General features: G+C 42.6%; 45 protein-coding genes and 2 tRNA genes (2 of these 47 running past the window's edge). 5 read left to right on the forward strand and 42 right to left on the reverse strand.

Annotated features, from left to right (window positions below; all coding sequences use genetic code 11):
• A protein-coding gene (locus ACROAE_RS00755) for a PilZ domain-containing protein (RefSeq protein ID WP_432399010.1) crosses the window boundary here: on the forward strand, positions 1-2,228 show its 3' portion. The gene continues 160 nt to the left of window position 1, outside the view; only the last 2,228 of its 2,388 coding nucleotides appear in the window; its start codon lies off the left edge, out of view; it ends in the stop codon at positions 2,226-2,228.
• 13 nt (positions 2,229-2,241) lie between these two features.
• Here ACROAE_RS00755 and ACROAE_RS00760 read toward each other — a convergent pair whose 3' ends face one another.
• Positions 2,242-3,150, reverse strand: coding sequence for an alpha/beta fold hydrolase (locus ACROAE_RS00760; RefSeq protein WP_432399012.1), 909 nt, complete (start codon positions 3,148-3,150; stop codon positions 2,242-2,244).
• 139 nt (positions 3,151-3,289) lie between these two features.
• On the reverse strand, positions 3,290-4,276 hold the full coding sequence (serB, locus tag ACROAE_RS00765; protein ID WP_432399013.1) for a phosphoserine phosphatase SerB: 987 nt from the start codon (positions 4,274-4,276) through the stop codon (positions 3,290-3,292).
• Between the two features lie 162 nt (positions 4,277-4,438).
• On the opposite strand from serB, the gene ACROAE_RS00770 reads away from it, so the two are divergent.
• A complete protein-coding gene (locus tag ACROAE_RS00770) occupies positions 4,439-5,134 on the forward strand; it encodes an AhpA/YtjB family protein (RefSeq protein WP_432399015.1) in 696 nt (231 codons plus the stop codon).
• Positions 5,135-5,199: 65 nt separating this feature from the next.
• On the opposite strand, the gene deoD is transcribed toward ACROAE_RS00770, so the two are convergent.
• The 10 genes from deoD to pnp all read right to left on the reverse strand — a co-directional run bounded on the left by deoD (position 5,200) and on the right by pnp (position 18,441).
• Positions 5,200-5,910: a purine-nucleoside phosphorylase gene (gene deoD, locus ACROAE_RS00775; RefSeq protein WP_432399016.1), complete on the reverse strand. Its 711-nt coding sequence runs from the start codon at positions 5,908-5,910 to the stop codon at positions 5,200-5,202.
• A gap of 102 nt (positions 5,911-6,012) precedes the next feature.
• Positions 6,013-7,230: a phosphopentomutase gene (locus ACROAE_RS00780; protein ID WP_432399017.1), complete on the reverse strand. Its 1,218-nt coding sequence runs from the start codon at positions 7,228-7,230 to the stop codon at positions 6,013-6,015.
• 11 nt (positions 7,231-7,241) lie between these two features.
• On the reverse strand, positions 7,242-8,573 hold the full coding sequence (deoA, locus tag ACROAE_RS00785) for a thymidine phosphorylase (protein ID WP_432399018.1): 1,332 nt from the start codon (positions 8,571-8,573) through the stop codon (positions 7,242-7,244).
• 153 nt (positions 8,574-8,726) lie between these two features.
• Entirely contained in the window at positions 8,727-9,500 is a 774-nt protein-coding gene (gene deoC, locus ACROAE_RS00790; RefSeq protein WP_432399020.1) for a deoxyribose-phosphate aldolase, read from the reverse strand.
• A gap of 395 nt (positions 9,501-9,895) precedes the next feature.
• Positions 9,896-10,819: an outer membrane protein OmpK gene (locus ACROAE_RS00795; protein ID WP_432399206.1), complete on the reverse strand. Its 924-nt coding sequence runs from the start codon at positions 10,817-10,819 to the stop codon at positions 9,896-9,898.
• 362 nt (positions 10,820-11,181) lie between these two features.
• Positions 11,182-12,441 (reverse strand): NupC/NupG family nucleoside CNT transporter, encoded by a 1,260-nt coding sequence (locus tag ACROAE_RS00800; protein ID WP_432399022.1) that lies wholly within the window; start codon positions 12,439-12,441, stop codon positions 11,182-11,184.
• Positions 12,442-12,618: 177 nt separating this feature from the next.
• Positions 12,619-13,380 carry a TatD family hydrolase gene (locus ACROAE_RS00805; protein ID WP_432399024.1) on the reverse strand — a complete coding sequence of 254 codons (762 nt, stop codon included), beginning with the start codon at positions 13,378-13,380 and terminating at the stop codon, positions 12,619-12,621.
• Between the two features lie 246 nt (positions 13,381-13,626).
• Positions 13,627-15,207 (reverse strand): peptide chain release factor 3, encoded by a 1,581-nt coding sequence (prfC, locus tag ACROAE_RS00810; RefSeq protein WP_432399026.1) that lies wholly within the window; start codon positions 15,205-15,207, stop codon positions 13,627-13,629.
• A gap of 76 nt (positions 15,208-15,283) precedes the next feature.
• Positions 15,284-16,195 carry a lipoprotein NlpI gene (gene nlpI / locus ACROAE_RS00815; protein ID WP_432399027.1) on the reverse strand — a complete coding sequence of 304 codons (912 nt, stop codon included), beginning with the start codon at positions 16,193-16,195 and terminating at the stop codon, positions 15,284-15,286.
• 149 nt (positions 16,196-16,344) lie between these two features.
• Positions 16,345-18,441, reverse strand: a complete 2,097-nt coding sequence (pnp, locus tag ACROAE_RS00820; RefSeq protein ID WP_432399028.1) for a polyribonucleotide nucleotidyltransferase — start codon at positions 18,439-18,441, stop codon at positions 16,345-16,347.
• 415 nt (positions 18,442-18,856) lie between these two features.
• Between pnp and ACROAE_RS00825 the strand changes: the two genes are divergently transcribed.
• Complete coding sequence (locus ACROAE_RS00825; RefSeq protein WP_432399029.1) at positions 18,857-20,893, forward strand: putative bifunctional diguanylate cyclase/phosphodiesterase; 2,037 nt, start codon at positions 18,857-18,859, stop codon at positions 20,891-20,893.
• A gap of 212 nt (positions 20,894-21,105) precedes the next feature.
• On the opposite strand, the gene rpsO is transcribed toward ACROAE_RS00825, so the two are convergent.
• From rpsO to rlmE, 14 genes are all read right to left on the reverse strand, one after another.
• Positions 21,106-21,375 (reverse strand): 30S ribosomal protein S15, encoded by a 270-nt coding sequence (rpsO, locus tag ACROAE_RS00830; RefSeq protein WP_432399030.1) that lies wholly within the window; start codon positions 21,373-21,375, stop codon positions 21,106-21,108.
• A 143-nt stretch (positions 21,376-21,518) separates the two neighbouring features.
• Positions 21,519-22,466: a tRNA pseudouridine(55) synthase TruB gene (gene truB / locus ACROAE_RS00835; RefSeq protein ID WP_432399031.1), complete on the reverse strand. Its 948-nt coding sequence runs from the start codon at positions 22,464-22,466 to the stop codon at positions 21,519-21,521.
• Positions 22,466-22,897 carry a 30S ribosome-binding factor RbfA gene (gene rbfA, locus ACROAE_RS00840; RefSeq protein ID WP_432399032.1) on the reverse strand — a complete coding sequence of 144 codons (432 nt, stop codon included), beginning with the start codon at positions 22,895-22,897 and terminating at the stop codon, positions 22,466-22,468. The genes truB and rbfA overlap by 1 nt, the downstream gene beginning before the upstream one ends.
• A 66-nt stretch (positions 22,898-22,963) precedes the next feature.
• Positions 22,964-25,615, reverse strand: coding sequence for a translation initiation factor IF-2 (gene infB / locus ACROAE_RS00845; RefSeq protein ID WP_432399033.1), 2,652 nt, complete (start codon positions 25,613-25,615; stop codon positions 22,964-22,966).
• A 25-nt stretch (positions 25,616-25,640) separates the two neighbouring features.
• Complete coding sequence (gene nusA / locus ACROAE_RS00850) at positions 25,641-27,140, reverse strand: transcription termination factor NusA (protein WP_432399035.1); 1,500 nt, start codon at positions 27,138-27,140, stop codon at positions 25,641-25,643.
• A 31-nt stretch (positions 27,141-27,171) separates the two neighbouring features.
• Positions 27,172-27,627 carry a ribosome maturation factor RimP gene (gene rimP / locus ACROAE_RS00855; protein WP_160055251.1) on the reverse strand — a complete coding sequence of 152 codons (456 nt, stop codon included), beginning with the start codon at positions 27,625-27,627 and terminating at the stop codon, positions 27,172-27,174.
• A 171-nt stretch (positions 27,628-27,798) separates the two neighbouring features.
• Positions 27,799-27,874: transfer RNA gene (locus ACROAE_RS00860), tRNA-Met, on the reverse strand.
• An 82-nt stretch (positions 27,875-27,956) separates the two neighbouring features.
• Positions 27,957-28,043, reverse strand: a tRNA-Leu gene (locus tag ACROAE_RS00865).
• 13 nt (positions 28,044-28,056) lie between these two features.
• Positions 28,057-28,392: a preprotein translocase subunit SecG gene (gene secG, locus ACROAE_RS00870; protein WP_188923917.1), complete on the reverse strand. Its 336-nt coding sequence runs from the start codon at positions 28,390-28,392 to the stop codon at positions 28,057-28,059.
• A 4-nt stretch (positions 28,393-28,396) separates the two neighbouring features.
• Positions 28,397-29,179, reverse strand: a complete 783-nt coding sequence (tpiA, locus tag ACROAE_RS00875; RefSeq protein WP_188954199.1) for a triose-phosphate isomerase — start codon at positions 29,177-29,179, stop codon at positions 28,397-28,399.
• Between the two features lie 138 nt (positions 29,180-29,317).
• Positions 29,318-30,655, reverse strand: coding sequence for a phosphoglucosamine mutase (glmM, locus tag ACROAE_RS00880; RefSeq protein ID WP_432399036.1), 1,338 nt, complete (start codon positions 30,653-30,655; stop codon positions 29,318-29,320).
• A 109-nt stretch (positions 30,656-30,764) separates the two neighbouring features.
• Positions 30,765-31,544: a dihydropteroate synthase gene (gene folP, locus ACROAE_RS00885; RefSeq protein WP_432399207.1), complete on the reverse strand. Its 780-nt coding sequence runs from the start codon at positions 31,542-31,544 to the stop codon at positions 30,765-30,767.
• Positions 31,545-31,667: 123 nt separating this feature from the next.
• Complete coding sequence (gene ftsH / locus ACROAE_RS00890; RefSeq protein WP_432399037.1) at positions 31,668-33,617, reverse strand: ATP-dependent zinc metalloprotease FtsH; 1,950 nt, start codon at positions 33,615-33,617, stop codon at positions 31,668-31,670.
• Between the two features lie 45 nt (positions 33,618-33,662).
• On the reverse strand, positions 33,663-34,292 hold the full coding sequence (rlmE, locus tag ACROAE_RS00895; protein ID WP_432399038.1) for a 23S rRNA (uridine(2552)-2'-O)-methyltransferase RlmE: 630 nt from the start codon (positions 34,290-34,292) through the stop codon (positions 33,663-33,665).
• Positions 34,293-34,382: 90 nt separating this feature from the next.
• Between rlmE and yhbY the strand changes: the two genes are divergently transcribed.
• Positions 34,383-34,685 carry a ribosome assembly RNA-binding protein YhbY gene (yhbY, locus tag ACROAE_RS00900; RefSeq protein ID WP_160055271.1) on the forward strand — a complete coding sequence of 101 codons (303 nt, stop codon included), beginning with the start codon at positions 34,383-34,385 and terminating at the stop codon, positions 34,683-34,685.
• Between the two features lie 84 nt (positions 34,686-34,769).
• Here the strand turns inward: yhbY and secF are convergent, their stop codons facing one another.
• From secF to dnaK, 12 genes are all read right to left on the reverse strand, one after another.
• Positions 34,770-35,708, reverse strand: a complete 939-nt coding sequence (gene secF, locus ACROAE_RS00905) for a protein translocase subunit SecF (protein WP_432399208.1) — start codon at positions 35,706-35,708, stop codon at positions 34,770-34,772.
• Positions 35,709-35,741: 33 nt separating this feature from the next.
• Entirely contained in the window at positions 35,742-37,565 is a 1,824-nt protein-coding gene (gene secD, locus ACROAE_RS00910; RefSeq protein ID WP_432399039.1) for a protein translocase subunit SecD, read from the reverse strand.
• 140 nt (positions 37,566-37,705) lie between these two features.
• Positions 37,706-38,302, reverse strand: a complete 597-nt coding sequence (locus tag ACROAE_RS00915; protein WP_432399040.1) for a hypothetical protein — start codon at positions 38,300-38,302, stop codon at positions 37,706-37,708.
• A gap of 249 nt (positions 38,303-38,551) precedes the next feature.
• The gene (gene greA / locus ACROAE_RS00920) at positions 38,552-39,028 is read right to left on the reverse strand and encodes a transcription elongation factor GreA (protein WP_432399041.1); all 477 of its coding nucleotides are present in this window, start codon (positions 39,026-39,028) and stop codon (positions 38,552-38,554) included.
• A 229-nt stretch (positions 39,029-39,257) separates the two neighbouring features.
• A complete protein-coding gene (carB, locus tag ACROAE_RS00925; protein ID WP_432399042.1) occupies positions 39,258-42,479 on the reverse strand; it encodes a carbamoyl-phosphate synthase large subunit in 3,222 nt (1,073 codons plus the stop codon).
• 23 nt (positions 42,480-42,502) lie between these two features.
• A complete protein-coding gene (gene carA / locus ACROAE_RS00930; protein ID WP_432399209.1) occupies positions 42,503-43,660 on the reverse strand; it encodes a glutamine-hydrolyzing carbamoyl-phosphate synthase small subunit in 1,158 nt (385 codons plus the stop codon).
• 173 nt (positions 43,661-43,833) lie between these two features.
• The gene (gene dapB, locus ACROAE_RS00935; RefSeq protein WP_432399043.1) at positions 43,834-44,646 is read right to left on the reverse strand and encodes a 4-hydroxy-tetrahydrodipicolinate reductase; all 813 of its coding nucleotides are present in this window, start codon (positions 44,644-44,646) and stop codon (positions 43,834-43,836) included.
• A gap of 72 nt (positions 44,647-44,718) precedes the next feature.
• Entirely contained in the window at positions 44,719-45,336 is a 618-nt protein-coding gene (locus tag ACROAE_RS00940) for an FKBP-type peptidyl-prolyl cis-trans isomerase (protein ID WP_432399045.1), read from the reverse strand.
• 81 nt (positions 45,337-45,417) lie between these two features.
• Entirely contained in the window at positions 45,418-46,224 is an 807-nt protein-coding gene (locus ACROAE_RS00945) for a M48 family metallopeptidase (RefSeq protein WP_432399046.1), read from the reverse strand.
• Positions 46,225-46,328: 104 nt separating this feature from the next.
• Complete coding sequence (locus ACROAE_RS00950; RefSeq protein ID WP_432399047.1) at positions 46,329-47,561, reverse strand: DEAD/DEAH box helicase; 1,233 nt, start codon at positions 47,559-47,561, stop codon at positions 46,329-46,331.
• A gap of 108 nt (positions 47,562-47,669) precedes the next feature.
• Entirely contained in the window at positions 47,670-48,800 is a 1,131-nt protein-coding gene (gene dnaJ / locus ACROAE_RS00955) for a molecular chaperone DnaJ (RefSeq protein ID WP_160055296.1), read from the reverse strand.
• Positions 48,801-48,911: 111 nt separating this feature from the next.
• Positions 48,912-50,834 (reverse strand): molecular chaperone DnaK, encoded by a 1,923-nt coding sequence (dnaK, locus tag ACROAE_RS00960; protein WP_432399048.1) that lies wholly within the window; start codon positions 50,832-50,834, stop codon positions 48,912-48,914.
• A 395-nt stretch (positions 50,835-51,229) separates the two neighbouring features.
• On the opposite strand from dnaK, the gene ACROAE_RS00965 reads away from it, so the two are divergent.
• Entirely contained in the window at positions 51,230-51,565 is a 336-nt protein-coding gene (locus ACROAE_RS00965) for a hypothetical protein (RefSeq protein ID WP_432399049.1), read from the forward strand.
• A 67-nt stretch (positions 51,566-51,632) separates the two neighbouring features.
• On the opposite strand, the gene ACROAE_RS00970 is transcribed toward ACROAE_RS00965, so the two are convergent.
• The 4 genes from ACROAE_RS00970 to ACROAE_RS00985 form a co-directional block, all read right to left on the reverse strand.
• Positions 51,633-52,907, reverse strand: a complete 1,275-nt coding sequence (locus ACROAE_RS00970; protein WP_432399050.1) for a glutamate-5-semialdehyde dehydrogenase — start codon at positions 52,905-52,907, stop codon at positions 51,633-51,635.
• Between the two features lie 10 nt (positions 52,908-52,917).
• The gene (gene proB, locus ACROAE_RS00975; RefSeq protein WP_432399051.1) at positions 52,918-54,027 is read right to left on the reverse strand and encodes a glutamate 5-kinase; all 1,110 of its coding nucleotides are present in this window, start codon (positions 54,025-54,027) and stop codon (positions 52,918-52,920) included.
• Between the two features lie 180 nt (positions 54,028-54,207).
• Positions 54,208-55,497, reverse strand: coding sequence for an NCS2 family permease (locus ACROAE_RS00980; RefSeq protein WP_432399052.1), 1,290 nt, complete (start codon positions 55,495-55,497; stop codon positions 54,208-54,210).
• 862 nt (positions 55,498-56,359) lie between these two features.
• Positions 56,360-57,671 carry the 3' portion of a M17 family metallopeptidase gene (locus ACROAE_RS00985; protein WP_432399053.1) on the reverse strand. Its footprint extends 230 nt past the window's final position, so 1,312 of the gene's 1,542 nt are visible here — the last part of the coding sequence; its start codon lies beyond the right edge, outside the window; its stop codon occupies positions 56,360-56,362.

The raw sequence follows: 57,671 nt of genomic DNA on the forward strand, positions 1-57,671 counted from the left end.
GAGTTATCGATTTACGTGACAAAACTGAACTCCCCTGCGAAGAAGTCGTCATCGCTAATCAGCGACATTTTCTTGATGAGCCCGCAAAAGAATCGTTACTCAACACTCTTCCGTTATACCGTAATAAATACACGCTTGGGGTTTACGAACACGTCGTTAAAGCGCATAAACTGCGACGCTTAAAACTGAGAAATATCTTGCCAGAAGAGGCTACAAGCGAAGTCAATCCTTACCTTGTACCTGGTGTAGTCCTTGGTAGCTATTTTAATCGCTGTGAAGAGCGAATGAATTACAGTATCCGCATCTCAGTGACTCAGCCTGGCTTAAGTGAAATCAATGGCGTAACCCTCGATTTGTCTGTCGGCGGTGCCCGGATAAAATTGCCATTAAAGCATCATTTAGATCAAGATAAGCCGATTAAACTCAAATTACTCGAACTGAATGAAGAGTTTTTTGTTGATGAGATTCAACATGGCGTTGATTATCAAATTGTCGACATCCAAAATAAAGACGGTAACGCCATTTTGAGGCTTAAACGCCTAGGTGATGGAAAAGCACTCGACAAAGTAATCACTATGGTGATTCGCAGTTATAAGTTCCGCTATAAAGTCGATGTAAACGATGTCATCGTTACGGCTACGGGTTTAGGCTATGAGCGCCATTATTTACCTTTATTAACTCATTTACCCTTATATGTCAGTATGAAGGAAGAAGTACCGCACATTACTTATGAGTTGCTAGGGCGTGGTAATCAACCCATACAACATTACTTTCAAGATGAAAATGAAGTCAGCCAATTACCGAGTTTAATCAATACTCGACGTTTGACTCAGGTGCTTAAAAACACGGCTGACAGCGACCATAATCTGTTTTTTAGCTTTACGCATAATGTTCAAGGTAAATTACATTACTATTCGGCGACATTAGCTGAGTTAAAAGCCACTAAAAATCTTAACTTATTTCTTGGGTTTGCCTCTTCGAAAGCCAGCTGGCGGGTATTTAAATTAATCGCTCAACCCATTGATCATAATAAAAACTATAAAACCTCAACCCTCCCAGGTGATGATGCTCGTTATAACGCCTTAACCGAGCAGCAACTGGCACAATTTAGCCATACTTTACAACTGATTGATTTGACCAGTGAAGAAGCACGTAGAGATTATCAAAGCTGGTTTAATAAAGCAGATGCCAATGGGTTAAAAATTTTTGCTCAAGCAAAGGTCAAAAATCACAGTATCAAAAAAGTATCGATGCCTTTTAGCGAGCGACGCCATGAAGCCCGTTTTGCTTTTAAAACCTCAGTGACAGTCCAGCAAGGTGATAAAAAAGCCACCGGGATTACTCACGATATCTCGAGCCGTGGTTTACAAGTGATTTTAGAGCAAGCTCTAGACTTTACAGAACCGGCTCAAGTGACATTATCTTTCCCGCGGCTCCAGGCTGCTGCCGGTAAAACCAATTTATCTAACTTACCTTATCAATTAATACGCAGCCGTATGAACGGCCTCACGTTGCATTTAAGTGCATTGATTGGCCATGCACCTCATGAAGGTGTTGAGTTTTTAAATAAGTTGATTGCACATAACAAACAAAAACTCGAACAATTATCAGACAATGAAGGACAGTTAAAAGAACTGGCAGACGGATTAAAAAATCTGTTCATGCGCCAATTACCAGGTGTGCCTTATTTTATTGAAAAAACAGTGAAATCAGCGCAAATGGCCTATATAGGCATTGGTACTACTACAGATGAAATTAGCCATTTATTTGCCCAAGACACAGACCAGGTACTGCTGTATAACCTAATGCCATTATTGGATAATAATGTCTTAAAACAGCAAATTATTGATCCGATTAAAGCAATGAAAGCCAGTCACGACATGGACTTTTTTGAAGTGTTTATACAGCTGGTACGCCAGCCTAGAGGGGCGGTGCAAATAAAATGTATACTCAAATCGGAACTGGGTGGCAGAGACAATCAAATACAATTTATTCAACAAAGTAAAAAAGTTGGCCGATTTATGGCACTACGAGTATATCGTGGCGCCACTGATAAGCCCGACATGAGTTATATCCGCCGCGAACTAGAATACATCAACATTCATGCCAATCACCGTGCAAAACAGCTAGAAGAACAGCTTTGGAAAGTCATTGGTGCGGGTGAGTTGCTTGATATTACAGCAGAAGTAGAAATACGTTACCCTGGTATTGTGGCCACTAACGCTTAACTGTTAACAAGCCTTATAAAGCTAAATACCACTGTTTAATCGTGACGAAATGATCTTGTTCAGCTTGTTTATTGGTTAACATTCCTGCGTGGTCATAATCAAATAAATTTCCTTGCGCTTTAGACAACAAAGTATATTTCACTTGCTTAAAGCCACACTCGGCAATCATATCGCGCACATCAGATGGATTACCTAATACTCGATCGTTTTTACCCGCGATAAACCAGCTTGTTGGCCACTGGGTTTGCATTGCCGCGCTAGCATAATCAAAGTTATCATCGTGATCGACCCAGTCACCTCTCACCCAATCAATGGTTTGTAATAATGAAGCCCGGCTTTCGTTATCCATACCGACTCGTAGACGGTTTGCGTCTAAATAACCGGTTCTAGCAACAAAAAAAGGCGCCAAACGATTCCATAAAAAATCGACCATAAGCCACTTTTTTAGTGATTTCACTCTAATCGTTCGTTTTGAACCAAATGTTAACAGCGATGCGACACTCGTTTGTAAATCGGTAAAGCGGGCTAAACTACTGGCCATTAATACTCCGCCCCAAGAATGAGCGCACCAATGCACTTGAGACACTAATGGGTGACGTTGCAAAATGAACTGATGCACTAACGGGAGTTGTTCTCGAATAACCTCTCCTTGGCCCAAAGCAAAATCACGTTGAATTTTAGGTAAACTTAATCCGCGTCCTGCTGTGTCCATCACATAAACATCAAAGCCTGCTTTCGCTAAAAAACATGCCAGTCCGCGACCTGAATCACTATAAAACACGCGGCCGTTAGACATTGCACCATGCAGCATTAAAATAGGAGTTGTCGCCCCATGGGGAGACTGAGGATGAATATGCCTTACGTGAAGTTGGCCTTCACGATAAGGAATAAAAAGAGAGTGTTGTTGGATATCAGTGTTCACAATTGGCAGAAATAAAGGTAACCATAAGGCTACGCTATCATTACTGCCAGTAAATACAAATAAACTAGAGTAAAAACTTCATATTAGCGAATTTAGTTATCATTGGTTTACTAAGTTAAAACGATGACATTATGCCGGGCTAGGCTTGTAAGCAAAATACTAGAGCACGTAAATCGAGGCGTTGAATGGCGGCATCGGCTGCGGCAATCAGTTTAGGTTTTGCATGAAAGGCTAAACCTAGATCTGCGGCCTGGATCATCGGAATGTCATTTGCACCATCGCCAATTGCCACGCATTGCCCAGACGCTATTGACCATTTTTGCGCACACTTTGCTATCACGCTGGCTTTGTATTGTGCATCGACCACCACACCCGTCACTTCCCCAAGAAGCTTACCCTCTTGAATGACTAACTCATTAGCATAGGCAGCATCTAAGCCTAGTAAATTCTGTAAATGCCCCACAAAAGGCGTAAATCCACCAGAAGCCACAACCAACTTCCATTGGTGCGATTTAAGCTCCGCAATCATAGATTCAAGCCCTGGCATTAAAGGCAAGGTATCGCATAATTGTTCGATAATCTGGGCATCGGCTCCCGCGAGTTTAGCAACTCGTTGCCTTAAAGACTGTTCAAAGTCTAATTCACCACGCATGGCACTGGCGGTAACGGCAGCCACCTCCTCTCCCGCACCCGCCATTGCAGCAAGCTCATCAATGCATTCGATTTGGATCGCGGTGGAGTCCATGTCCATCACTAACAAACCGCAAAGATTTAAACGGGCTAAGGGTTGTTGTACAAGAACGATTTCTGCGGCTATCTCTTGTGGAAATAAGATAATCAACTCATCTATTGGCGTTTGAGTTGAGAGCTCAAAACCGACCAAGTCATTTTGGCGATCAAGCTTAGCAATATGTGCATCCACAGAGATTAACGCTAACCATGCTCCTATCTGGACTGAACATTGTGACTCAAATATCACCCGACAACGGTATGGCAAATCCGCTTGCAAGCTAAGTGGATAATCGGTCTCTTGATAACGGTATAATACACAGCCGAGATGTTGATATGTCTCACAAGTCTCTGAAAATAACCAATTTAGTAAAACATTATCATGTTGTTGTAGCATCAATACGGCCTCTTAGTATGTTACGACTATCTACTGGCTATTTTTTCGATTAGTATAGCTTTTTGATAATTCTCTGTAATTGGATTACCGCTGAGCATTGCATAGTGCAACAATCAACCCAAATCAGCCTCCAATTAAATAGAAAAAACACTGAGGATTAAAGTGATTTTTGTTAAAGGTCTTAAGAAAAGACAAAAATTCAGTAGGATATTACAAATCGTAATCGCTATCTCGCTGATTTTTGGTCTGATACATTTATGGCAGGCAAGCCTTCGTAACGGTCAAAACTTGCTGAATTCACAAACCAAGGTGATGGCACGTTTATTAGCGCAACAAGCTGCTAATGGCGCAGCACCAGCCATGTATTTGCAAAATGATGAACAACTTCAATGGTTGGCATCTGCGTTAGCCGCTGATCCTAAAGTCATGTCGGTTAACATCTATAATTCACAAGGTGTTAGGCTAGCCTTTGCTCAAAGTGTGTCATTTGAGCATTTAGAGGCCGACTCAGAAGCACTAAAAGGCTTATTGAAGCCCTACCCGCCACTGATTGAAAACGTAATCCAAGACGATAACAATCTTGGCTATGTTGAAGTGCGTTTAAATCTCGATATCTTTTTTGACGAGATCAAAATTTTGCATGAACAAAACATGGAATTACAGCAAATGATGTTAATTGTTGCTGGTTTTATTGGTTTGTTATTGTCTCGAGCACTGTCATTTAAACGAGCAGATTTCGACCGCCGAAAATCGCGGGCTAAATTACGTAAAAAACCCAAGCGAGTGGCGTTAATTTCAGATGCTGAAAACGTTGCAGAAAATGCGGACAATAAAGATAAAGATAAAGATAAATCTTAATTCGATTAAATAGCAATAAAAAGGGGCACTCATTGAGTGCCCCTTTTTGATTATTACGATGTTGATTACAGTGTTAATGCTGCATCTAAAGTCATAACAATCATGTCATTGAACGTAGTTTGACGCTCATCTGATGTTGTTTTCTCACCAGTACGGATATGGTCAGATACAGTTACAACACATAATGCTTTAGCGCCTAACTCATGTGCTACACCATATAAACCAGCAGCTTCCATTTCGACACCTAGTATGCCCATTTTCTCCATCACATCAAACATTTGTGGATCTGGTGTGTAGAAAAGGTCAGCAGAGAACACGTTACCAACACGGATGTTAGTGCCATGCACTTTTGCAGAATCAACAACCGCACTTAATAGGCTGTAGTCCGCAATAGCAGCAAAATCGTTATCTTTAAAACGTAAACGGTTCACGCGTGAATCAGTACAAGCACCCATACCGATAATGACATCACGTACTTTTACGTCTGTGCTGATTGCACCACAAGTACCTACACGGATTAAGTTTTTAACACCGTAGTCTTTGATAAGTTCATGTGCATAGATTGAACAAGATGGGATACCCATACCAGAACCCATAACAGAAATGCGCTTACCTTTATAAGTACCAGTAAAACCTAGCATGTTACGTACGTCAGTCACTTGCTCAACACTTTCTAAAAATGTTTCTGCAATGTATTTGGCACGTAATGGATCGCCTGGGAAAAGCACTGTTTCAGCAAAAGCACCTTCTACAGCATTAATATGTGGTGTAGCCATGTTATAACCCCTATGTTTCTATTTTATTTGGTGTTGCTTAATAATGTATACAGTTTAGCAAAGACATTAAACTTTATATAGAACCGTCGTTTGAAAATGTGACTAATTAATAAAAGATTTACCATAGTCCATCGGTTCAAGCTTAAAATAGCTTGCGATAGACTGGCCAATATCAGCAAAAGACTGACGACGGCCTAATGAGCCTGCGGGTAAACCAGCACCATAAGCCAATACAGGTACACGTTCACGAGTATGCTCAGTACCTACCCAGGTTGGATCACAACCGTGATCCGCAGTAAACACCACAAGATCGTCTGGTTGTAAAATGGCAAATAATTCTGGTAAACGAGAATCGAAATACTCTAATGCTTTAGCATAACCAGCAGTATCACGGCGATGACCATAATGAGAGTCAAAATCAACGAAGTTGGTGAATACAATAGTCTTATCACCTGCACGTTTAATTTGCGTTAACGTTTCGTCAAATAACTCTTCGAGACCTGTCGCTTTAAATTGTTGAGTAATACCACTATGGGCATAAATATCAGCAATTTTACCGATACTCACGACTTCGCCACCGGCGTCTTTCATTTTATCAAGTACCGTTGGCGCGGGTGGTAACACAGCATAATCGTGACGATTACCCGTGCGAGCAAAATCAGCAGGACCTGTGCCAACAAATGGGCGAGCAATAACACGACCAATGTTATAAGGCTCAAGTTCTTCGCGAGCAATTTTGCATAAGTTGTAGAGGTTTTCTACGCCAAATGACTCTTCATGACACGCAATTTGGAATACTGAGTCAGCAGAGGTGTAGAAAATAGGCTTACCAGACTTCATGTGCTCTTCACCCAACTCTTCAAGAATTTGAGTACCTGAGGCATGACAGTTACCTAAAAAACCGTCTAAACCAGCACGTTTTAGAATTTTATCAGTCAACTCTTTCGGGAAAGAGTTGGTTAAGTCACTGAAGTAACCCCATTCATACAGAACAGGTACACCCGCCATTTCCCAGTGACCACTTGGCGTATCTTTACCAGAACTGAGCTCATCAGCGTGGCCATAGGCTCCAATCACTTCAACATCTGCGTTAAAGCCGTCAGCAAATTTACCCGTGCTTTCAAAACCTGCATGGCCTAAACCTAACTTCGCAAGGTTAGGCAGTGTTAACGGACCTTTACGGCCGATGTCAGCTTTGCCTTGAGCACACGCTTGTGCAATATGACCAAAAGTATCAGAGCCAACATCGCCAAACTTATCAGCATCAGTCGCAGCGCCTAGGCCAAAAGAGTCTAGCATTAAGATAAAAGTACGTTTCATTGTGTTTTCCTTTATAAATCTGAAGCGCGGATATAGCGATATATTTCTGGCGTCTTCTCAGGCGCACTATCACTCACCACAATGGCCTGCTGAACTGCTGCTGCAGCTTCGGCGAAGGCATCTTCAGATTGAGCATGGATCATGGCTAACGGAACATCTTTGTTAACTTCTTGACCCAATGCGCAAACTTGAGTTAATCCGACACTGTAATCGAGTGCATCACCCGGTTTACGACGTCCGCCACCTAACGTGACAACGGCTAAACCAAGTTCGCGGGTATCCATTTTGTAAGCAAAGCCGGAAGTATTGGCATAAACAGGGCGAATAATTTTTGCATGAGGTAAATATTTATCATACGCCTCAACAAAGTCAGTAGGACCGCCTAAACCTGAGACCATTTTAGCAAATGCCTCGGCCGCTTTACCATTGTCTAATACAGTATTTAGTTTATTACGAGCTTCGGCTTCATTCTGTGCAATACCGCCCAAAACAAGCATTTCTGCACACAAACCCATTGTTACCGCATAAAGGCGCGGATTACGGTATTGACCTGTTAAAAACTGAATCGCTTCACGGACTTCAACAGCATTCCCCGCACAAGAAGCCAATACCTGGTTCATGTCAGTCAATAATGCAGTTGTTTTAGTACCTGCACCATTAGCCACTGCAGTAATGCTACGGGCTAACTCTTCTGATGCCTCATAAGTCGGCATAAATGCGCCACTACCTACTTTAACGTCCATCGCGAGGACATCTAAGCCAGCAGCTAACTTTTTAGATAAAATAGAAGCGGTAATTAACGAGATAGATTCAACAGTGGCGGTATTGTCACGAATTGAATAAAAACGCTTATCAGCAGGCACTAAATCACCTGTTTGGCCAATAATGGCCACGCCAGCTTCTTTGACGACTTTACGGAATAATTCACTTGAGGGTTCAGTTTGATAACCAGGGATCGCATCAAATTTATCTAGCGTACCACCGGTATGGCCTAAACCTCGGCCAGAAATCATCGGAACATAACCACCACAAGCAGCAGCCATAGGGCCAAGCATAAGACTGATGACATCACCAACACCACCGGTGCTGTGTTTATCAATAATTGGTCCATTAACTCGTAATGAATCCCAATTTAATACCGTACCTGAATCGCGCATTGCGGCAGTAAGCGCAATACGTTCATCCATATTCATATCTTTGAAGTATACCGCCATACCAAAAGCAGCAATTTGCCCTTCTGATACAGTGTTGTGAGTTATGCCGTCGACAAAAAATTGAATTTCAGCGGTGCTTAACGCATCGCCATTGCGTTTTTTACGGATAATTTCTTGAGCAAGAAACATAATACGTCCCCCGGTAGGCAATCCAACACCTTTAGGATCGCCATTAAATTCTGGAATGCCATCGGTTGATGGCGTCTTTGCACGACACTCTTTGTGTCATGCAAAGCGAAGGTATTTGCTCGTTAAGCCAATCACTTAATGAGCAAATTGTGCTTAATAACCTGAAGTTGCTTTTGGCGCTTCGGTCAATTCAAGCGTATGCAATAAACTATTTAATAGGCTTGAGGCACCAAAACGGAATGTTTGAGGTGTTACCCAATCGTCGCCTAAAATACGTGCCGCTAAATCTAAAAACTCAGCTGTTTGAGCTGCATCACGAACGCCGCCAGCAGGCTTAAAACCGATGTTACGGTTTTTCTCACTGATGACAGTCAACATAATTTCAGCCGCTTCTAACGTCGCATTAACAGGCACTTTACCCGTTGAGGTTTTGATGAAATCAGCACCGGCATCGATTGAGATTTCAGACGCTTTACGGATTAGCGCAGGGTCTTTTAACTCGCCAGACTCGATAATCACTTTAAGAATGGCATCTTCACCGCACTCTTCTTTACAGGCTTTAACGAGTTCGAAACCAACAGTTTCGTTGCCTTCCATTAATGCACGATATGGAAACACTACATCAACTTCGTCAGCACCGTAAGCAACAGCTGCACGGGTTTCCAATACTGCGATAGCAATATCGTCATTACCATGTGGGAAGTTTGTTACTGTGGCGATTTTGATGTCTTCACAATCAAGTTCGTTTAGTGTTTTACGTGCAATTGGAATAAAACGAGGATAAATACAGATGGCTGCAGTATTGCCCGCTGAAGATTTGGCTTTGTGGCATAAGTCGATCACTTTTTGGTCGGTATCATCATCATTTAACGTGGTTAAATCCATTAATGAAATGCCAAGTTGCGCCGCTTTTTTTAAATCAGTCATAATTGCTCTCCGAAACGAAAAATCAAAGTCGATAAATTTTGTTCAGGCAACACTATAGCTGGCTATATAATTAAAATAATGGCCGGGCCTTCAGTATTGCCAGTAAATACAGGTGCTATTTACTAACCTAAGTATTCAATCTGATAACGAGTACCACGACTTGAATCCTTGAAGACCGGAAAAGATAAAACAAAGACAGTTGTTTCAACCATTCCGCGAAAAATCCATTTTAGCGCGCGAAAATAAAACTTTGTAGAGTACAAACCTTTATATAAAACTACGATACTTAGACAATAATTTTAGATAAAAATTTCAGTAGTTGAGATGTTTTTCATTTTATTTTTTAAAATTTGGAGCCGCTATAAGCGGCTCCAATATAACTAACTCGCTAGCAACTAGATTTTGTAAGTTGCAGTAAGGAAGTGAGTCCAACCAGTTGTATCTAAACCACCCCAGTTTGCATTCTTAAATGCACCGTCATTTAAGCCGTATGCATGATAGAAATACTTACCGCCATAGCCTAGTGCGAAACGGTCTGTATGGTAGTAAAGACCAAAGAATACAGCGCCACCATGTTCGGTATTGTTATACTTTCCATCTACAAAATTAGTACCAGAAATCTTCTCATCCATATCAAACTGGTAATCGACATAACCCTGGAACGAAAGGAAGCTCTTATCATCAAAGAAAACAAATGGCTTAAACCAGTTAGCAGAGAACTGGTAACCGTTCCAATCTTTACGATTAATGTCATAAGTAGCGAAAAGGTTCATCCCTGTTTTACCTAACCAAGGTACATTAACGTCAGCGCCAAGACCCCAGAAAGACATGTTAACGTCGCCTTGAGTATAAGCCTCAAGGCTTCCACTGAAATCTTGAGTATTTGCAGTGTAAGTACCAGTTGTTCCACCACCGCCCCAGTTGAATAAAGTCGAGAAGTAAACTTCTTGTACTGGGCCGAAAGACAAATCAGTACCAGTGATCGCGTCAAGAGAGAAGCGAGGAGCTAACTTCATGAACATTTTACTAGCGTTATTGGTTTTATCACCTGAATCGCTGTTAGCTAAGTTGAATACGTCGACATAACCGTATAAATCAACGAAACCTGAGCGGCCGCCAAATTCCATTTCTAAGTAGTTATGTGTAGCTTCATCTTTGTTCGCAATTGGATGCTCATCAATCGCATACATAATGTTAAACTGCATCCACTTATAGTCAGCAGCATGAATATCACCAGTTTGCTCAGCAGCTGAAGCAGTAAATGCTGTACCAGCTAAAGCTAGAGTACCTGCTAATGCTAAAGTATTTAATTTTTTCATCATCAACCCCATGTATATTATTAAACTATCTTCTTGGATAGCACTTCTTTTTAATTCACTCGTATTTTACCGTTAATGATACAAATCTCAACATTAAATCGATAAAAAACGAATACAAAATTCTTTTTTGTGAACAATGTCGCGACTTTATGTCTACATATTGCTAACAAATTAACAAGCTGAACACTGACTAGAGGCTTTAACGCATCCTCTTTCGCAGTATTCGATAAGCCTATAACTTCGCATCGGAAATGGTGGATTAACACAAAAATCAATAACAACGTTCTTACAAACTGGGCCTTTAACATTGACTCACTAAAGACCCAGTGATTGAGGTTTTACCCTCGAGATTAACTCTTAACTTAGATAGCTAAGAATAGACCGGCTAATGTCGCGCTCATTAAGTTAGCTAATGAACCAGCGATAACAGCACGGATACCTAATCTTGCAAGGTCATGGCGACGTGAAGGAGCCATAGCACCTAAACCACCAAGTAGAATTGCAATAGAAGATAAGTTAGCGAATCCACACAATGCGAAAGAGATAATGGCTTTCGTACGGTCTGTCATCACAGCTTGAGTTGCTTCAACCAAGATACCACCATCAGCAACATCTTTTAGATAAGGAGCAAAGTTCAAGTATGCAACGAATTCGTTTACAACAATCTTTTGACCGATGAAAGAACCCGCAACTAATGCTTCGTTCCAAGGTACACCGATTAAGAATGCTAAAGGCATGAAGATATAACCAAGGATAAGTTCTAGAGTAATACCCTCTAAACCAAACCAACCTGTTACACCACCAATGATACCGTTGATCATAGCGATTAAGCCTACGAATGCGATCAACATTGCACCAACGTTAATGGCTAAACTCATACCTGAAGAAGCACCACCTGCAGCAGCGTCAAGGACGTTAGCTGGCTTATCTGGGTCTTCTGGTAGGTTTTCCATTTCGTTAATAGCTGTTTCTGTTTCAGGGTGCATCAGTTTAGCCATTAATAGACCACCTGGTGCCGCCATGAATGACGCAGCAACTAAGTATTCAATTGGAACACCCATTTGCGCATAACCGGCTAATACAGAACCTGCGATAGAAGCAAGACCACCCACCATGATGGCGAATAGTTCAGATTGAGTCATTGTCGCAATAAATGGACGAACAACTAAAGGCGCTTCAGTTTGGCCAACGAAGATGTTAGCGGTAGCAGACATAGATTCAGTACGACTTGTACCTAATGCTTTTTGTAAAGCACCACCGATAATACGGATAATCCACTGCATGATGCCTAAATAGTAAAGCACTGCAATTAAAGAAGAGAAGAATACAATGACTGGTAATACGTTAATGGCGAAAATAAAACCAACTTTGAAGTTAGCTAAATCACCAAATAAGAAGCTAATACCTGCTTGTGCATAACTAATCACACTTGATACTGCGTCTGAAACACCTTTCAGAATATCTTTACCGATTGGAACATATAATACGAAACCCGCGAAGAATGCTTGAATTGCTAAAGCACCACCAACAGTACGTACGTTAATTGCTTTTTTATTATTTGATAGTAGAAAACCTATCACAAGTAGGGTGACCACCCCTACTAAACTCATTAAAATATCCATTAATCATCACCCTTTTGTTAACAGTTTTTTTGAATGTTGTTAACTCACCTAATTTCCGTTGATGATTATAACTGAGCGTGAAACGAAAAGCGTCGTTTTGATCAACTTTTTAGAGTTTAATTTCAACCTCTTAGGCAAATAAGTGTTTTATTTGCGATTCCGTTTCTAGAAAAAGGATTAAAGCTCAAATAGTTGCAGCGCATTTTTATTCAACTGTTCTAATATACAGACAGTTTCACTTTTCTTTAAAAATGAGATTTCGGACACAATTCTGTTTAAGACAAGTGGGGTGTTGCGCGTATTAGGTTGGTCAAAAGGGCTCATACTGGGTGAGTCTGTTTCCAATAAAAAGTGTTCCAAAGGTAATTCGACCACAGTTTGCCGAAGCTTTTTGGCACTGGGGTTGAGCAATAATCCACCAACCCCTAATTTAAATCCAAGTGCAATGTACCGCTCAGCAATTTGGCGGTTTCCATAAAAGCCATGAACCACACCACCGCGACTCGGCCGTACCCGAGCTAATAGTGTCAGTAACTCTTGATGGGCTTTGACCGAATGTAAAATGACCGGTAATTGATACGTTTGAGCAAGCTGTAATTGTTTTTCGAGTAACAACAATTGCTTATCTGACCAATGATGTAATTTATCTAAACCACACTCTCCAACAGCCACCAAACGCTTATTTTCTCTACATTCCTGCAGTTTTCTATCCAGCAGAAATATTGCACTGTCAATATCATCTGGGACATACCAAGGATGGATACCAAGTGCAAAGTACCATTGATACTTTTCGGCTAACGCCAATTGTTTTTGCCACTGTTCAACAGCGACACCTGGAATGATGGCTGACGAAATGCCATGTTTGCTCATCTCAGAAACGAGCTCGTCTCGGTCATTATCAAACTCAGGCATATCAAGATGTGCATGGGTATCGATCATATATCACCTACTATTTAATATAACTGCCGATAAAATTAGCATAAAAAACACTCTGACGATAAATGCAGTATTAGGTGAACAACAAGGGGGTCAATAATCAAGGGCGTTATGAATGACCAATATTTACGAGCAGAAAGATTTGACATCACACAAACAGGTTAATTGCTGTGATAACGCTAATAAAAACACAATAAAAAAGGTGGCAACGCCACCCTTTTAACATTAAACCAACATAACGATTAACAATTAGTGTTCACGAGTCTTTGCAAACTCTACGTCAGGATAACGTTCCATAGACAGATTCAAGTTGACCATGGTTGGCGCAATATAAGTCAGGTTATCACCGCCATCTAATGCAAGGTTTGGACTACACTTACGACGAAACTCTTCAAGTTTACGTTCGTCTTTGCAATAAACCCAACGTGCGGTACTGACGCTAATCCCTTCGTAAATAGCCTCAACGTTGTATTCACTTTTTAAGCGACCCACTACCACTTCAAACTGCAACACACCGACCGCACCAACAATCAAATCATTGGAATCAATAGGTCTAAACACCTGCACAGCGCCCTCTTCAGACAACTGCACTAAGCCTTTAAGTAACTGCTTTTGTTTTAATGGATCTTTTAAGCGAATTCGGCGGAACATTTCTGGTGCAAAATTAGGTACACCCGTAAAACGAATTTTTTCGCCTTGAGTAAAAGTATCACCAATGCGCATCGTGCCATGGTTATGCAATCCAATAATATCACCAGGGTATGCAGTTTCAGCACGATTACGATCACCCGCCATAAAGGTTAAGGCGTCACTCACGTTTACATCTTTACCAATACGTACATGATGCATTTTCATGCCTTGCTCATACTTACCAGAACAAACACGCATAAAGGCAACACGGTCACGGTGTTTAGGATCCATGTTTGCCTGGATCTTGAAAATAAAACCAGAGAATTTCTCTTCACTTGGCAATACTTTACGAGCATCCGTTTCACGCGGTAATGGCTTAGGAGACCACTCAACGATACCGTCGAGAATATGGTCAACGCCAAAATTACCTAACGCAGTACCGAAATATACAGGCGTTAATTCACCTTTCAAAAATGCTTCTAGATCAAATTCATGTGAAGCACCCGCCACTAATTCCATTTCATCGCGGATTTCTGATGCGTATGAGCCTAGCGCTTTATCTAATTCAGGATTATTCAATCCTTTAATGATGCGCTCTTCTTGGATCGTATGCCCCATACCACTTTGGTACAGAATCACTTCGTCACGCAGAATATGATAAACACCTTTAAACTCTTTACCTGAACCAATCGGCCAAGTAATTGGCGCACAGGCAATTTTTAAAATGTCTTCAACTTCATCCATCAACTCGATTGGATCACGAATATCACGGTCACATTTATTCATGAACGTAACGATAGGCGTATCGCGTAAACGAGTGACTTCCATTAATTTAATCGTTCGATCTTCTACACCTTTGGCAGAATCGATCACCATCAAACAAGAGTCTACAGCGGTTAGTGTACGGTAAGTGTCTTCTGAGAAGTCTTCGTGACCTGGCGTATCAAGTAAGTTGATAAGTGCGCCACCGTAAGGAAATTGCATCACAGAAGTCGTGATAGAGATACCACGATCTTTTTCCATCTCCATCCAGTCAGACTTTGCATGCTGTCCTGACTTTTTACCTTTTACCGTACCGGCTTTTTGTAAAGCCTGTCCGAATAAAAGTACCTTTTCGGTGATGGTGGTTTTACCCGCATCGGGGTGCGAAATGATGGCGAAGGTACGACGCTTGTCGACCTCAACGTTGTTGCCTGACATGTTAACCTTGCACTAGCCGCTAAAAAAGGCGCAAATTATAGCGCCTATCGGCATAATTGGCTAGGCAAACTGATGTTTAGCCTTTGTTAGATAATTCAGCCGCCTGTTGAATGATATTTTTCATCTTTGCCAATTCAATTCTGGCATAACGATGTTCAACAAAATCATAAATATTGGTCGCAAGCGTTAAGCGGTAAAAATTAGCGGCTTGTTGATATTGCCCATTGGCTGCAGCTTGCTTAGCTAAGTAAAAATAAGCTTCGCATAAGCGCTCTGCGTATTCTTTTGGTTGCGACAAGCCCACTTTTGCTGCGGCAAACACTTGCTCTTGGTTAATCTTACCTAAATAAAAGTCAACTAATACACTCGCCCAATCTTCACTTTTTAACTGTTGGCGTTGCAGCGCTAAGTCAGCTAAAGCTTGATTTTTATCGACAGCTGATGACATTAAATACAGCCACAAAACCCGATAACCATCACTCGGATCTCGCGCAAGAAAAGCTTGCATATCTTCAACGGCTAATTGAAAACGTTCACCATAATACAATGCAATACCGCGATTAAGGTAAGCATAGTCATAACCAGGAGAAAGTTCTAACACGCCATCAAACGCTTCATAAGCGCTGTCAAACTCACCTTCTTGGGTGTAATAAATACCTAAGAAATTATAAGCATCGGCTAAATCAGGTTGTAGTTTAATCGCTTGATGAAAATCAATTCGGCCTAACAAGCGCAAACCGACACTGTCGTAGATGACGCCACGGTCATAATGAAAACGTGCACGTTGTTCGTCTGTCAGTTCCATTGTTGCTAAAATTTCATTTAACTTAGCTAATGTGACTTCCATTTTATAATCTGGCATAACCGGTGCGACAATCATTTGCCCAGTGACATTCTCACTCGAGCTTTGCGTAGCAGCACAGCCTGACAACAACATACTTGCACCGACAACAACGGCAATAACTGTGGTGCGTAGTTTACATTCCATCCGCTTGACCTTATCAGGTTTTATTAATATTCAATATCATAGCAATCTGGCCATCTAAGAGCTATGGACTAACAGAGATTATTTCAATAAACATAAAAAAAGGAGATCATATGATCTCCTTTTTTAATCGCTTAACACGCTAAATTACATTACTCAGCGGCTGCTTTGGTTTGTGCTTCTTTAATTGACAATCTTACGCGGCCTTGACGATCCACTTCCATCACTTTAACAGCAACTTCTTGGTTCATTTCAAGGTGGTCAGATACATTAGCTACACGCTCATCACTGATTTGTGAGATGTGAACTAAGCCATCTTTACCTGGAAGAATGTTAACGAATGCACCGAAATCAACGATACGAATCACTTTACCATTGTAAATACGACCGACTTCAACTTCAGCAGTGATTTCTTCAATACGACGGATAGCTTCTTTAGTCGCTTCACCGTTTGAAGAAGCAATCTTCACAGTACCGTCGTCATCTAATTCAATCGTAGTACCGGTTTCTTCAGTAAGAGCACGAATAACTGCGCCGCCTTTACCAATAACATCACGGATTTTTTCTGGATTGATTTTGATAGTCGTAATACGTGGAGCATGTGCAGAGATATCGCCACGGTGTGAACCAATCGCTTGATCCATTACATTTAGAATATGTACGCGAGCGCCATATGCTTGTTGTAATGCGATATCCATAATTTCTTTAGTGATACCTTCAATCTTGATATCCATCTGCAGAGCAGTAATACCATCACGAGTACCAGCAACTTTAAAGTCCATGTCACCTAAATGATCTTCATCACCTAGGATGTCAGAAAGGACAACGAAATCGTCACCTTCTTTAACTAGACCCATTGCAATACCGGCAACAGAAGTCTTGATTGGTACACCAGCATCCATAAGTGCTAATGAAGTACCACAAACAGAAGCCATTGAGCTTGAACCGTTTGATTCAGTAATTTCTGAAACAACACGGATGCTGTACGGGAATTCTTCAGCTGTAGGCATAACGGCATTCATACCACGCCAAGCTAACTTACCGTGACCGATTTCGCGACGCTTAGGTGAACCGACCATGCCAGTTTCACCAACTGAATATGGAGGGAAGTTATAATGAAGCATAAAGCGGTTTGTGCGCTCGCCCATGATGCTATCAATTTTTTGAGCATCACGTTCAGTACCTAAAGTACAGGTTACTAAAGCCTGAGTTTCACCACGAGTAAACAATGAACTGCCGTGAGTACGTGGAAGTACGCCAGCAAGTACGTTTAGTGCGCGGATCATATCAGGTTCACGACCGTCGATACGTGGCTTGCCACTGATAATACGACCACGAACAACTTTCTTCTCAAGGCTACCAAGTAAGTTGTCTACTTCGCGAGTATCAACATCTGGGTTTTCAGCAACTAAAGCCGCTTTTGCAGCAGCTTTAACAATACCGACTTGAACATAACGGTCTTGCTTAACTTCAATTTGATAAGCTTCTGTCATGCCCGCTTCAGCAAGATCTTTAATCTTAGCTACTAACACTTCATCTTGAACTGGTGCAGTCCAATCCCAAGTTGGCTTGCCAGCTTCAGCTTTAAATTCAGCGATGGCATCAACAACAACTTGTTGTTGATCATGTCCGTAAGTTACCGCACCTAACATGATTTCTTCTGCAAGCGCCTTCGCTTCAGATTCAACCATAAGTACAGCAGCTTTAGTACCTGCTACGACTAAGTTAAGTGAGCTAGTTGCAAGCTGTTCTACTGTTGGGTTAAGTACATATTCGTTATTAATATAACCAACACGCGCTGCACCTAGTGGGCCGCTGAAAGGAATACCAGAAATAGCTAACGCAGCTGAAGTACCAATCATCGAAACAATATCTGGCTCGATTTGTGGATCAACAGAAACCACAGTGATGATAACTTGAACTTCGTTTTTAAAACCGTTAGGGAATAAAGGACGGATAGGACGGTCGATAAGACGGGCAATAAGCGTTTCATCTTCAGAAGGACGACCTTCGCGCTTGAAGAAACCGCCTGGGATTTTACCCGCTGCATAGGTTTTTTCTTGATAGTTAACAGTTAGCGGGAAAAAGTCACGGCTTAAATCCGCTACTTTCTTTCCAACTACAGTAACTAATACTGTGGTATCACCCATGCTTGCTAAAACTGCAGCATCTGCTTGACGTGCAATAACACCTGTTTCTAAGGTGACTGTATGTTGACCATACTCAAAACTCTTTACAATTGGATTCACGTGACCCATTCCTTAATTTAATGACCTTTAATTACGCGCACAAGTATACTGCAATTAGCTTGAATAGTTAAATAGACGCGATATCGAGAATGAAAAAAAAGTAAAATAATCATTTTTCTACAACAGAAACCCATATTAATCGCGCTTTTGTTATAAATGATTCAACTTTTGTTACAAATAAGCCATTATAGGTCAATCTTCAATCGGATGACTAATGACAAAAGCAGTCAATTTGACTAGAGTTAACGACAATATCAAGCAATAAAACAGAATAGATAGGTCAGTATCGACCTTAAAAGATACCAATATAGACCTGAGAATATTTCAATATAAAAACAATAAATTATTTGCGTTCACAGCTTACTTTGCTGTGCTAGTTAAACAAAATAGTCACTTACGCGACACGGAATATGACATGACCGCCAGCTTTAAGTCTTTAACATGGAAACAAACGAACTTAGTGGTTTTCACCGCTTTGTTTTTTGCCATTGCTATTTTTATAGTCGAAATAGCCATTCAAGTCATTTCAACCAAAAACCAACTCAGTGATGCGCAACAAGAACTGCTTAATTCGGTCGAACAAACTACCACCAATGCTGTCTGGTCTCTGGATGACAAACTCGCTAGCCAAACCCTTGAAGGCATTATAAAAGTCGACAATGTAGGCTCTGCAGTAATCGAGCTCGATGATGGTTCATTGTTTGTCACTACCTCAAATCCCGTCGATAAATCGTCAGCGACTTACACTAATTTAAGCCAACGCTTATTTGGTGATTTAAGAGAAATATCTAGGCCTTTGTATCGCCCGTTTTACTTTGAGGGTAATAAAGAGCAACAACTCATTGGTACACTGACCGTTTTTTATGACACTCAAAGACTCACCAATAAATTATTCAGCCAACTTAAATTAGGCTTAATTGCCACTTTAGCACGCGCCCTGCTACTCACATTGGTGCTGAGCGTTGTGTTTCACCGCTTTTTAACTCAGCCTATTGCACGTATTAGCGAAGCTATTGATAAAATCGATCCTGATTCGCCAGATGAAAACCTCTTGCCTATGTCTCCCGCGCACAAAGACGACGAGCTTGGCTTAGTGACCAGTAAATTTAATCAAATTCTGCTGCAGTTTAGCCAAACTCAAAACAAATTACGTAAAATGGCGACCCGAGATCCGTTAACAGGGTTACCAAATCGCACTCTGTTACTCGAAACGCTAAATGTGACGATTCAGCGTTCACGGGTTCACAAACGTAACTTTGCACTTTTATTCATCGATTTAGACCGTTTCAAAAACGTCAATGACTCGCTTGGGCATGCGCTAGGAGACCAATTTTTAGCACGAATCGCTCGCATATTAGAGCGTGTTGTTGGTGATAGAGGTAGTGTTGCTAGGCTCGGTGGTGATGAGTTTGTCATTTTAGCTGATGAAATCCAAACCCCCGCTCAAGCAGCTGACTTTGTCGATAAACTATTAATTCAGTTAAATGCACCAGTTCAATTAAATGAACACGCTATTCATCCTGCTGCGTCAATTGGGATTTCGATTTACCCTGAAGACGGTGACACAGCAGAAGATCTTATCAGACATGCTGACATTGCCATGTATAGCGCTAAGGCTGCGGGTTCTAACCAATGGTCTTTCTTTAAACAACAAATGACCGAACGTGCTGCGGTAAGGCTTCGTACTGAAGCATCGTTACATGATGCATTGAAAAACAATGAATTCTTATTATATTTCCAGCCAAAGTTTGATTTGAAGACAAATAAAGTTGTCGGTTGTGAAGCACTTATTCGCTGGCAAAAAGATGGCAGGCTAATCAGCCCGATGTCGTTTATCCCGGTAGCAGAAGAGACTGGTATTATTATTCCTATTGGTCGATGGGTCATTGAACAAAGCTGTAAAGTCATTCGTGAATGGCAACGTAAATACAATTATGCCATCCCCATTGCCGTCAATGTGGCCTCTCAACAGTTTGCCGATGCCAGTTTAGTACCCGATATTAAGCAACTTGCGATTCGATACCAAATTCGTCCTGAGTTGTTAGAAGTCGAAATTACTGAAACATCATTAATGAACGATGTAGAACAAGCCATAGTAAAGCTTGAACAGCTCAAATCAGCTGGGTTTGGTATCGCAGTCGATGATTTTGGAACCGGATATTCGTCACTATCTTACCTACGACATTTGCCTATTACGACAATGAAAATCGATCGGGCTTTTGTGAGTGACTTGCCTGAAGACAGCGCGATAGCATCAACTATTTTGATGTTAGGTCGCCAGTTGGATTTAACCATTGTGGCAGAAGGAATTGAAAATGAAGAACAGTTGCAATGGCTTAAAGATAATCAATGTGAAATCGGTCAAGGTTTTTTCTTTAGCCAACCCTTGCCACTAGAAGAATTTGAACAAAAATACATCATGTCTGAAACAGCACAAATCGTTCGCATATAGCGTTTGAACAGCCATTTTAATCGAACGGTCACATAGTGAATTTAAATCGAGTACCGTTGAAGTAATACCATTTCGCTTTAATAGTAAAGACTCGTTAATAGTTATCAGTGCTATAAATTTTGATTAATCACAAATTTTAGACAATAAAAAAGGAGGCTAAAGCCTCCTTTTTTACGGTTTAGTTCACTTACATTAGTAAGCGATACATCGAATTAACGACGTAAACCTAACTTCTTGATCAGAACAGCATAACGCTCTGAGTCAGTACGCTTTAGGTAAGCTGTAAGCTTACGACGAGCGCTAACCATGCGTAATAGACCACGACGTGAGTGGTGATCATGGATGTGCTCTTTAAAGTGACCTTGAAGGTGGTTAATTTGAGCAGTTAGTAAAGCTACTTGAACTTCAGTTGAACCAGTATCGTTTTCGCAACGACCAAATTCAGCTAAAATTTTTGCTTTTGCTTCAGCACTTAGTGACATGTGTATCTCCAAAAAAAGTAAATGTATCTCTAGCCGATCACTAACTCAGCCAGAGCGAGCGCGGTATTCTAACTAGATTAGAGAGTAACCGCAATAAAAAAGCATATAAAACTGATCAATTAGGCTATTTAGTGCCAATAACATTATTCAGCAGTGTCGTGCATCACAATGAGTCTTTTAGGCGCTAATAAGCCATCATCGTTCATACTACCAATACCAACAAACTTACGCTCATCACCGATGGTAATACGCACTAAACAGTCAGGTTTTAACCCAGAAGCCTGAATCGCTTGACCTTGCATGACGTAATATAACATTGCGTCTGGGAGGTTAATTTCAGGGAAATTAGCCACTGCTGTATCCATTGGTAACAATAATGGATCTAACAAGGTTTTAGGGGCAATTTCTTGTTCTTGTGCTTGCGCTAATAGTGCTTCTAGCTCAGCGAGACTCACCATTTTTTCATATGGGTATTCTGCAACCTGCGTACGGCGCAACATAATCACATGAGCACCACACCCTAGCATTTCGCCTAAATCATCAATGATTGTGCGAATATACGTGCCTTTAGAGCAATGAATGTCTAACGTTAACTCATCACCTTCGAGTTTAATAAAATTAAGCTCGAATACCGTTATAGGACGAGACTCTCTAGGAACCTCAATACCTTCACGGGCATATTTATATAAAGGCTGACCTTGATATTTTAATGCCGAATACATTGATGGAATTTGTTGTGTGGTTCCACGAAAAAACTCAAGCTTTTCATCAAGAAGGGCCTGAGTAAAATCCACTGGACGCGTTTGCACCACTTCGCCATCTGAGTCACTGGTGTCAGTACGTTGACCAAGCTTTGCTGTGACAAGGTAGCGTTTATCAGCATCTAATAAATGCTGAGAAAACTTAGTTGCCTCACCTAAACAAATAGGCAACATGCCAGTGGCTAATGGATCTAATGCGCCAGTATGACCAGCTTTGTTTGCATTAAAGATACGCTTAACCTTTTGCAAAGCAAAGTTAGAGCTCATGCCAGTATCTTTATCGAGTAATACGATTCCGTCGATGAAGCGACCTTTAGGGCGACGAGCCATTAATCTTGCTCCTTGTCACCATCAACAGATTCACTGCTATCTGATGCTTGTGGGTCATATTGCTGCTGCTTAGCTTTATCTTTGCTGATGACTTGAGTCACTAGGTTAGACATACGCATGCCTTCTACCAATGAGCTGTCATAAACAAAACGCAATTCAGGCATAACACGTAATTTCATACGTCCTGCCACTAATGTGCGTATGTAAGGCGCCGCTGCACTTAGTGCATCAATTTTCTGCTGAACAAGTTCAATGTCTTCTTCAAAGAAAGTTACAAACACTTTTGCATAGCTTAAATCACGTGAAACGTCTACGTCGTTTACGGTTACAAAGCCAATGCGGGGATCTTTCATATCGCGTTGTAACACCATTGCAAGTTCTTGCTGGAGTTGCTGCGCAATACGTCTTGTACGACTAAATTCTTTTGCCATGATGATGTGCCATAACGTTGGGTATACAATCAAAAAGGGCGGCTAATGCCGCCCTTCCAATGGTGCTTATAAGGTGCGAGCTATTTCGACTATTTCGAAGACCTCAATTTGGTCTCCTACGCGAACGTCATTATAGTTCTTCACGCCGATACCACATTCCATGCCATTACGGACTTCTTGTGCATCGTCTTTAAAGCGACGTAATGATTCAAGTTCACCTTCGAAGATAACCACGTTTTCACGAAGTACACGAATAGGCGCACTACGCTTAACAAGACCTTCGGTAACCATACAACCGGCAATAGCGCCTAGTTTAGGAGACTTAAACACATCACGAACTTCAGCTAGACCAATAATAACTTGCTTAAATTCTGGTGCAAGCATACCGGTCATTGCAGCACGAACTTCATCAATTAAGTTATAGATGATGCTGTAATAACGTAAATCAACACTTTCTGCTTCAATAGTCTTACGAGCCTGTGCATCCGCTCGGACGTTAAAGCCGACTAAAATTGCATTTGATGCTGCTGCAAGGGTTGCATCAGTTTCAGTTAGTGCACCTACGCCACGCGCAATGATGTTCACTTTAACTTCGTCTGTAGACAGTTTAGTTAATGATTCACAAATTGCTTCTAATGAACCTTGTACATCAGCTTTAAGTACGATGTTCAGCTCTTGTACTTCACCTTCTTCCATGTTCGCGAACATGTTTTCTAGCTTAGACTTCTGCTGACGCGCTAACTTAACATCACGGAACTTGCCTTGACGATAAAGTGCGACTTCACGTGCTTTACGCTCATCACGAACTACAGTAGCTTCATCACCTGCTGAAGGAACACCTGAAAGACCTAAAATCTCAACAGGAATAGAAGGACCCGCTTCAGTGATTGCTTTACCGTTTTCGTCTTTCATTGCACGGATTTTACCGTACTCTAAACCACATAAAACGATATCGCCTTGGCGTAATGTACCTTCTTGAACCAAGATAGTTGCTACTGGGCCACGACCTTTATCAAGTTGCGATTCAATAACCACACCAGCTGCCATAGTATCGCGTACCGCTTTAAGTTCTAACACTTCAGCTTGTAACAAGATACCTTCTAACAGTGCATCAACACCTTCACCCGTTTTGGCTGATAAGTGAACGAACATGTTATCTCCGCCCCAATCATCAGACATAACACCGTGTTGAGACAGCTCACTCTTAACGCGTTCAGGATCAGCATCTGGCTTATCCATTTTGTTAATCGCTACGATTAACGGCACGTTACCGGCTTTAGCATGTTGAATAGCTTCAATCGTCTGCGGCATTACACCGTCATCGGCAGCAACAACAAGAATAACGATATCTGTCGCTTTAGCACCACGAGCACGCATTGACGTAAATGCCGCGTGACCAGGGGTGTCTAAGAAGGTGATCATGCCATTGTCAGTTTCAACATGGTATGCACCAATGTGCTGAGTAATACCACCGGCTTCGCCAGCAGCAACTTTTGCACGACGGATATAATCAAGTAGAGATGTCTTACCATGGTCAACGTGGCCCATAATGGTCACAACAGGTGCACGAGACTCAAGCTTGATATTGTCATCACGGTCTTGCAGTACTTGATGCTCTAATTCGTTATCACGGATTAGCACCACTTTATGACCCATTTCTTCTGCAACCATTTGGGCAGTTTCTTGGTCAAGTACTTGGTTAATCGTTACCATTGAACCCATTTTCATCATTTGCTTGATGATCTCAGTGGCTTTAATTGCCATTAAGTGAGCAAGTTCAGAAACGGTAACAGTTTCGCCGATACGTACATCACGGCTTACAGCTGCGGCTGGCTTGTTAAAGCCATGCGCCATTGACTGTGGTGCAGTACTGCGATTACGCATGTGTTTTTCACGACCGTCACGCGCATCTTTACCACCACGTTTCTTATTGGTGTTTTTGTTGCGTGCACGACGACCACGTTTTTCATCATCGGCATCAGAACTGTCTTCTGCTGCACGAGCAACTTTAGACGTTGTAATGTGGTGATCGCTGTTCTTTTCCGCTTCTAGGCGTAAACGCTCTTCATCGGCCCAACGCTTCGAGTTTTCTTCAGCTAATTTGCGAGCTTTTTCTGCCGCTTGCGCTGCTTCTTCTTTCTGCTTTTCGGTTAATACCGCTTCTTGAGTTGCTTTTAAGCGCTCTGCTTCAGCTTTTGCTGCTGCAGTTTCTGGATCGGTTACTTTAGGCGCTTTTGGCTCTGCTTTCGCTTTTTCTGATTTCACTTTGGCTTCTGCTTCTGCTTTTTTCTTGGCTTCTGCATCAGCTTTTGCTTTCGCTTCTGCTGCTGCCTTTGCTTCTGCTTCAACCTTTGCTTTAGCTTCCGCTTCAGCCTGGGCTTTTTCTTGCGCTTCTAATTCAGCTTGTTTAGCTAAATCAGTGTCATCACGTTTAACAAAAGTACGCTTTTTACGGACTTCTACTTTCACGTCTTTAGATTGACCACCAGTGCTTGCAACGCTTAACGTTGACACTGTTTTACGCTGAAGCGTCATTTTAGTCGGTGCAGAATCTGCGCCGTGCTGTTTTTTCAGAAAGTCTAAAAGCTGCTGCTTTTCCTGTTCTGAAACGGTATCTTTCTGTTGTTTCTTAATACCAGCATCTGAAAATTGTTCGATTAAACGCTCAACCGATTTTCCTACTTCTGCTGCTAATTTTTCTACGCTTGTATCTGCCATCAATTAAATCCCCCTGTTGATCGACTTATGCTTCTTCGCCAAACCAACAGATGTTGCGGGCAGCCATAATAAGCTCACCTGCTTTTTCTTCTGTTAATTCTTCAATATCAATTAAATCGTCAATACCTTGCTCGGCCAAGTCTTCTAAAGTCACTACGCCTTTGCTCGCGAGAACATAAGCTAAATGTCTTTCTAATCCTTCCAATGCTAATAAGTCATCACTTGGCTCTGCACCATCTAACGCTTCTTCAGTAGCTAGAGCTCTTGTCGAGATAGCTGCTTTTGCACGTTCACGTAATGCCGCGACGATTCCTTCGTCAAAGCCTTCTATTGCGAGTAGTTCAGATTCTGGTACATAAGCGATTTCTTCAAGCGAAGTAAATCCTTCATCAGCCAGTACTGCCGCAAAATCTTTGTCTACATCTAGCGAAGCAACAAACAAATCAATCACTTTCGCACTTTCGGCTTGGTGTTTCTTGTTCATGTCTTCTACTGTCATTACGTTCAGTTCCCAACCAGTTAGTTGAGTCGCTAAACGTACGTTTTGACCGTTACGGCCAATAGCTTGCGCTAAGCTGTCAGCTTCAACAGCGATGTCCATCGAGTGGTTATCTTCGTCCACAATGATAGACGCAACATCAGCCGGCGCCATGGCGTTGATCACATATTGAGCAGGATTATCATCCCACAACACGATATCAACACGTTCGCCACCTAATTCATTGGAAACGGCTTGTACGCGTGCACCACGCATACCAACACAAGCACCTATCGGATCGATGCGACGGTCATTTGACTTAACCGCGATTTTAGCTCGGGCACCAGGATCACGTGCAGCACCCATTACTTCGATTAGCTCGTCGTAAATTTCAGGCACTTCTACACGAAAAAGCTCGATTAACATTTCAGGCTTGCTGCGTGTTAAAAATATCTGAGCACCACGCGCTTCTGGGCGTACTGCGTACAATAATGCACGAACACGGTCACCAGGACGAAATGATTCGCGGCTGATTAAATCTTCTCTAAATATAACACCGTCTGCATTGTTGCCTAAATCAACAACAATACTTTCACGTGAGCTTTTCTTAACGATACCAGTAACAATTTCGCCTTCACGCTCAATAAACTGTTCCACAATTTGTGCACGTTCAGCTTCACGTACTTTTTGTACGATAACTTGTTTAGCAGTTTGTGTTGTGATGCGATCAAATGCGACTGAGTCAATTTGGTCTTCAATATACTCTCCCACTAGAATACCTGGCTCTTCAAAAAGAGCGGCTTCAAGTGTGATTTCACTGTACGGGTTTTCTAAGGCTTCACCCTTATCGTCAACCACCATCCAACGACGGAAAGTATCGTAGTTACCTGTTTTGCGATCAATGGCAACACGAACTTCAATATCACCTTCGTATTTTTTCTTGGTAGCAGTAGCTAAAGCAATTTCTAGCGCTTCAAAAATCTTTTCGCGCGGAACGCCTTTTTCATTGGAAACCGCTTCTGCGACTAGCAGGATCTCTTTATTCATTTGGTCTTGCCTCGTTCTTCACCTGAAACTATCAAAACTTAGCGATAATGTTGCCTTTGCGGATGTTATCCAAAGCAACAATCAAGTCTTTACCATCAACTTTGATGGTGAGCATTTGCCCATCAACACTAGTGATGACGCCTTTTAGATTTCGACTACCCGCAACAGGCATAGTCAACTGTACTTTCGCATCTTCACCGATGTAAGCGGCATACTGCGCTGCTGTAAATAACGGTCTATCTACTCCAGGCGAAGATACTTCTAATGTGTATTCTGTAGAAATCGGGTCTTCAACATCCATAACTGCGCTAACTTGACGACTGGCCTCAGCACAATCTTCAATGTTGATGCCATTCTCGTGATCAATAAACACACGTAGAATTGAATGACGACCAGCTTGAACATATTCAATGCCCCAAAGCTGAAAGCCTGACGCTTCAACTGGAACCGTTAACATTTCAACTAGCTTGGATTCTATTGTTGCCAAAAATGACCCCCAAAAAAAACAAAAAAAGGGCTAAAAGCCCCAGAGCAACCCGTCAATATCACGGGTATTTAAAAGTCCATATAACAAAAAACCCCGTAATCACGAGGTCATTTTATTATAGAACCTGTAAATTGCGATTTAATTTCAAACAGAAAATAAATCACAAGGAGCTGGTTGCGGGGGCCGGACTTGAACCGACGACCTTCGGGTTATGAGCCCGACGAGCTACCAACTGCTCCACCCCGCGTCAACTGTTTGCAAGTATATTGATTTACGTCATATCTTGCAATAACTAATCAAACACAATCCTTAGTTTGTTAGTTATAATTTGGTGCCGAGAGCGGGACTTGAACCCGCACGTCCGTTAGGACACAGCCACCTCAAGGCTGCGCGTCTACCAATTCCACCACCTCGGCGTAAACTAGTTTACTAGTCAGGAATTTTAGTTTCTGACTGTTCGGTTTGCACAGGCGCTTCATCAATGATTTGCTCTGCTGCAGTACCTAAATCGTTCCATTGATCATTCTGCTGTGTGTGGTTGGCACTTAAATTACCAATCACTAAACTTAACGCGAAAAAACCAATCGCCAAGACAGCAGTAGAACGGGTCAGAAAGTTACCTGAACCGCTTGAGCCAAATAACGTGCCTGAAGCACCGGCTCCGAAAGATGCGCCCATATCGGCACCCTTTCCTTGTTGAATTAAAATTAAGCCTACTAGACCTAACGCAACCACCAAGTATACAACTATAAGAACTTCGTACATATTATTACGCGCTCATCGCTATGGTACATAAACTTAAAAACTCAGTTGAGTTCAGACTTGCACCGCCAATCAGACCACCATCAACATCAGGTTGGGCAAAAATATCTGCCGCATTATTGGGGGTAACACTACCACCGTAAAGAATCCTAATGTTCTCTCCAATAAATGGAGACACTTCAGAGAGGCGGCTGCGAATAAACGCATGTACTTCTTGTGCCTGCTCTGGTGTAGCGCTTTTACCCGTTCCTACTGCCCATAAAGGTTCGTAGGCGATAATCGCGTTATCAAAAGCCATGGTGCCGTTTTTTTCAATAACAATATCTAACTCTTCAGCAATCACCTCAAAGGTGCGTCTTGCTTCTCGAGCTGGACCTGATTCACCAACACAAAGTATCGGTGTGAGTCCGTGTTTTTGTGCAGCAGCAAATTTTTCTGCCACAATATTACTCGTCTCTCCGTACATACGGCGACGTTCGGAATGGCCGATAATAACATATCGACATCCTGAATCTTTTAGCATCTGCCCAGATATTTCACCGGTGTACGCGCCAAAGTCATGTTGACTTAGATTTTGCGCGCCCATTCTAACAAGCGCACCGTCTAACGTTTGCTTATTTGCTTCAAGCAGTTGCCTAACACTTTCAAGATAAATTGAAGGCGGGCATAAAACCACTTCAGCTGAATCATTTTGGAGCTTCGAGGCAAACTTCTTAAAAAGCTCTTCAGCTAATGCTGAATTACCATTCATTTTCCAGTTGCCAGCTACCATAGGACGTCTGAGTGCCATCACTGTCTCCTTTGAAAGCGGCGTGAATAATAGCGAACCACTTATCAAGTTACAATAGCTAAAAGGGGAATATTTCAGATTAATGGTCGAAGCGTCTACTTTTTAAGCGCGCAACGACATTCCTGAATATTCAAATAATTAACATGCTGCTTTTACCGCCTCTGCGATACTATTTGCATGTGCAAGTACTTGCGAGTGGTCATCTCCTTCGACCATGACTCGGATTAACGGCTCGGTACCTGACTTACGCAGTAATACTCGTCCGCGAGCACCCAATTGTGCTTCCACTTTTACCTGCGCCATTTTAACCGCATCGGTGTCGAGTGGATTGGTGGTTCCTTCAAAGCGAACATTCACCAGTACCTGAGGTAACATCTTCATTGGCTCAGTGAGTTGTTCAAGCGTTGCTTGCTGTCTTCTCATTGCGGCAAGTACCAAAATACCAGCTACAATACCGTCGCCAGTGGTACCATGATCGAGGTTAAGAATGTGGCCTGAATTTTCACCACCGATACGCCAGTCATGTTGCTTTAACATTTCCATTACGTACCGATCACCCACATTTGAACGAACAAACGGAATATCAAGCGCTTGCAGTGCTAAGTCTAACCCTAAATTAGACATTAAGGTACCCACTACACCGCCTTTTAAAATACCACGCTTTTGCGCATCTACGGCTAAAATATATAATATTTGATCGCCATCTATGACTTCGCCACGATTGTTAACCATCATAATGCGATCGCCGTCACCATCGAGGGCGATGCCTAAATCAGCATTTTCGGCTAATACCGTTTCGCATATTTTGGCCATTGAGGTGGCGCCAACTTTGTCGTTAATGTTTAAACCGTTTGGTTTATCACCAATAGCAATAACATCTGCACCCAATTCCCTAAATACATTCGGAGCGATATGATAAGTCGCACCATGAGCGCAATCTACGACAATCTTTAATCCTTCCAAAGTATGATCTGCCGGGAAATTTCCTTTGCAGTATTCAATATAACGCCCAGCGGCATCCTCTATACGGCGCGCCTTACCTAATAAATGAGACTCGACACACACTAGAGGCTTTTCAAGTTCGGCTTCAATCTCAAGCTCAATAGCATCATCAAGCTTGCTGCCGTCAGTTGAAAAGAATTTGATACCATTGTCGTAGTAAGGGTTATGCGACGCACTGATAACCACACCCGCTTCGGCTCTAAATGTTCTGGTTAAATAGGCCACTGCAGGAGTCGGCATTGGTCCTAATAACAACACATTTAAACCCGCGGCAGATAAGCCGGCTTCTAATGCTGACTCAAATAAATACCCTGAAATACGAGTGTCTTTGCCAATGATGACTTTTTGAGTGCCATTTCTGGACAAAACACGACCCGCAGCCCAACCAAGTTTTAATGCCAACTCAGGGGTCATTTTTCCGTCACCCACTTTGCCGCGAATGCCGTCAGTCCCAAAAAATTTTCTTTGCTTCACAGTTCCCCACTTAAGTGATTCACTTTGTGTTAAATATTATTATGATTTTGCGATTACGGATTGCCATATACATATACATATACATATACATATACAACAACCGAGATAATTATAACTGTTCCATGGTGGCTGACATTACCTTTAGTACATCAACTGTTTCAGCTACGTCATGAACACGAATAATCTGCGCGCCTTGTTGCGCCGCAATTAATGCCCCCGCTAAACTGCCGGCAAGACGTTGGTCAGTATCACGACCTAATAAGTTGCCAATCATGCTTTTACGAGATAAGCCGACTAATACCGGCAAATGAAACTCATGTAGCTTAGGTAACATAGCTAATAGACGGTAATTATGCGCTAAAGTTTTACCAAAGCCAAAACCGGGATCAAGAATTAATCGTTCGCGCTCAATACCCGCAGCTTCACAATACGCGATACGCAATTCGAAAAATGCAGCAACTTCATCTACTACATCATCGTAAGCTGGAGCATCTTGCATAGTTTGAGGTTCGCCTTGCATGTGCATTAAGCAAATAGGCACATCAAGCGACGCTGCCATGGCTAGCGCACCAGGTAATTGTAATGCACGTACATCATTGATTAAATTAGCGCCCGCATCGACTGCGGCCTCCATCACTTCAGGCTTACTGGTGTCGATTGAAATCCACACATTATGGGTTTTAGCAATATATTCAATAATAGGAATAACTCGAGCCAACTCCTGCTCAATGGATACCTCTGTAGCGCCAGGTCTTGTTGACTCACCGCCGACATCGATCATTAATGCACCTTGCTCAACCATGTCATCAACATGACGGCACGCCAGCTCAAAATCACTATATGCGCCGCCATCAGAAAAAGAATCAGGGGTGACATTAACAATCCCCATCACGATTGGTGCTGTTAAATCGAGGGTTTTACTGGCATGAGTTAATTGAAACACAGGTAATGTCCTAACGTAGATTAAAAACAAGAAAACCCCTTTCGGGGTTTTCTTTATTGATTTGATTATTTATTTAGCAGGTGATTCATCTGCGTCACTAATATCAGTTTTAGGTTTCTCTTCAGACTTCTCATCTTCAACTTTAGGCGCGCTGTTTCCGCCATCTTTGTCATCAGACGATTCATCTTTTTGCCATTCGGCAGGCATTCGTACTTCACGGCGATGCATTAAATCATCAATTTGCAACGAATCAATTGTTTCGTATTTCATCAAAGCATCTTTCATCGCATGTAAAATATCCATATTTTCAGTCAACATGGTTTGCGCACGTTGATAGTTTTTATCGATAAACATTTTGATTTCAGAGTCAATTAATGACGCAGTATCACCTGACATCGCTTTAGATTTACCCATACTGCGGCCTAAGAAAACTTCGTTTTCTTCTTCTGCATACAGTAAAGGCCCCAACTTGTCAGAGAACCCCCATTGGGTAACCATGTTACGTGCAATTGATGTGGCGTACTTAATGTCTTGCGATGCACCTGTAGAGACTTTTTCACTACCGTAAATAAGTTCTTCAGCTAAACGTCCGCCGTAGGCTACAGAAATCTGCGATTCAAGCTTGCGACGGCTTTGGCTAACAGCATCGGCTTCTGGTAAGAAGAAGGTGACACCCAGAGCTCGTCCACGAGGAATGATGGTCACTTTATGCACAGGATCGTGCTCTGGCACTAAGCAACCTACAATCGCATGGCCAGCTTCATGATAAGCGGTCATCTCTTTGTCTTCTTCAGACATCACCATAGAACGGCGCTCTGCACCCATCATAATCTTGTCTTTGGCGCGTTCAAACTCTTCCATACCAACAACGCGGCGATTACCACGAGCAGCAAACAAGGCCGCTTCATTGACTAGGTTAGCTAAATCAGCACCAGAGAAACCAGGCGTACCACGAGCGATAACGCTTGCTTTAACATCGTCAGACAAAGGCACTTTGCGCATGTGCACTTTAAGGATTTGTTCACGACCACGTACATCGGGCAAGCCAACAACAACTTGGCGATCAAATCGACCTGGGCGAAGTAGCGCAGAGTCGAGTACGTCTGGACGGTTAGTTGCCGCAATGACAATCACGCCTTCATTACCTTCAAAGCCATCCATCTCAACCAGCAACTGGTTCAATGTTTGCTCACGTTCATCATGACCACCACCCACGCCTGCGCCACGCTGGCGACCTACAGCATCGATTTCATCGATAAAGATAATACATGGAGCTGACTTTTTGGCTTGTTCGAACATGTCACGCACACGAGATGCACCAACACCCACAAACATTTCCACAAAATCAGAACCTGAAATGGTAAAGAATGGCACTTTGGATTCACCCGCAATAGCCTTAGCTAGTAACGTTTTACCGGTACCAGGCTGTCCAACCATTAATACACCAGTAGGAATACGGCCGCCTAATTTTTGGAACTTAGTCGGGTCACGTAAATAATCAACTAGCTCTTTCACTTCTTCTTTTGCTTCATCACAACCGGCAACATCAGCAAAAGTCGTTTTGATTTGGTCTTCGCTCATCAGTTTGGCTTTACTTTTACCAAATGACATTGCGCCCTTACCGCCACCACCTTGCATTTGTCGCATGAAGAAAATCCATACTCCAATCAGCAGTAACATTGGGAACCATGAAATAAAGATTTGAGTTAAGAAACCAGATTCTTCAGCTTCCTGGCCTTTATAGTCAATACCTTTAGCTTGAAGATCATTGATCAAATCTTGATCATACATAGGCATAATAGTGGTGAACTTTTCGCCGGTACGTTTAGTCCCTTCAATCGTTCTTTGGTCGCTTTTAATTTCGACCGTGTTGATTTGACCATTTCGGACGTTGTCCAAAAAGGCGGAGTAATCCATCTTCTGCGAATTCGAAGAAGAGGGGGAATAACCCTGAAACACTGACATCAGCACAACAGCGATGACAACCCAGAGTATTAAATTTTTTGCCATGTCACTCAAATTACTAGACCTCTTAACAGTCCTGCGATTATTAACGTTAGACTACTACAACTTGTAACCAGTCGCCACTAGATAGACTTCTCGAGAGCGCGCTCTAGAGGAGTCTGGTTTTCGGGTTTTTACTACTTTGAATGCCTCTTTAACTGTTTTCATGTACTCGTCAAAGCCCTCCCCCTGAAAGACCTTAACAGCAAAACAGCCATTAGGCGCCAACACTTGATGACACATATCTAGCGCTAATTCCACTAAATACATTGCTCTAGGTTGATCTACAACATCCGAACCACTCATGTTCGGTGCCATATCTGATAGTACCACATCCACTTTATCTTGCCCTACTCGGTCAAGCAATGCCTGTAATACTTTGTCTTCTCTAAAATCACCTTGAAGAAAATCTACGCCAACAATAGGGTCCATCGGTAAAATGTCACACGCGATGACTTTACCATTGTCCCCCACTAGTTTAACTGCAACTTGTGACCATCCGCCGGGGGCGGCCCCTAAATCTACCACTGTCATGCCAGATCTAATCAAGCTGTCTTTTTGCTGGATTTCTTCTAACTTAAATGCAGCACGTGAGCGTAAGCCTCTTTTTTGCGCTAATTTCACATAGTGATCGTGAAAGTGTTCTTGCATCCAGCGAGTCGAACTCGCTGTACGTTTTTTGGTTACCATTTAAATTCCGCAACGATTCAGAGTTACATAAGCCTTATATAAGGGTAGAATACCGGTTTTTCAACAGTAACTCAGAAAAAGTTGGTACAAATGAACTTAACAACCAAACAAAAACAGCATTTAAAAGGTCTGGCGCACAGTCTAAAGCCAGTGGTGCTGCTTGGTGGCAACGGACTAACTGAAGGTGTTCTGGCTGAAATTGATAGCGCTCTTACACATCATGAATTGATTAAAGTGAAAGTAGCCTCTGCAGACAGAGAGCTAAAAAATGCCATCGTTGACGCCATTATACGTGAAACCCAGTCTGCGAAAGTGCAACTTATCGGTCATGTATTAGTTATCTTCCGTCATTCACCAGAAATGAAGATAGCTTTGCCAAAAGCAAAAAAATAGTAAACCATTCGTTGTGAAAAAGCCGCTGATTTCAGCGGCTTTTTTATTACACATTTTTATGAAACATTTTTAATCAATTTATGTTTACGGTGTATCAGGTAACGGCACTATCAGATAATGCTCGGTTTTAAGCCCTAAAAACTCTGGTAAGGTTGCGCCAACAGAAATAGAAGACCATGTGCCGGTTAAAATACCAATAAACATTGCGATTGAAAAACCTTCAAGCGGCGCGCCGCCCATAATCCACAATGCCACCACCGTGAGTAAAGTCGTACCCGATGTCACCATAGTGCGAGAAAACGTAGACTTAACCGCCAAATTATTAATATCCGTCGTTTTCCATTGTGGTTTTGCCACTAATTGTTCACGCACCCTGTCGGCGATAATGATGGAGTCATTCAGCGAATAGCCTAAAATGGCCAAAATAGCGGCAAGGACCGTTAAATTAAATTCCATTTGGCTTAATGCAAAAAAGGCTAATACAAACACCACATCGTGCACTAACGCAAATAATGCTCCAGACGCTAAGCGCCATTCAAATCGATAACTCAGATACCCCATAATACACAGCATCGCAACCAACAAAGCCAAACCACCTTGTTCAACTAATTCTTGGCCCACTTGTGGACCCACAATGCTACTGTTTAACACTGTCAGATTAGACGCTAAAGGCGCTAAGACTTGCTGCAATTCAGGACGTTGATTTTCATCGGGGATATTTGCATAACGTAATACCCAACGCCCTGGCTCACTAGCAGAAATCACGCTCACATCTTGTTGGTAAGCCGCAGTCATTAACGGTTGAATTTCGCTAGCAGTAATGCGTTGATCGATTTGGATTTCGGTAACAACGCCACCAGTAAAATCTAATCCCCAATTAAAGCCTTTTACCCCAATAACGCTTAAAGATAACAACATCAGCACTACCGATATTAGGCTAGATGCATATCGCCATTTGGTTAAATAGCTCAAAGATTGTGATAAATTATTCACCTGAGTTGAGTTTATTTGCGTAGAGTTCATTTGTGTTGAGTTCACTTCTTTTGAATTCATGGGTTACACCTTAATCGCGCGACGAGTGTCACGGCCATACACTAAATTAATGATTGCTCGAGAAGCAAAAATGCCAGTAAACATGCTAGTTAACAAACCCAGCCCCAGCGTTAATGCGAACCCTTGAATAGGCCCATTCCCAATTGAAAACAACACAACCGCAGTAATCATAGTGGTAAAGTTAGCGTCAATAATGGTTGAAAAGGCACTGTCAAAACCGACATCAATTGCACTAGCAAAACTTCGACCTTCTGCTAACTTATCTTTAATACGTTCAAAAATAAGTACGTTGGTATCAACGGCCATGCCGACAGTAAGCACTAACCCCGCAATGCCCGGCAACGTCAGTACAGCGCCAGGAATCAGTGCCAACAAGCCAAACAACATCACCATGTTGGCAATCAATGCTACGTTAGCAACCCAACCTAAACGCCGATACCAACATGCCATAAATAACAACGTTACCGCCAAACCCAGTGCCAGTGCGGCAAAGCCATTGACAATATTCTCTGCCCCTAAGCTTGGGCCAATAGTGCGCTCTTCTACTATTGTTACTGGCGCCGTCATTGAACCTGCTCGAAGTAATAGCGCTAATTGTTGTGCCTCTTGATGTGTTCCCGCGCCAGTTATCTCAAATTTGCTACCTAGCTGGCTTTGAATAGTCGCAACACTAATGATTTTAGTGGTTTGTTGTGCTTGGCCCTTATCATTACGGCTATATTCGCTATACGCTGTCGCCATTGGTTTACCAATGTTGTCGCGTGAAAAATCAGACATTAACTTACCACCGGCAGAATCTAAGCTGATATTCACTTTTGACATGCCAAAGTCGCCAACCGCAGCTCTAGCATCAACAATGTGATCGCCGCCTAACACAGGTTTTCTGGCAACATAAATCGGTTTGCCACTTTCATCTTTAAGCACAATGGCATTGACCGATCCGGTCTCAGCAACGGGGTAAAATGCTAGGCTCGCAGTAGCACCAATCACATTTTTAGCCGTTGCAGGGTCTTGCACTCCAGGTAACTCGATGCGAATACGATTTTCACCTTGGCGTTGCACCAATGCCTCTGTAATACCGAGCTCTTCAATCCGGCTGCGCATAATTTGTAAGTTTTGTTGCACGGTAAGATTCGTTAGCTTTAATTGCTCGCTTTCACTTAACGAAACAACAAGTGTGTCTTGGTGTCCAGTAACTTGCCATAATGGGTATTGCTGGTTAATAAATTGTCTAACTTGCCCTCTCGCTTCTTGCTGTGATGTGTCAATGGTGATTTCAGCACCGTCACCTTGACGAATCAACACACCGCCAATACGTTGCTCTCGCACAAATTGCTTTACCGAATCACTCACCATAATGGCTTGATTTTTAAATACTAACTCTAGGTCAACATCAAGTAAAAACTGCACTCCTCCACGTAAGTCCAGCCCTAATTTGATGGGTTCAAAACCCATGTTCAACAACCAATCAGGGGCTGCTGGCGCTAAAGCTAACGTGACTTGCGCACGGTCGGCAAATGATTCTGATAAGATGTTTTTAGCTTGAGTTTGCTGATCAGCTTGTTGCAACACAACCAACACATTTTGCTGCTGTTGATCAATTCGCTTACTGCTAATTCCTGCGCGGTTTAATACCTTATAAACCTGTTCAGACGAAATTGTATTAGGGGATTTGGTCGATAACTGCACCGCCGCATCTTCGCCATACCAAGATGGCAAAGCACTTAAAAACAGTATGATTAACGTCACAATGAGCACCCAGTATTTCCACTGAGCGTATTTGTTGAGTTGCTTATTTAACGGTTTATTGTTGTCTATTGATGTCATAACACTTGCTCTCACTACACCGCGGCCAAAATGGCCACGATAAAAATGCATAGCGAACGATACAATGCCTAAAGCAGTGACCGGTTCACAATGAAATCCATTAGCTTAGCTAATAGAGTCGGTAGTCAAAGAAATGTTAGCTAACAGGTTTGAGCGTTTACGAAGAGTAAGTTTGATTCTTTCCAGGCGGAAATACGAGAAGGGCCAGATGCTGATGATAATACCCAGTCTAATTGCGGACTAAAGTTAACTTGATAGCCAATTTCCAGGCTCGGGATCGGCGGGGAAACAAACTCATAAGCGAGTAAATAATTAGGATTTACTTCATCAGGTTGATGTTGAGCAAGGTTAATGTACCGTGCAGAGTATGTCGGCACATAATGGAAGTCATTTGAACTAGGTTGCGGATTGATATCCGTATTGATATGTTCAAAGCCAACATAACCTAATAATGTTGTTTTTACATCGATTAAGCGAGGATTATTCATTACGCTTGCACTGATATCTGCGCTAAAACTGTCAATAACGTTTACTTGATTTACAGACGCAGCGGACAAATCGCAATTCGCCAAATGCTGTGATGGTGTGACCACACAATCACTCAATGAAATGCTATTAAATTGTGGCGCACTAAGTTGAGCCGTCGACATTATTAAGACACGGCTATTGATAAGGAAGAGTGAACCCAACCCCACAATAAGCAACATCAATAATATTCGAGCCCAAGGAAACGTCATTAATACCTTAACGCATTAGTGTCTATGTACATTTTCAGTCAGCTGGCTGTTGTGTTAAGCCGATAGCACACTAAAAATGTAACGATAATGTAAAGAGTGTTGATAGTAGCGATACCCTCATTAATGCGCAAATGAATTCTTATACATGTAGCAATAAAAAAACACTTACTGTGAGCAGTAAGTGTTTTTAATTAATAACATAAGGTACAAAGTGTTCGAATTTGCTTTAAAGACTAATCCCAGTGCAAATTAGATATACTTCACCGACAGGATTTCGTAATCAGTCAAACCGCCAGGTGTGGTGATAGACACTTCATCGCCTTCACTTTTACCAATTAACCCGCGGGCAATAGGAGAGTTAACAGAAATCAAATTCTGTTTAATATCAGCTTCATCATCACCCACGATACGGTAAGTCACTTCAGCATCAGTATCAATGTTCAAAATAGTGACTGTTGTGCCAAAAATAACTCGGCCAGTATTTTCTAATTTTTGCACATCAATGATCTGAGCGTTAGATAATTTACCTTCAATATCGCGAATACGCGCTTCACAAATACCTTGATCTTCACGTGCTGCATGGTATTCAGCATTTTCTTTTAAATCGCCTAGTTCACGCGCTGACGCAATGGCCTCGGTAATTTTTGGACGACGATCAAATTTTAAAATTTCCAGTTCTTTACGCAATTGATCTGCGCCAACGACTGTCATTGGGACCTTACTCATAATGTCTTTGTCTCCTTTAAAAACAAAAGCATCCCGTGCTGACAAAAAGTCAACACAGTAAAAAATTCTGTTGGAAGTACGTAAGTGATATCGCGTACGTAGCTAGGATGCATCTTTTAGATGGTTGCTGACAGCTTACCTAAGCTTTTATCGACTTGCTAGTCATCCATCATCAAAATATCATAAAAAAGGTCGCCAAATGGCGACCTTATCAATCACACATTATCGTTTAGCCAATAATACGCTTATGAAGCTCTTGGATTGACGTGACTTTAACGCGATCATCTGCCGCATGTGCTAGACATGTTGCAAATGCAGCGTTAAGTGTCGTCGTGTAGTTTACTTTATAGCGTAATGCACCACGACGAATTTGACGAGAATCTTCAATGGCTTGACGGCCTTCTGTGGTGTTTACAATATAAGTGTACTCACCATTTTTAATGCGGTCCAAAATGTGCGGACGACCTTCATGCACCTTGTTCACTAAGCGAGGATTAATGCCCGCTTCGCCCAAGATAATAGCAGTGCCGTGAGTCGCATCAATTTCGTAGCCTAACTCAATAAGCTTGGCAGCTAAGTCTGATACTCGCTTTTTATCACTGTTGCGCACAGACAATAACGCGCGGCCAGATTTAGGCACTTCAGATGTCGCACCAAGCTGAGCTTTTGCATACGCTTCAGCAAACGTATCACCGACTCCCATGACTTCACCAGTAGAGCGCATTTCAGGCCCTAATAGTGGGTCAACCCCTGGGAATTTATTAAACGGTAATACCACTTCTTTTACCGAATAAAATGGCGGAATAACTTCTTTGGTAAAATTCTGCGATATCAAGCTTTGACCTGCCATAACACGCGCGGCAATCTTGGCTAATGGTACACCAGTGGCTTTTGACACAAATGGCACTGTACGAGCGGCGCGCGGGTTAACTTCAATCATATAGATTTCGTTATCTTTAACCGCAAACTGCACGTTCATTAAGCCAATAACGCCGAGCTCGAAAGCAAGCTTTGTCACTTGATCACGCATTCTGGCCTGAATGTCTGCACTGAGTGTATACGGAGGCAATGAACAACCAGAGTCACCAGAGTGAACGCCAGCTTGCTCAATGTGTTCCATTATCGCGCCAACGACCACAGTTTCACCATCACATACGGCATCAATATCAACTTCAATCGCATCATCTAAAAAGTGATCAAGTAATACTGGCGACGCATTAGACACTTTGACGGCTTCATTAAAGTAACGTAGTAAATCCTGCTGGTCATATACAATTTCCATTGCACGACCGCCCAACACATAAGATGGACGAACCACTAACGGGTAACCAATTTTTTCAGCTTCAATCACAGCACTTTCAACAGTGGTTACTGTCGCATTTTGCGGCTGCTTCATGTTTAAACGTTGAATGGCTTGTTGGAAACGCTCACGGTCTTCTGCACGGTCAATCGCATCAGGGCTAGTACCAATAATCGGTACACCTGCGGCTTCTAATTCGCGTGCAAGCTTAAGCGGTGTTTGGCCACCGTATTGAACGATAACGCCTTTTGGCTTCTCGATACGAACGATTTCTAGCACATCTTCTAGGGTTACTGGCTCAAAGTACAAACGATCTGATGTGTCATAGTCGGTTGATACTGTTTCAGGATTACAGTTAACCATAATGGTTTCGTAACCGTCTTCACGCAATGCTAATGCCGCGTGAACACAACAGTAATCAAACTCAATGCCTTGACCAATACGGTTAGGGCCGCCACCCAAAATCATGATTTTGTCACGATTTGATGGGTTAGCTTCACATTCGTCTTCATAAGTTGAGTACATGTAAGCGGTGTCAGTTGAAAACTCAGCAGCACAAGTATCAACACGTTTGTAAACGGGATGAATATCATGGCGTTGACGTAGTTTACGCACTTCGCTCTCATTTACGCCCAACACATCAGCTAAGCGTGAATCAGCAAAACCTTTGCGCTTAAGTTTACGTAACACATCTTGGTTTAAACCTGACATGCCAATTTCAGCCACGTTGGCCTCTTCAGCAATCAAATCTTCAATTTGAATCAAGAACCAGTGATCAATATTGGTCAATTTGAAGATTTCATCGCGCGATAAACCAGCGCGGAATGCATCTGCGATATACCAAATACGGTCACAGCCAGGCTCTTTTAATTCATGACGAATTTTTTGCATTGCATCTGGAGAAGTCACATCGATGATTGAGTCAAAACCGTTACGGCCAACTTCTAAACCACGCAATGCTTTTTGCAATGACTCTTGGAAAGTACGACCTATGGCCATCACTTCACCCACTGATTTCATTTGGGTTGTTAAACGGTCATTAGCACCGGCAAACTTCTCAAAGTTAAAACGTGGAATTTTAGTCACTACGTAATCGATTGCTGGCTCAAACGATGCAGGTGTTTTACCACCGGTAATGTCGTTGCTGAGTTCATCTAATGTGAAACCAACTGCAAGCTTGGCGGCAATTTTTGCAATCGGGAAACCAGTGGCTTTAGAGGCAAGTGCAGATGAGCGCGATACACGCGGGTTCATCTCAATAATCACCATACGACCAGTGTTTGGACAAATACCAAATTGGACGTTAGAACCACCCGTTTCAACACCAATTTCACGCAGTACTGCTAAAGAAGCATTACGCATTAATTGATATTCTTTATCTGTTAACGTCTGTGCTGGGGCAACAGTGATTGAGTCCCCGGTATGGACGCCCATTGGGTCAAAGTTTTCAATGGCACATACGATAATACAGTTATCGTTGCGGTCACGAACCACTTCCATTTCGTATTCTTTCCAACCAATGAGTGATTCATCAATCAATAACTCGTTAGTTGGCGACAAATCCAAGCCTTGAGAACAAATCTCTTCAAACTCTTCTTTGTTGTAGGCAATACCACCGCCGCTGCCACCCATGGTGAAAGATGGGCGAATAATACAGGGGAAACCCACCATATCTAACACGCCGTATGCTTCATCCATGTTATGAGCAATACCGGCACGCGGGCAGTCTAAACCAATGGATTTCATCGCTTTGTCGAAACGGCTACGGTCTTCAGCTTTATCAATCGCATCAGCCGTTGCACCAATCATTTCAACGTTGAATTCTTTTAGTACGCCTTTAGCTTCTAATTGAAGTGCGCAGTTCAATGCGGTTTGACCACCCATTGTGGGCAAAATCGCATCAGGACGTTCTTTAGCAATAATATTGCGAACCACTTCCCAATGAATTGGTTCGATATAAGTTGCATCGGCCATTTCTGGGTCGGTCATAATGGTTGCTGGATTTGAGTTTACCAGAATGACACGGTAGCCTTCTTCACGAAGGGCTTTACAGGCTTGAGCGCCTGAATAATCGAACTCACACGCCTGACCAATTACAATTGGACCGGCACCTAGGATAAGAATACTTTTTATATCGGTACGTTTTGGCATTGCTTCTGTCTACTCCCAGATAATTACTTAGCGTGCTGACGGTATTGTTCAATAAGCTCGATGAAATGATCGAACAGTGGCGCGGCATCATTTGGGCCAGGGCTTGCTTCAGGGTGACCCTGGAAGCTAAACGCAGGCTTATCTGTTAAATGAATACCTTGAAGTGAACCATCAAATAACGATTTGTGAGTGACCTTAATGTTGGCAGGTAATGTGGTTTCATCTGCAGCAAAACCATGGTTTTGACTGGTGATCATCACGTTGCCCTTTTCAATGTTGCTCACTGGATGGTTTGCACCATGGTGACCAAATTTCATTTTTAAGGTTTTCGCACCTGAAGCTAACGCTAATAATTGGTGACCTAAACAGATACCAAAAACGGGTACCTCAGTTTTTAGGATTTCTTGAATCGCAGTGATGGCATAATCACATGGTTCAGGATCGCCTGGACCATTTGATAAAAAGACCCCATCAGGGTTCATTGCAAGTACGTCTGCGGCAGAAGTTTTCGCCGGAACAACGGTCACATCGCAACCACGGTCAACCAGCATGCGCAAAATATTACGTTTTACGCCATAGTCATAAGCCACAACTTTATATTTAAGTTCAGACGCTGGCGTATCAGACGGTAAACCACCGACTAATTTCCAGCTACCGTTACGCCATTGATAGGCTTTGTCGGTAGTCACTTCTTTTGCTAAGTCCATGCCCTTTAGGCCTGGGAAGGCTTTAGCGGCCGCCAATGCTTTCGCTTCATCTAGGTCACCCACCATAATACAACCGGCTTGAGCACCTTTTTCACGCAAAATTCGAGTTAGTTTGCGAGTATCTATATCGGCAATACCAACAACATTATTCGCTTTTAAATAATCGCTTAATGATTGTGTATTGCGGAAATTACTCGCCATAAGCGGTAAGTCACGAATGATTAAGCCACATGCATGAACCGAATCTGATTCTGTGTCTTCTTCATTGGTACCAGTGTTACCGATGTGAGGATAGGTTAATGTTACTATTTGGCGTGAATATGAAGGATCCGTAAGAATCTCTTGATAACCTGTCATTGAAGTATTAAATACCACTTCACCAACAGACATACCGGTAGCACCAATTGATGTGCCAGAGAATACGGTTCCGTCTTCGAGTACGAGTAAGGCAGACTGTGTCAACGCGACCTCCAGAAAAGAGCCAAGCCACTGAAATTAAGTGTTTTTGTTTTTAACTAAAATACCAATTTTCGTTAAATTACGAAATTTTGACAAATTCTAGCGATTGTATAAGAAATTAGCATTTACGTCTATATTTTGTCGGATTGTTTTCAAAAAAAAACACCAGCAATAGGTGTTTTTTAAGGTTAATGCAATCCAAGAACTTGCTGCATGTCGTAAAGACCAGCATCTTGATCTGAGAGCCAAAAAGCCGCTCTCATCGCCCCATTAGCAAAAGTCATCCGACTCGATGCTTTATGGGTTATTTCTAGCCGTTCGCCTATGTCTGCGAAGATTGCGGTATGTTCACCCACAATATCACCAGCACGAACAGTCGCAAAACCTATGGTATTACGGTCACGTTCACCGGTAATACCTTCACGGCCATAAACAGCACATTCTTCTAAATCTCGGCCTAATACTTCAGCAATGACCTCGCCCATTTTTAATGCTGTACCTGACGGTGCATCTTTTTTATGACGATGATGCGCTTCGATTATTTCGATATCCGTATAATCACCCATCACTTGTGTAGCCAGTGCGAGCAACTTCCACATCACGTTTACGCCGACCGACATATTCGGTGCAAGTACCACTGGCACTTGTTCAGAATAAGCATTAATTTGCTCTTTTTGAGCATGATTAAAACCGGTAGTACCAATAACAATGGCTTTGCGATTTTTAGCACACCAATCGATATGGACAATAGATGATTCAGGAGAAGTAAAATCAATCAGCACGTCAAAGTCGTTAACAACCAAATCAAGTGAATCAGTGATCGCGACATTCATCGTCCCAACACCAGCCAGTTCACCAGCATCAACACCTAATAAGCTTGAACCCGTGCGATCAATAGCAGCACCAAGCACTATAAGCTCTTGCTGTTTAGCTGATTCAATCAGTGTACGGCCCATACGGCCACTGGCACCCACAACAGCAATTCTCACTTTAGCAGTCATAAACTTCTCCCAGTGTTGAATGAAAAATGGCTTATACAAAAACGCCTAAGTTAACTTAGGCGTTTTAACGTATTAGATAATGTCTAACAACTCAACTTCGAAAACCAAAGCCGAGTAAGGCGGGATTGAAGCACCCGCGCCACGCTCACCGTAAGCCAAGTGATGTGGTACATATAATTTAAGCTTAGTGCCAACAGGCATTAACTGTAGCGCTTCAGTCCAACCGGCAATAACACCCGATACTGGGAACTCAGCAGGTTGACCACGAGTCACTGAACTGTCGAATACGTCACCGTTAAGGAATGTACCGTGGTAATGAGTACGTACAGTTGACTCATAGGTTGGCTTTTCGCCATCACCTTGTACTAATACTTCATATTGAAGACCAGACTCAGTCACGGTTACGCCATCACGCTTTGCGTTTTCAGCTAAAAATGCATCGCCTTCAGCAGTCGCCGCTGCAGAAGCCGCTTCTTGTGCTTCTTGTAAACGACGGCTGATTTCAGTAAAGGCCACTTGTAACTCTTCCATTGTTACTTGGCTTTCTGTACCGGCAAATGCATCAGCAAGACCAGCTTGGACAGCAGGGATATCAATACCTTCAAAAGAGTTTGCTGCTAGTTGCTCGCCCATTTGACGACCTACACCGTAGCTTGCATGCTGTTCCATAGTGCTGAACAAATCTGACATAATAAAGTTTCTCTCAATAATTCATTAAAAATTCGCACAAGAGTTTATCACAATAATCTACTCCCATGTTGGCAAAAAGTGCTATTTAACTTGAGCAATTTTACACTCAGTCAAAGACTGTTTTCTTGCCTGTGTATAAAGTGGCATCACTTGATTTTGAGCCGCTTGTAAGTCTTCAATACGATGGCTGTGAGATGGGTGAGTTGAAAGTAACTCTGGGCCTTGCGCTCCACCCGCCTTGGCCATGTTTTGCCATAAACTAATACTCTGGGCAGGGTTAAAGCCAGCCTTGGCCATTAACTCTAAGCCAACGATATCGGCTTCTGATTCTTGATTACGGCCAAAAGGTAAAATAATACCCACATTTGCCCCTAATCCTAATGCTGCCATATACAAATCTTTATTGGCTACGCCCGACACACCAATAGCAGCGTCGGCCACTTGCATCCCTAAACCTGTTAGTTGTGCCCGTGATACCTGCTCGTTACCATGCTGGGCTAATACGTGCGCAACTTCATGGCCCATAACGGTTGCGAGTTGGTCTTGATTACTCGCCACCTTGAGCAGACCTGTGTACACACCAATATGGCCACCCGGCAAAGCAAATGCATTGACTTGGTCTGATTCAAACAACACCACATCCCATTGTTGAGATTGATCAGGCAGTACCGCAACGATACGTTTTACAACGCAATTAACGTAGTCTGTTTGGGCTTTATTTTGGCTGATTTTCTCGCTTTGTTTCATCGTATCAAACGACTGAGCCCCCATCTGTTGCATTTGAGCATCAGAAAACAGTAATGTCTGTCCACGTCCGGTCGGTGATTGGTTATTCACACACCCCGCCAATAAAACGGATACTAATAAAGTTAGTGCAAGTGGTTTCATGGTATCGTCCTTTAACATGTATTGAGCCAAACTCAATCCGTAATTCAGTTATTTTATACTATTACCAATGGCGATTGCATCACTGCAATAAACGCGTAAACCTACTATCTTGCTGGTTTACGTTTGCTAAAATCACTTTTGCTGTGTTTGTTCGCCGTACGACGATTGGCTTGTTTATCGCGTGGCGCTCGCTTGCTGTTATCACTCACTGGTTTATCTGTCACAATAAAACCGGCAAGTTCATTTAAAGGTAATAATAGGGCTGTTAATGCTCTTATCGCTTCTAGGTAATCCATTTCTGCATGACTCACTAACGATACCGCAACACCACTAAGCCCTGCTCGCGCAGTACGCCCTATACGATGCACGTAAACAGCAGCTTGCGCTGGCAATGTCATATTAATCACGACAGGTAGCGCATCAATATGAATACCACGCGCGAGCACGTCGGTAGCCACTAACACATTAAGTTGCTTATTTTTGAACAAGGCTAATGTTTGGCTACGCTGCGTTTGTTCTTTATCGCCGTGCAGTGCGGCCGCAGTAATTCCGGCCTTGAGTAGTTTTTTACATAAGCCATCGGCTTCATCTTTGGCATTCACAAACACCAAGACTTGTTGCCAATTATTTAGTGTAATTAACTGTATTAACGCTTGGGCTTTACTGCCTTTATTAACGTGATAAACCGTCTGAGCAATATCATCGACTGCACTGTTAAGTACCTGAGCTTCAATACGCACACTCTCTTTTGACAATAATTGCTCGGCTAACTCATTTAATGCAGCAGGCATCGTGGCCGAAAACAATAATCGCTGCCCAGCGGGCATCGCCGTAATGATGGCATTAATGTCATGAATAAAGCCCATGTCCAGTAATCTGTCGGCTTCATCGAGTACCACACTGTGCACTTTGCTACACGGAATAACACCTTGTTGTATTAACGCCAGTAACCGCCCAGGAGTGGCCACAATCACATGAACAGGCGCGCTTAATCGCTCAAGTTGCAACTCAATCGCTTCACCGCCGCACACAACATCAACCTGTAAATTTAATGCGTGAGCTAATGGGGTTAAGTCTTGCATAACTTGTGCAGCAAGCTCTCTGGTTGGAACCACGACCACTGCAGATAAACCTGAAATACCTTGCTGACTAATATGCTGCAAAATAGGTAAACCATATGCATAGGTTTTACCGCTGCCTGTTTGGGCTAAAGCCAACACATCTTGCCCTGCCAATATGGCAGGGATAGCTAATTGTTGAATACGACTTGGTTCAGTAATACTGCTAGGTAAGGCTTTCAATAACGCAGCGCTGAGTGAGAATTGAGAAAATAACATTGATAACGCCTAATAATAACAAACCTAAGAGTACCCATTGTACACGGCAATAAAAAAGGCTGCTTACCAAAGTAAACAGCCTTTAACATGGTCGCTAAGAGTTCGCGATTAACTGTTTAAGTCTTGAAAGAACTTTTTTACGCCATCAAAAAAACCTTCAGCTTTTGGACTGTGTTTTTTTGATTCGCCCGTTAATGTCGCTTCAAACTCACGCAATAACTCTTTTTGTTTTTCATTCAAGTTAACCGGAGTTTCCATCACCACTTTACACAGCAAGTCACCTACTGCGTGGCTGCGGACCGACTTAACGCCTTTACCGCGTAAACGGAACATACGCCCTGTTTGGGTTTCTGTTGGAATTTTAAGGCTCACTTTACCGTCTAGTGTAGGCACTTCAATCTCGCCACCTAACGCCGCTTTACTGAATGAAATGGGCACTTCACAGTATAAGTTGTTGGCATCGCGGGTAAAGATTGCGTGTTCACGCACACTGACCTGAACGTATAAATCGCCCGGTGGTGCGCCAAACTCACCCGCTTCACCTTCGCCGGTCAAACGGATACGGTCACCAGTATCAACCCCTGCAGGGATCTTAACTGACAAGGTTTTGCTCTTTTCAACACGGCCTTCGCCATGACACTTGCCACATGGGTCTTTGATAATTTTACCGCGACCATGACAAGTAGGACAGGCTTGCTGTACCGCAAAAAAGCCCTGGCGCATTTGTACTTGGCCTTGGCCATGACATGTACCACAAGTGGTCGCCGAACTGCCTTTTTTAGCACCGCTGCCATCACACAGATCACACGCGGCCAATGTTGGAATACGTAACTCTTTCGTTAAGCCACGTACGGCTTCTTCTAAAGACAACTCTAAGTTGTAACGTAAATCGCTGCCGCGCGCAGCTTGACGTTGTCCGCCACCACGGCGTCCACCACCAAAGATGTCACCGAATACATCACCAAAGATATCGCCGAAATCACCTTGACCACCGCCGTGTCCACCACGGTTAGGATCAACGCCAGCGTGACCAAATTGGTCATAAGCTGCTTTCTTGTCGCTGTCGGTTAAAATTTCGTACGCTTCTTTAATTTCTTTAAAGCTGGCTTCTGCGGCTTTGTCACCCGGATTACGGTCTGGGTGAAACTTCATCGCTAAGCGCTTGTACGCTTTTTTAATTTCGCGTTCACTGGTGTCACGTCCAACACCGAGAACTTCGTAATAATCACGCTTTGACATAGTGTTCTGTTTCTCGAAGGTGTGAGTAAATTGTTAAATTCAATTTATACAAACGGGCGTGTGAGGATAGCCTCAACGCCCGCTTTAATGGTAACTAACTGAAATTGTTAATTACTTTTTGTCGTCTTTAACTTCTTCGAACTCAGCATCAACAACATCATCAGCAGGTTTTGATTGACCAGCATCTTGTGCTTGGCCATCTGCACCGCCTTGAGCTTGTGCTTTAGCTTGAGCAATTTCCATTAACTTAGCAGATGCTTCGATAAGCGCCTGAGTTGCTGTGTCCATTGCTTCTTTATCTTTGCCTTTGATAGCCGTTTCTAGCTCGGCAATAGCCGCTTCAATCTTTTCTTTTTCGTCGCTGGCTAAATCGTCGCCCGCTTCTTCAACTTGTTTCTTAGTTGCGTGTACTAAGCCATCAGCTTGGTTACGTGCTTTAACTAACTCTTCAAATTTCGCATCTTCGTCAGCGTGAGCTTCAGCGTCACGTACCATTTGTTCTACTTCTTCGTCTGATAGACCAGAGTTAGCTTTAATGGTGATGTTTTGCGCTTTACCGGTTTTCTTATCGGTTGCAGATACTTTTAAGATACCGTCTGCGTCGATGTCGAAAGCCACTTCAATTTGTGGTTGACCACGTGGTGCTGGCTCAATACCGTCTAGGTTAAATTGACCTAGAGATTTGTTGTAGCTAGCTTGCTTACGCTCACCTTGAAGTACATGAATCGTTACTGCATTTTGATTGTCATCAGCGGTAGAGAACGTTTGGCTCGCTTTAGTCGGGATAGTGGTGTTCTTCTCGATAAGCTTAGTCATTACGCTACCCATGGTTTCGATACCAAATGATAACGGTGTAACGTCAAGTAGTAGTACGTCTTTCACTTCACCAGAAAGTACGCCAGCTTGAATGGCTGCGCCTACTGCAACAGCTTCATCTGGGTTAACGTCTTTACGAGGCTCTTTGCCGAAGAAGTTTGTTACCGCCTCTTGTACTTTAGGCATACGAGTCTGGCCACCCACTAAAATCACTTCGTTGATGTCAGTGACTTTTAGATCAGCATCAGCAAGTGCAACTTTTAGTGGCTCTAATGTACGTTGAATTAAATCTTCAACCAATGACTCTAACTTAGCACGAGTAATTTTAACCACTAAGTGCTTAGGACCTGTTGCATCAGCAGTGATGTAAGGCAAGTTAACTTCAGTGTGGTTAGTGCTTGAAAGTTCGATTTTTGCTTTTTCAGCCGCTTCTTTCAAACGTTGCATTGCTAAAGGATCTTTACGAAGATCCAAGCCCTGGTCTTTTTTGAATTCATCAGCTAAATAGTTGATCATACGGTTGTCGAAGTCTTCGCCACCTAAGTGAGTGTCACCATTGGTTGCTAATACTTCAAATGTTTGGTCGCCATCATTGCTGTCGATTTCGATGATAGAGATATCGAATGTACCACCACCTAAATCGTATACAGCAACAATGTTGTCGCCTTGCTTCTTATCGATACCGTATGCTAACGCAGCCGCTGTTGGCTCGTTGATAATACGCTTAACATCAAGACCTGCGATACGGCCAGCATCTTTCGTTGCTTGACGCTGTGAATCGTTAAAGTATGCAGGAACAGTAATTACCGCTTCTGTTACTTCTTCACCTAAAAAGTCTTCTGCCGTCTTTTTCATCTTTTTCAAGATTTCAGCAGATACTTGTGGTGGAGCCATTTTGTTACCACGAGATTCAACCCATGCATCGCCATTATCTGCTGCGATAATTTTGAATGGCATGATGTTTACATCGCGCTGAACTTCGTCATCTTTAAAACGACGACCGATTAAACGCTTAATAGCAAAGAATGTGTTTGCAGGGTTAGTCACTGCTTGACGCTTTGCTGGTTGGCCAACAATCGTTTCGTCATCGGTATATGCGATGATTGAAGGCGTTGTACGGTCGCCCTCTGCGTTTTCAATTACGCGTGCTTTGCCGCCATCAAGGACAGCCACACAAGAGTTTGTCGTGCCTAAGTCGATACCAATAATTTTGCCCATGGGGTCCTCCAGAATTGACGCTATTACGTCACAAATATGTTATTTGATGTTGATATGGGGATGAACTACGTATTTTTCAACCTTTGGGTTGGTAAATTTGCGGTTCACATTTAGCCACTCATATCAGCCTTGATACCTATATTGGGACAGCAAAATGAATTACAAGGGTATTGATAAAAAATTTATGCCATTTTGCTTATATATCGAGAAATCTATTACCGTAAGCATTATGAGTATCGTATAGCCTCGACTAAAGGCTTTCGGCATCGATTTAGTTTTCACGCAAAATGAATTTTAGGGACTTATACGGCTAAATGTTTGATAAAAAACGGTATCAGAGTTATAACAAGATGTAGGAAAAAAAAAGATCAAGCGCAAGAAGAGGATATGCGGCAATGGGACTGCCAAGATGGAACTTTAGTGACAAGACTGAACGACAAATAAGAATTGTTATCTTAACGATTGTTGGCCTGATCATGGCCTATGAAAAGTGCTATGGCGTTTCTAGCACCCAATACCCTGCAATGTATTTATGTGTATTTGCCCTCATCGCAACTTATATGACCAATAAGGTACAACGCCGCTTTTTTACTTATGTCATGGAGTACGCTCAAGCTTTTCGTATTGTGGCAATGCTAATGACTTGTGCTTTTTTCATCATTTGGTTATTAACGACCTATGAGCGTTTTACCCTCCCAGCCACACCTAGCCACCTTATTTACAACTTATAAGCAGCCTTTTACACCATAAAATATAAGAGCGCTAAACAGCGCCCTTATATTATGGGTTAATTACGTTTTATGGCCTGCTAGTGTAATCGCCCCAGGCCAGCCACTTATAAGTGGTTAATGCATCGAGCGCCATCGGGCCACGAGCATGTAACTTTTGCGTACTCACCGCGACTTCTGCACCTAAACCAAATTGAGAACCATCGGTAAAACGAGTACTTGCATTGACATAGACGGCAGCTGAATCAACTTGATTCATAAAATGCGCTGCGGCATGAATATCGTCAGTTAAAATCGCCTCAGAGTGACCACTCGAATACTGCCTAATGTGCTCAACAGCTGCGTCGATATCGTTCACCACTCTTATGCCTAAGGTTAGCGATAACCACTCAGTTGAAAAAGATTCATCGTGGGCCGGTGTCACATCAAAACCTAAGCCCTCTAAATACGGTAATGCATGAGCACAAGCGTGAAAACGCACGCCTAGCGAATGAAGATGCGATGCAATATTAGGGATAAATTCTGCAGCAATATGTTGATGAACTAATAAGGTATCCAATGCATTACACACGGTAGGACGTTGTACTTTGGCATTGGCGATAACATCAATCGCCCGCACCAAGTCTGCCTGTTTATCGACAAACAAATGACAAATACCAATGCCGCCTAGAATAACCGGGATGCTCGACTGCTCGGCACATAAACGCTGCAAGTTTTGCCCGCCACGAGGAATAATCATGTCGACGTATTTATCTAAGCGCAGTAAACCGCTAACAATGCTTCTGTCGGGCGAGTCAATGAGCTGTACTGCATCTTGAGGTAATTTTTGGTTGACTAACGCAGAGCGGATGACGTCACTTAATACTTTATTTGATGTAAGCGTTTCTTTACCACCGCGTAAAATAACAGCATTACCGGTTTTAAGCGCTAGCACTGCAATGTCGACGGTAACATTTGGCCGAGCTTCGTAAATAACCCCAACCACACCTAATGGCACACTACGACGTGTTAACCGTAAGCCGTTATCAAGCACGCGACTTTCAGCTTCATTTCCAACGGGGTCGGCAAGTGCTATCACGTTATCAATATCAGCAATAATGCCCGCTAAACGGCCTTCATCAAGCATTAACCGGTCGATCATCGCCTCGGTTAAACCATTACGTTTCGCATTGGCAACATCTTGCGCGTTAGCGTGTAATATTTGCTCTTTATGCTCGCCCAACTGATGGGCTATTTCGGTTAACAAAGCCGATTTTTGCTTGGCCGATAATGCCGCTAACGTAAAACTAGCGGTTTTAGCGCGCTGGCCTAGTTGGGTTAAATATTCTGTTTCTGTGGCAGACATATGCTTATCCTTAATTATCGAGTACAACCATATCATTACGATGAATGATGGCATCTCCGTAGTCATAACCTAGCAAAGGCTCAATATCATTTGAGTGCTTGCCACTAATTTTAGTTAAATCGTTAGCACAGTATCGGCTTATTCCTTTGGCCAATACTTTTCCTTTTTGATCAACGATTAACAAGGTTGCTCCACGTTCAAACTTACCTTCTACTGCGATGATCCCTTTGGACAATAAACTACGCCCATTTGCCACAACTGCAACTGAAGCGCCCGCATCAATAATCAACTTACCTTGAGTGGCCGGCCCCGCTAAAATCCACTGTTTACGGCTTTCTAACGGATTTTCGATAGCACTAAAATGCGTACCAACAGATTCACGGGCAGCAACTTTGGCAATCACATCTGGGTGATGACCAGACGCAATCACCACTTCGATACCCGCACGGCGAGCAATATCGGCCGCTTCAAGTTTTGTCGCCATACCGCCAGTGCCTAAACCCGACACTGAGCCGCCAGCTAATAAACGTAAACTGTCATCAATATTGGCCACTTGCTTAATCAATTGTGCATCAGGATTCGTGCGAGGATCGGCATCAAACAAGCCTTTTTGATCGGTCAATAAAATCAGTAAATCAGCATCACATAGCAAAGCCGCACGTGCCGATAAGTTATCGTTATCACCAACTTTAATTTCATTGGTCGCCACGGCATCATTTTCATTAATAATTGGGATGATATTATGAGCTAATAACGCATTTAACGTATCACGCGCATTAAGGTAGCGTTCACGGTCTTGCAGATCGGCACGGGTCAGTAATAATTGCCCCACATGCAAACCGTAAATACTAAACAGTTGTGACCAGGCTAAAATCAACTGACTTTGGCCTACTGCGGCCAGTAATTGCTTATTGGCCATGGTGTCGGGGAATACCGGGTATTGAAGATGTTCACGTCCAGCAGCTATCGCACCAGAAGTACACAATACCACCTCTACGCCTGCACGCATTAACATGGCCATTTGCCTTGCTAATTCCACCATATGCGCCTTATCGAGCTTTTTACTGCCCGATGTCAACACACTTGTACCCAACTTCACCACCACACGCCGATAACCCATGACTTCACTCAGTTAACTAAAAAACTCGAATTATTTTTATACCCAATAAAATGAATAATTCATAGTGAAAGCCGCTAATACAGGGTATTTTTTATTTTTAAGTCATAAAAAAGGGGCCAAAGGCCCCTTAAGTTAATTGTGATGCCTTAAGCTCACAACATAATGCTATTAATGGTGAGATTAGCTATAAGCAAATTTAACCATAAATAATGCCGCAACCACTAAAATGCCAGAGTTCAAATCTTTAAAGCGACCGGTCAACAATTTGATCACCGCGTAAGAGATAAAACCTAAGCCAATGGCATTAGCGATAGAAAATGTTAATGGCATAAGTAGACATGTCACGACAACAGGCGCCGCTTCGGTTAAATCTTCCCACTCAACATTAACTAAGCCTGACATCATTAAAATAGCAACGTAAAACAATGTTCCAGCCGTAGCATAAGCTGGCACCATACCTGCTAAAGGCGAAATAAATAATGCCGCAATAAACAGCAATCCGACAATAACAGCGGTTAAACCGGTACGCCCGCCAGCACTCACGCCTGCAGTACTTTCAATGTAACTGGTGGTGGTTGATGTACCTAATGCAGCACCAGCAATGGTTGCCACACTGTCTGCCGTTAACGCACGTTTAACCCGTGGTAAACGACCTTTTTCATCGAGTAGACCACCACGTTGAGCCACCGCCACTAACGTGCCAGAGGTATCAAATAGGTCGACAAATAAGAAGGCGAAAATAACCGACAACATGCTCACTTCAAGCACGCTAGACAAGTCCATTTTCATAAAAGTCGGCGCAATCGACGGCGGTAATGAAACCAAGCCGTTATATTGCACATCGCCAAACAACAAACCTAATACTGTCACAATTAAAATGCTGAAGATAACCGCCGCTTTTAAGCCGCGTTGTACCATCGCAATAATCAAGAAAAACCCTAATGCCGCCATCATCGCAGGGAATGACGTAATGTCTCCCATTGTCACTAATGTCGCAGGACTGGCAACCACAATACCGGCACTTTTAAGACCAATAAGCGCTAAAAATAACCCAATACCCGCAGCAATACCAAAACGTAATGACATCGGGATACTGTTAACAATCCACTCACGGATTTTCACCAGCGATAGAATTAAAAAACACACGCCAGACATAAACACCGCACCTAATGCAGTTTCCCAGCTATAGCCCATCTCACCGACGACGGTGTAAGTAAAAAAGGCATTCAACCCCATACCAGGCGCCAACGCAATAGGGTAATTGGCTAACAACCCCATCACCAAACAACCCACTGCAGCGGCTAAACAAGTGGCAACAAATACTGCGCCGTGATCCATTCCTGCGTCAGCTAACATCATTGGGTTAACAAAAATAATGTATGCCATGGTTAAAAATGTCGTTAGGCCTGCAATCGCTTCTTGCTTCAGGTTGGTGTTGTGCTCTTTTAATTTAAACAGTTTTTCTAACATGGAACAGGGTTCCTTGGGTAAGGGTTAAAATATAGGTAATTGTTTTAATATCATTAGGTAGGGTTTAGCCGACTTACTTAGCCGTGACTAAAATCATAAAACTAGCGTCATTAGTGCTGACTAACTTTATAAGATGTGGATTATAAGTTCTTACAGGCGTGATAGCTATAATTGGCCATTTTGTTGAAAGATTACAGTGTTTTATATAGCGGACTAAACTCGTGAGGTAAATTGCAGACAAAAAAAAGCCTACTCTGAAGAGTAGGCAGACATGTTACAAGCATCCCATATGGGGAAAGGAAAGCTAGCACCACTTAACGTGATGTGGCGATAAATTAATTAATTTACCACCTTGTCTAAAACCGTCAAACGCGACGAACAAAAGGTTGATGGATATTAAAGCTACTTTAAGAGGGTCAATTCTTAAAATTTCATGGCGAAAATACCGCCACGTAAAACTGATACGTCAGCAAACCAAGTGTTTTGCCAATAAATTTTGCCGTTACCTGTATAAGACATGGTCTTCTCCTGAATAAAGTTAAGTTGTATAAACCTAGTAAAGCTTGGCTCGGTTCCTTGGAACGTACATTTCTCAAATCCGTTGAGACAACTTGTCACTCAGATCCCTGGAGGCTATATCCATCCTGGATTAACTAGAGCCGATAAGCACACTGCTTGTCGACGAAATGAATTATACAAAACTGTAATTTAATTACAAGTATTATTTGCTTTAATTCACAAAAACTTCATAAAAAGTGATTTAATTACAAATAAACTGTATTAAAACTATGTATAACTATTGTTAACCCAATGTAATAAGCTAATTTTAACCAATAAAAGCAGCGCATTACACTGGTAATTGTTACATTTTAGCAAACTGTAATAAAGCAACCAAAGGGTTCGCAGTGGGCTTGCCGTAAAGAGGATCGCCCTCAACGGCACTGCCTGCGATATCAATGTGAGTAAATGCCAGCTGTGTTTGCAGTAAACCAGACGCTTTTAACAAGAAAGCTGCAGGATATTGATGACCGCGCGCGGTAATCGATGACGGACCATTATTTGAAGACACCACATCGGCCGCTCCATTTTTGTCTGCGACTTTGTCAAAGTCTTCTGGGCGCAAGCGCGACACCTCAAATGGCTCTCCCCACTGCTCGCCCACATCGGCTAATAATGTTGCTACGCCTTGTTGTTTAGCCACACTATTTTCAACTAATGCGGTGTAACCACCATAGGCCCTCACCACATGACCAGTTAGCGTTGCGACCGAAAATAATTGTGGATTAATAGCCTGTTGGGCTTGAATACGTAAATGCGACAATAAATCGGCAAGCACTAAACGCCCTTCTGCATCGGTATTACCAATCCTAACTCGCACACCTGCATGGTTAGTGATAATTTCGTCAGTGACAAAGGCATCACTGCCGATACTATTTCTAACTAATCCGAGCTCAGCGACCACTTTGATGCCCTTGGGTTTAAGAATAGATAATGCTTTCATTAACCCGGCAACAGCGGCGGCACCACCTTTATCACGGCTCATGCCAGCCATAGAGCCAGCTACTTTTATGTCTGCGCCCCCCGTATCATATACAACTCCTTTACCGGCAAAGAATAAGGTTTTTGTAATGGTACCCTCGCCGACATATTCTAGTTTCACCACCCGAGGATGATGACGCTCAATACCCAATGAGCTTCGACCAACAGCGCTTAACAGTGGATAGTCACTTTTTAATTGCTCAAGCTGATCAATCACCGACACCGCGAGACCACTGCCAGCAAAAGCGTCGACACAGTATTGCGCAAAGCCAATGGCGGACATACGCTCAGGATCGGTACCGCAAAGATCACGTGCTAACACTCGCCCAGATTCTGCGGCATTGACTAACAGGCCATAAGAGTCGCTATTGAGTAAACCAATGGCTTTAAAACTGGGTACTAACGCTTGGGCTTCACGTGCTTCTAATGGTTGCCACAACTCTTGGCCACATGCCAGTGCCGCAATTTGCTGTGCATATTGATAACGTTTATCATCCACAGCAGGCACAACAAGTAATGGCTTAATTGCGCCCGCAGCTTTTGCAATAGCAATGCCTTCACGCGCTGCTTTGGCAAATACACGCACATCGTTATAAGAGTTATCGGCATCTGCAACCGGCGAGATAATTAAACGC

The sequence above is a fragment of the Shewanella sp. MF05960 genome, from assembly GCF_050849305.1.
Classification (GTDB): domain Bacteria; phylum Pseudomonadota; class Gammaproteobacteria; order Enterobacterales; family Shewanellaceae; genus Shewanella.

What these genes read in the sequence shown, in the direction of transcription:
- serB (WP_432399013.1), bottom strand. Translation starts at nt 4,276, where the DNA reads ATGCTACAACAACATGATAATGTTTTACTAAATTGGTTATTTTCAGAG.
- deoD (WP_432399016.1), bottom strand. Translation starts at nt 5,910, where the DNA reads ATGGCTACACCACATATTAATGCTGTAGAAGGTGCTTTTGCTGAAACA.
- ACROAE_RS00780 (WP_432399017.1), bottom strand. Translation starts at nt 7,230, where the DNA reads ATGAAACGTACTTTTATCTTAATGCTAGACTCTTTTGGCCTAGGCGCT.
- deoA (WP_432399018.1), bottom strand. Translation starts at nt 8,573, where the DNA reads ATGTTTCTTGCTCAAGAAATTATCCGTAAAAAACGCAATGGCGATGCG.
- deoC (WP_432399020.1), bottom strand. Translation starts at nt 9,500, where the DNA reads ATGACTGATTTAAAAAAAGCGGCGCAACTTGGCATTTCATTAATGGAT.
- ACROAE_RS00795 (WP_432399206.1), bottom strand. Translation starts at nt 10,819, where the DNA reads ATGAAAAAATTAAATACTTTAGCATTAGCAGGTACTCTAGCTTTAGCT.
- ACROAE_RS00800 (WP_432399022.1), bottom strand. Translation starts at nt 12,441, where the DNA reads ATGGATATTTTAATGAGTTTAGTAGGGGTGGTCACCCTACTTGTGATA.
- ACROAE_RS00805 (WP_432399024.1), bottom strand. Translation starts at nt 13,380, where the DNA reads ATGATCGATACCCATGCACATCTTGATATGCCTGAGTTTGATAATGAC.
- prfC (WP_432399026.1), bottom strand. Translation starts at nt 15,207, where the DNA reads ATGTCAGGCAACAACGTTGAGGTCGACAAGCGTCGTACCTTCGCCATC.
- nlpI (WP_432399027.1), bottom strand. Translation starts at nt 16,195, where the DNA reads ATGGAATGTAAACTACGCACCACAGTTATTGCCGTTGTTGTCGGTGCA.
- ACROAE_RS00825 (WP_432399029.1), top strand. Translation starts at nt 18,857, where the DNA reads ATGACCGCCAGCTTTAAGTCTTTAACATGGAAACAAACGAACTTAGTG.
- rpsO (WP_432399030.1), bottom strand. Translation starts at nt 21,375, where the DNA reads ATGTCACTAAGTGCTGAAGCAAAAGCAAAAATTTTAGCTGAATTTGGT.
- truB (WP_432399031.1), bottom strand. Translation starts at nt 22,466, where the DNA reads ATGGCTCGTCGCCCTAAAGGTCGCTTCATCGACGGAATCGTATTACTC.
- rbfA (WP_432399032.1), bottom strand. Translation starts at nt 22,897, where the DNA reads ATGGCAAAAGAATTTAGTCGTACAAGACGTATTGCGCAGCAACTCCAG.
- infB (WP_432399033.1), bottom strand. Translation starts at nt 25,615, where the DNA reads ATGGCAGATACAAGCGTAGAAAAATTAGCAGCAGAAGTAGGAAAATCG.
- nusA (WP_432399035.1), bottom strand. Translation starts at nt 27,140, where the DNA reads ATGAATAAAGAGATCCTGCTAGTCGCAGAAGCGGTTTCCAATGAAAAA.
- secG (WP_188923917.1), bottom strand. Translation starts at nt 28,392, where the DNA reads ATGTACGAAGTTCTTATAGTTGTATACTTGGTGGTTGCGTTAGGTCTA.
- tpiA (WP_188954199.1), bottom strand. Translation starts at nt 29,179, where the DNA reads ATGGCACTCAGACGTCCTATGGTAGCTGGCAACTGGAAAATGAATGGT.
- folP (WP_432399207.1), bottom strand. Translation starts at nt 31,544, where the DNA reads ATGGGGATTGTTAATGTCACCCCTGATTCTTTTTCTGATGGCGGCGCA.
- rlmE (WP_432399038.1), bottom strand. Translation starts at nt 34,292, where the DNA reads ATGGTAACCAAAAAACGTACAGCGAGTTCGACTCGCTGGATGCAAGAA.
- yhbY (WP_160055271.1), top strand. Translation starts at nt 34,383, where the DNA reads ATGAACTTAACAACCAAACAAAAACAGCATTTAAAAGGTCTGGCGCAC.
- secF (WP_432399208.1), bottom strand. Translation starts at nt 35,708, where the DNA reads ATGAACTCTACGCAAATAAACTCAACTCAGGTGAATAATTTATCACAA.
- secD (WP_432399039.1), bottom strand. Translation starts at nt 37,565, where the DNA reads ATGACATCAATAGACAACAATAAACCGTTAAATAAGCAACTCAACAAA.
- ACROAE_RS00915 (WP_432399040.1), bottom strand. Translation starts at nt 38,302, where the DNA reads ATGACGTTTCCTTGGGCTCGAATATTATTGATGTTGCTTATTGTGGGG.
- greA (WP_432399041.1), bottom strand. Translation starts at nt 39,028, where the DNA reads ATGAGTAAGGTCCCAATGACAGTCGTTGGCGCAGATCAATTGCGTAAA.
- carB (WP_432399042.1), bottom strand. Translation starts at nt 42,479, where the DNA reads ATGCCAAAACGTACCGATATAAAAAGTATTCTTATCCTAGGTGCCGGT.
- dapB (WP_432399043.1), bottom strand. Translation starts at nt 44,646, where the DNA reads ATGACTGCTAAAGTGAGAATTGCTGTTGTGGGTGCCAGTGGCCGTATG.
- ACROAE_RS00940 (WP_432399045.1), bottom strand. Translation starts at nt 45,336, where the DNA reads ATGTCAGATTTGTTCAGCACTATGGAACAGCATGCAAGCTACGGTGTA.
- ACROAE_RS00945 (WP_432399046.1), bottom strand. Translation starts at nt 46,224, where the DNA reads ATGAAACCACTTGCACTAACTTTATTAGTATCCGTTTTATTGGCGGGG.
- ACROAE_RS00950 (WP_432399047.1), bottom strand. Translation starts at nt 47,561, where the DNA reads ATGTTATTTTCTCAATTCTCACTCAGCGCTGCGTTATTGAAAGCCTTA.
- dnaJ (WP_160055296.1), bottom strand. Translation starts at nt 48,800, where the DNA reads ATGTCAAAGCGTGATTATTACGAAGTTCTCGGTGTTGGACGTGACACC.
- dnaK (WP_432399048.1), bottom strand. Translation starts at nt 50,834, where the DNA reads ATGGGCAAAATTATTGGTATCGACTTAGGCACGACAAACTCTTGTGTG.
- ACROAE_RS00965 (WP_432399049.1), top strand. Translation starts at nt 51,230, where the DNA reads ATGGGACTGCCAAGATGGAACTTTAGTGACAAGACTGAACGACAAATA.
- ACROAE_RS00970 (WP_432399050.1), bottom strand. Translation starts at nt 52,907, where the DNA reads ATGTCTGCCACAGAAACAGAATATTTAACCCAACTAGGCCAGCGCGCT.
- proB (WP_432399051.1), bottom strand. Translation starts at nt 54,027, where the DNA reads ATGGGTTATCGGCGTGTGGTGGTGAAGTTGGGTACAAGTGTGTTGACA.
- ACROAE_RS00980 (WP_432399052.1), bottom strand. Translation starts at nt 55,497, where the DNA reads ATGTTAGAAAAACTGTTTAAATTAAAAGAGCACAACACCAACCTGAAG.